At 41.2% G+C, this 55,002-nt stretch carries 74 protein-coding genes and 2 other annotated features (1 of these 76 only partly in view); of the genes, 3 read left to right on the forward strand and 71 right to left on the reverse strand.

Translation table 11 applies throughout. The annotated features are described in order from the left end of the window. Positions 1–329 precede the first annotated feature (329 nt). A complete protein-coding gene (locus J2S78_RS16325; RefSeq protein ID WP_125563092.1) occupies positions 330–566 on the reverse strand; it encodes a hypothetical protein in 237 nt (78 codons plus the stop codon). A gap of 100 nt (positions 567–666) precedes the next feature. Between J2S78_RS16325 and pdaB the strand changes: the two genes are divergently transcribed. Beyond that, positions 667–1,428 (forward strand): polysaccharide deacetylase family sporulation protein PdaB, encoded by a 762-nt coding sequence (pdaB, locus tag J2S78_RS16330; protein ID WP_306900296.1) that lies wholly within the window; start codon positions 667–669, stop codon positions 1,426–1,428. A 45-nt stretch (positions 1,429–1,473) separates the two neighbouring features. Here the strand turns inward: pdaB and J2S78_RS16335 are convergent, their stop codons facing one another. Beyond that, positions 1,474–2,091, reverse strand: coding sequence for a KinB-signaling pathway activation protein (locus tag J2S78_RS16335; protein WP_370871583.1), 618 nt, complete (start codon positions 2,089–2,091; stop codon positions 1,474–1,476). A 169-nt stretch (positions 2,092–2,260) separates the two neighbouring features. On the opposite strand from J2S78_RS16335, the gene J2S78_RS16340 reads away from it, so the two are divergent. Together J2S78_RS16340 and gerD are read left to right on the forward strand one after the other, a co-directional pair. Next, positions 2,261–2,398 (forward strand): hypothetical protein, encoded by a 138-nt coding sequence (locus tag J2S78_RS16340; protein WP_306900298.1) that lies wholly within the window; start codon positions 2,261–2,263, stop codon positions 2,396–2,398. After that, positions 2,380–2,862, forward strand: coding sequence for a spore germination lipoprotein GerD (gene gerD, locus J2S78_RS16345; RefSeq protein WP_306900299.1), 483 nt, complete (start codon positions 2,380–2,382; stop codon positions 2,860–2,862). The genes J2S78_RS16340 and gerD overlap by 19 nt, the downstream gene beginning before the upstream one ends. 54 nt (positions 2,863–2,916) lie before the next feature. On the opposite strand, the gene salA is transcribed toward gerD, so the two are convergent. From salA to radA, 69 genes are all read right to left on the reverse strand, one after another. Beyond that, positions 2,917–3,966, reverse strand: coding sequence for an iron-sulfur carrier protein/transcriptional regulator SalA (salA, locus tag J2S78_RS16350; RefSeq protein WP_125563086.1), 1,050 nt, complete (start codon positions 3,964–3,966; stop codon positions 2,917–2,919). Between the two features lie 89 nt (positions 3,967–4,055). Next, positions 4,056–4,763 carry an N-acetylmuramoyl-L-alanine amidase CwlD gene (cwlD, locus tag J2S78_RS16355; RefSeq protein WP_306900300.1) on the reverse strand — a complete coding sequence of 236 codons (708 nt, stop codon included), beginning with the start codon at positions 4,761–4,763 and terminating at the stop codon, positions 4,056–4,058. Positions 4,764–4,840: 77 nt separating this feature from the next. Beyond that, positions 4,841–5,281 carry a DUF2521 family protein gene (locus tag J2S78_RS16360; protein ID WP_306900301.1) on the reverse strand — a complete coding sequence of 147 codons (441 nt, stop codon included), beginning with the start codon at positions 5,279–5,281 and terminating at the stop codon, positions 4,841–4,843. Between the two features lie 408 nt (positions 5,282–5,689). Continuing rightward, the gene (locus tag J2S78_RS16365) at positions 5,690–6,358 is read right to left on the reverse strand and encodes an MBL fold metallo-hydrolase (protein ID WP_306900302.1); all 669 of its coding nucleotides are present in this window, start codon (positions 6,356–6,358) and stop codon (positions 5,690–5,692) included. Further along, the gene (locus tag J2S78_RS16370) at positions 6,348–6,974 is read right to left on the reverse strand and encodes a TetR/AcrR family transcriptional regulator (protein WP_306900303.1); all 627 of its coding nucleotides are present in this window, start codon (positions 6,972–6,974) and stop codon (positions 6,348–6,350) included. Before J2S78_RS16370 ends, J2S78_RS16365 begins: the two co-directional genes overlap by 11 nt. 275 nt (positions 6,975–7,249) lie before the next feature. Next, positions 7,250–7,759: a MepB family protein gene (locus J2S78_RS16375; protein WP_306900305.1), complete on the reverse strand. Its 510-nt coding sequence runs from the start codon at positions 7,757–7,759 to the stop codon at positions 7,250–7,252. Positions 7,760–8,023: 264 nt separating this feature from the next. Next, on the reverse strand, positions 8,024–8,416 hold the full coding sequence (rpsI, locus tag J2S78_RS16380) for a 30S ribosomal protein S9 (RefSeq protein ID WP_306900307.1): 393 nt from the start codon (positions 8,414–8,416) through the stop codon (positions 8,024–8,026). Between the two features lie 22 nt (positions 8,417–8,438). Beyond that, entirely contained in the window at positions 8,439–8,876 is a 438-nt protein-coding gene (gene rplM, locus J2S78_RS16385) for a 50S ribosomal protein L13 (RefSeq protein WP_306900309.1), read from the reverse strand. Between the two features lie 189 nt (positions 8,877–9,065). Then, positions 9,066–9,806 carry a tRNA pseudouridine(38-40) synthase TruA gene (gene truA, locus J2S78_RS16390; protein WP_306900310.1) on the reverse strand — a complete coding sequence of 247 codons (741 nt, stop codon included), beginning with the start codon at positions 9,804–9,806 and terminating at the stop codon, positions 9,066–9,068. Positions 9,807–9,818: 12 nt separating this feature from the next. Then, the gene (locus tag J2S78_RS16395) at positions 9,819–10,616 is read right to left on the reverse strand and encodes an energy-coupling factor transporter transmembrane component T family protein (protein ID WP_306900312.1); all 798 of its coding nucleotides are present in this window, start codon (positions 10,614–10,616) and stop codon (positions 9,819–9,821) included. A 6-nt stretch (positions 10,617–10,622) separates the two neighbouring features. Next, complete coding sequence (locus tag J2S78_RS16400) at positions 10,623–11,492, reverse strand: energy-coupling factor transporter ATPase (RefSeq protein ID WP_306900314.1); 870 nt, start codon at positions 11,490–11,492, stop codon at positions 10,623–10,625. Beyond that, a complete protein-coding gene (locus J2S78_RS16405; RefSeq protein WP_306900315.1) occupies positions 11,489–12,301 on the reverse strand; it encodes an energy-coupling factor transporter ATPase in 813 nt (270 codons plus the stop codon). The genes J2S78_RS16400 and J2S78_RS16405 overlap by 4 nt, the downstream gene beginning before the upstream one ends. A gap of 178 nt (positions 12,302–12,479) precedes the next feature. Further along, complete coding sequence (gene rplQ / locus J2S78_RS16410; RefSeq protein WP_125563150.1) at positions 12,480–12,845, reverse strand: 50S ribosomal protein L17; 366 nt, start codon at positions 12,843–12,845, stop codon at positions 12,480–12,482. A gap of 44 nt (positions 12,846–12,889) precedes the next feature. Continuing rightward, positions 12,890–13,834, reverse strand: coding sequence for a DNA-directed RNA polymerase subunit alpha (locus tag J2S78_RS16415; protein ID WP_125563152.1), 945 nt, complete (start codon positions 13,832–13,834; stop codon positions 12,890–12,892). A 185-nt stretch (positions 13,835–14,019) separates the two neighbouring features. Continuing rightward, the gene (gene rpsK / locus J2S78_RS16420; RefSeq protein ID WP_125563718.1) at positions 14,020–14,412 is read right to left on the reverse strand and encodes a 30S ribosomal protein S11; all 393 of its coding nucleotides are present in this window, start codon (positions 14,410–14,412) and stop codon (positions 14,020–14,022) included. A 24-nt stretch (positions 14,413–14,436) separates the two neighbouring features. After that, positions 14,437–14,805 (reverse strand): 30S ribosomal protein S13, encoded by a 369-nt coding sequence (gene rpsM / locus J2S78_RS16425; RefSeq protein WP_125563156.1) that lies wholly within the window; start codon positions 14,803–14,805, stop codon positions 14,437–14,439. Between the two features lie 19 nt (positions 14,806–14,824). Continuing rightward, the gene (rpmJ, locus tag J2S78_RS16430; protein ID WP_120194610.1) at positions 14,825–14,938 is read right to left on the reverse strand and encodes a 50S ribosomal protein L36; all 114 of its coding nucleotides are present in this window, start codon (positions 14,936–14,938) and stop codon (positions 14,825–14,827) included. An 81-nt stretch (positions 14,939–15,019) separates the two neighbouring features. Further along, positions 15,020–15,238: a translation initiation factor IF-1 gene (gene infA / locus J2S78_RS16435; RefSeq protein WP_026702375.1), complete on the reverse strand. Its 219-nt coding sequence runs from the start codon at positions 15,236–15,238 to the stop codon at positions 15,020–15,022. 4 nt (positions 15,239–15,242) lie between these two features. Continuing rightward, the gene (locus J2S78_RS16440; protein ID WP_306900337.1) at positions 15,243–15,551 is read right to left on the reverse strand and encodes a KOW domain-containing RNA-binding protein; all 309 of its coding nucleotides are present in this window, start codon (positions 15,549–15,551) and stop codon (positions 15,243–15,245) included. Between the two features lie 18 nt (positions 15,552–15,569). Further along, entirely contained in the window at positions 15,570–16,316 is a 747-nt protein-coding gene (gene map, locus J2S78_RS16445; RefSeq protein ID WP_306900339.1) for a type I methionyl aminopeptidase, read from the reverse strand. Further along, positions 16,313–16,966: an adenylate kinase gene (locus tag J2S78_RS16450; protein WP_306900341.1), complete on the reverse strand. Its 654-nt coding sequence runs from the start codon at positions 16,964–16,966 to the stop codon at positions 16,313–16,315. Before J2S78_RS16450 ends, map begins: the two co-directional genes overlap by 4 nt. Positions 16,967–17,036: 70 nt before the next feature. Beyond that, a complete protein-coding gene (secY, locus tag J2S78_RS16455; RefSeq protein ID WP_306900343.1) occupies positions 17,037–18,326 on the reverse strand; it encodes a preprotein translocase subunit SecY in 1,290 nt (429 codons plus the stop codon). Then, complete coding sequence (gene rplO, locus J2S78_RS16460) at positions 18,326–18,766, reverse strand: 50S ribosomal protein L15 (protein ID WP_125563663.1); 441 nt, start codon at positions 18,764–18,766, stop codon at positions 18,326–18,328. Before rplO ends, secY begins: the two co-directional genes overlap by 1 nt. A gap of 31 nt (positions 18,767–18,797) precedes the next feature. Then, entirely contained in the window at positions 18,798–18,986 is a 189-nt protein-coding gene (rpmD, locus tag J2S78_RS16465; RefSeq protein ID WP_125563665.1) for a 50S ribosomal protein L30, read from the reverse strand. A 13-nt stretch (positions 18,987–18,999) separates the two neighbouring features. Next, positions 19,000–19,497 (reverse strand): 30S ribosomal protein S5, encoded by a 498-nt coding sequence (gene rpsE / locus J2S78_RS16470; protein WP_306900347.1) that lies wholly within the window; start codon positions 19,495–19,497, stop codon positions 19,000–19,002. A 19-nt stretch (positions 19,498–19,516) separates the two neighbouring features. Then, a complete protein-coding gene (rplR, locus tag J2S78_RS16475) occupies positions 19,517–19,879 on the reverse strand; it encodes a 50S ribosomal protein L18 (protein ID WP_306900350.1) in 363 nt (120 codons plus the stop codon). Positions 19,880–19,915: 36 nt separating this feature from the next. Next, positions 19,916–20,452 carry a 50S ribosomal protein L6 gene (rplF, locus tag J2S78_RS16480; protein WP_306900353.1) on the reverse strand — a complete coding sequence of 179 codons (537 nt, stop codon included), beginning with the start codon at positions 20,450–20,452 and terminating at the stop codon, positions 19,916–19,918. A 29-nt stretch (positions 20,453–20,481) separates the two neighbouring features. Then, positions 20,482–20,880 carry a 30S ribosomal protein S8 gene (gene rpsH / locus J2S78_RS16485; RefSeq protein WP_306900355.1) on the reverse strand — a complete coding sequence of 133 codons (399 nt, stop codon included), beginning with the start codon at positions 20,878–20,880 and terminating at the stop codon, positions 20,482–20,484. Between the two features lie 29 nt (positions 20,881–20,909). Then, entirely contained in the window at positions 20,910–21,095 is a 186-nt protein-coding gene (rpsN, locus tag J2S78_RS16490) for a 30S ribosomal protein S14 (protein WP_091275188.1), read from the reverse strand. Positions 21,096–21,127: 32 nt separating this feature from the next. Continuing rightward, entirely contained in the window at positions 21,128–21,667 is a 540-nt protein-coding gene (gene rplE, locus J2S78_RS16495) for a 50S ribosomal protein L5 (protein WP_125563570.1), read from the reverse strand. Positions 21,668–21,694: 27 nt separating this feature from the next. Further along, positions 21,695–22,021: a 50S ribosomal protein L24 gene (rplX, locus tag J2S78_RS16500; protein WP_125563572.1), complete on the reverse strand. Its 327-nt coding sequence runs from the start codon at positions 22,019–22,021 to the stop codon at positions 21,695–21,697. 48 nt (positions 22,022–22,069) lie between these two features. Beyond that, positions 22,070–22,438, reverse strand: a complete 369-nt coding sequence (rplN, locus tag J2S78_RS16505; protein ID WP_125563574.1) for a 50S ribosomal protein L14 — start codon at positions 22,436–22,438, stop codon at positions 22,070–22,072. A gap of 34 nt (positions 22,439–22,472) precedes the next feature. Continuing rightward, positions 22,473–22,736 carry a 30S ribosomal protein S17 gene (rpsQ, locus tag J2S78_RS16510; protein ID WP_125563576.1) on the reverse strand — a complete coding sequence of 88 codons (264 nt, stop codon included), beginning with the start codon at positions 22,734–22,736 and terminating at the stop codon, positions 22,473–22,475. A gap of 24 nt (positions 22,737–22,760) precedes the next feature. Further along, positions 22,761–22,964 (reverse strand): 50S ribosomal protein L29, encoded by a 204-nt coding sequence (rpmC, locus tag J2S78_RS16515; protein WP_306900359.1) that lies wholly within the window; start codon positions 22,962–22,964, stop codon positions 22,761–22,763. Further along, the gene (rplP, locus tag J2S78_RS16520; RefSeq protein WP_306900361.1) at positions 22,954–23,388 is read right to left on the reverse strand and encodes a 50S ribosomal protein L16; all 435 of its coding nucleotides are present in this window, start codon (positions 23,386–23,388) and stop codon (positions 22,954–22,956) included. Before rplP ends, rpmC begins: the two co-directional genes overlap by 11 nt. A gap of 2 nt (positions 23,389–23,390) precedes the next feature. Further along, positions 23,391–24,050, reverse strand: coding sequence for a 30S ribosomal protein S3 (gene rpsC / locus J2S78_RS16525; RefSeq protein ID WP_125563016.1), 660 nt, complete (start codon positions 24,048–24,050; stop codon positions 23,391–23,393). 3 nt (positions 24,051–24,053) lie between these two features. Next, on the reverse strand, positions 24,054–24,395 hold the full coding sequence (gene rplV, locus J2S78_RS16530) for a 50S ribosomal protein L22 (protein WP_125563018.1): 342 nt from the start codon (positions 24,393–24,395) through the stop codon (positions 24,054–24,056). Positions 24,396–24,414: 19 nt separating this feature from the next. After that, entirely contained in the window at positions 24,415–24,693 is a 279-nt protein-coding gene (gene rpsS, locus J2S78_RS16535; RefSeq protein ID WP_125563020.1) for a 30S ribosomal protein S19, read from the reverse strand. 63 nt (positions 24,694–24,756) lie between these two features. Further along, positions 24,757–25,596: a 50S ribosomal protein L2 gene (gene rplB, locus J2S78_RS16540; RefSeq protein ID WP_306900363.1), complete on the reverse strand. Its 840-nt coding sequence runs from the start codon at positions 25,594–25,596 to the stop codon at positions 24,757–24,759. Between the two features lie 27 nt (positions 25,597–25,623). Then, entirely contained in the window at positions 25,624–25,911 is a 288-nt protein-coding gene (rplW, locus tag J2S78_RS16545) for a 50S ribosomal protein L23 (RefSeq protein ID WP_125563024.1), read from the reverse strand. Beyond that, on the reverse strand, positions 25,911–26,534 hold the full coding sequence (gene rplD, locus J2S78_RS16550; protein ID WP_306900365.1) for a 50S ribosomal protein L4: 624 nt from the start codon (positions 26,532–26,534) through the stop codon (positions 25,911–25,913). The genes rplW and rplD overlap by 1 nt, the downstream gene beginning before the upstream one ends. A gap of 25 nt (positions 26,535–26,559) precedes the next feature. Beyond that, positions 26,560–27,186 (reverse strand): 50S ribosomal protein L3, encoded by a 627-nt coding sequence (gene rplC / locus J2S78_RS16555; RefSeq protein WP_125563026.1) that lies wholly within the window; start codon positions 27,184–27,186, stop codon positions 26,560–26,562. 53 nt (positions 27,187–27,239) lie between these two features. After that, the gene (gene rpsJ / locus J2S78_RS16560; protein WP_306900367.1) at positions 27,240–27,548 is read right to left on the reverse strand and encodes a 30S ribosomal protein S10; all 309 of its coding nucleotides are present in this window, start codon (positions 27,546–27,548) and stop codon (positions 27,240–27,242) included. A 613-nt stretch (positions 27,549–28,161) separates the two neighbouring features. Continuing rightward, positions 28,162–29,352, reverse strand: a complete 1,191-nt coding sequence (tuf, locus tag J2S78_RS16565) for an elongation factor Tu (RefSeq protein WP_306900369.1) — start codon at positions 29,350–29,352, stop codon at positions 28,162–28,164. Between the two features lie 120 nt (positions 29,353–29,472). After that, positions 29,473–31,551 carry an elongation factor G gene (fusA, locus tag J2S78_RS16570; RefSeq protein WP_306900371.1) on the reverse strand — a complete coding sequence of 693 codons (2,079 nt, stop codon included), beginning with the start codon at positions 31,549–31,551 and terminating at the stop codon, positions 29,473–29,475. Positions 31,552–31,613: 62 nt separating this feature from the next. Beyond that, the gene (rpsG, locus tag J2S78_RS16575; protein ID WP_306900373.1) at positions 31,614–32,084 is read right to left on the reverse strand and encodes a 30S ribosomal protein S7; all 471 of its coding nucleotides are present in this window, start codon (positions 32,082–32,084) and stop codon (positions 31,614–31,616) included. A 34-nt stretch (positions 32,085–32,118) separates the two neighbouring features. After that, positions 32,119–32,532, reverse strand: coding sequence for a 30S ribosomal protein S12 (rpsL, locus tag J2S78_RS16580; RefSeq protein WP_306900375.1), 414 nt, complete (start codon positions 32,530–32,532; stop codon positions 32,119–32,121). 109 nt (positions 32,533–32,641) lie between these two features. Then, complete coding sequence (locus J2S78_RS16585) at positions 32,642–32,893, reverse strand: 50S ribosomal protein L7ae-like protein (protein WP_306900377.1); 252 nt, start codon at positions 32,891–32,893, stop codon at positions 32,642–32,644. Positions 32,894–32,970: 77 nt separating this feature from the next. Next, entirely contained in the window at positions 32,971–36,588 is a 3,618-nt protein-coding gene (gene rpoC, locus J2S78_RS16590; RefSeq protein ID WP_306900379.1) for a DNA-directed RNA polymerase subunit beta', read from the reverse strand. Between the two features lie 107 nt (positions 36,589–36,695). Continuing rightward, the gene (gene rpoB, locus J2S78_RS16595) at positions 36,696–40,232 is read right to left on the reverse strand and encodes a DNA-directed RNA polymerase subunit beta (protein WP_306900380.1); all 3,537 of its coding nucleotides are present in this window, start codon (positions 40,230–40,232) and stop codon (positions 36,696–36,698) included. Positions 40,233–40,752: 520 nt separating this feature from the next. After that, complete coding sequence (locus J2S78_RS16600; protein WP_306900381.1) at positions 40,753–41,352, reverse strand: class I SAM-dependent methyltransferase; 600 nt, start codon at positions 41,350–41,352, stop codon at positions 40,753–40,755. Between the two features lie 174 nt (positions 41,353–41,526). Continuing rightward, positions 41,527–41,886 (reverse strand): 50S ribosomal protein L7/L12, encoded by a 360-nt coding sequence (rplL, locus tag J2S78_RS16605; RefSeq protein ID WP_306900382.1) that lies wholly within the window; start codon positions 41,884–41,886, stop codon positions 41,527–41,529. 70 nt (positions 41,887–41,956) lie between these two features. After that, positions 41,957–42,457, reverse strand: a complete 501-nt coding sequence (rplJ, locus tag J2S78_RS16610) for a 50S ribosomal protein L10 (protein WP_306900383.1) — start codon at positions 42,455–42,457, stop codon at positions 41,957–41,959. Positions 42,458–42,509: 52 nt separating this feature from the next. Next, positions 42,510–42,659, reverse strand: a sequence feature (ribosomal protein L10 leader region). A gap of 56 nt (positions 42,660–42,715) precedes the next feature. Continuing rightward, positions 42,716–43,414 carry a 50S ribosomal protein L1 gene (gene rplA, locus J2S78_RS16615; RefSeq protein WP_125561932.1) on the reverse strand — a complete coding sequence of 233 codons (699 nt, stop codon included), beginning with the start codon at positions 43,412–43,414 and terminating at the stop codon, positions 42,716–42,718. Positions 43,415–43,529: 115 nt separating this feature from the next. Next, a complete protein-coding gene (gene rplK, locus J2S78_RS16620) occupies positions 43,530–43,955 on the reverse strand; it encodes a 50S ribosomal protein L11 (RefSeq protein WP_125561934.1) in 426 nt (141 codons plus the stop codon). A gap of 172 nt (positions 43,956–44,127) precedes the next feature. Next, the gene (gene nusG / locus J2S78_RS16625; RefSeq protein WP_125561936.1) at positions 44,128–44,661 is read right to left on the reverse strand and encodes a transcription termination/antitermination protein NusG; all 534 of its coding nucleotides are present in this window, start codon (positions 44,659–44,661) and stop codon (positions 44,128–44,130) included. Positions 44,662–44,716: 55 nt separating this feature from the next. Beyond that, the gene (secE, locus tag J2S78_RS16630) at positions 44,717–44,911 is read right to left on the reverse strand and encodes a preprotein translocase subunit SecE (RefSeq protein WP_125561938.1); all 195 of its coding nucleotides are present in this window, start codon (positions 44,909–44,911) and stop codon (positions 44,717–44,719) included. Positions 44,912–45,036: 125 nt separating this feature from the next. Beyond that, the gene (locus tag J2S78_RS17125; RefSeq protein WP_370871584.1) at positions 45,037–45,150 is read right to left on the reverse strand and encodes a 50S ribosomal protein L33; all 114 of its coding nucleotides are present in this window, start codon (positions 45,148–45,150) and stop codon (positions 45,037–45,039) included. A gap of 173 nt (positions 45,151–45,323) precedes the next feature. Beyond that, positions 45,324–46,028: an RNA polymerase sporulation sigma factor SigH gene (gene sigH / locus J2S78_RS16635; RefSeq protein ID WP_125561942.1), complete on the reverse strand. Its 705-nt coding sequence runs from the start codon at positions 46,026–46,028 to the stop codon at positions 45,324–45,326. A gap of 32 nt (positions 46,029–46,060) precedes the next feature. After that, positions 46,061–46,573, reverse strand: a complete 513-nt coding sequence (locus J2S78_RS16640) for an NYN domain-containing protein (RefSeq protein WP_306900384.1) — start codon at positions 46,571–46,573, stop codon at positions 46,061–46,063. A 1-nt stretch (position 46,574) separates the two neighbouring features. Further along, the gene (gene rlmB / locus J2S78_RS16645; RefSeq protein ID WP_306900386.1) at positions 46,575–47,324 is read right to left on the reverse strand and encodes a 23S rRNA (guanosine(2251)-2'-O)-methyltransferase RlmB; all 750 of its coding nucleotides are present in this window, start codon (positions 47,322–47,324) and stop codon (positions 46,575–46,577) included. Next, entirely contained in the window at positions 47,317–47,736 is a 420-nt protein-coding gene (locus J2S78_RS16650; RefSeq protein ID WP_306900388.1) for a Mini-ribonuclease 3, read from the reverse strand. Before J2S78_RS16650 ends, rlmB begins: the two co-directional genes overlap by 8 nt. A 2-nt stretch (positions 47,737–47,738) precedes the next feature. Continuing rightward, positions 47,739–49,136 (reverse strand): cysteine--tRNA ligase, encoded by a 1,398-nt coding sequence (cysS, locus tag J2S78_RS16655; protein ID WP_306900391.1) that lies wholly within the window; start codon positions 49,134–49,136, stop codon positions 47,739–47,741. Then, the gene (gene cysE / locus J2S78_RS16660) at positions 49,137–49,799 is read right to left on the reverse strand and encodes a serine O-acetyltransferase (RefSeq protein ID WP_306900392.1); all 663 of its coding nucleotides are present in this window, start codon (positions 49,797–49,799) and stop codon (positions 49,137–49,139) included. A gap of 124 nt (positions 49,800–49,923) precedes the next feature. Then, positions 49,924–50,149: a binding site (T-box leader), on the reverse strand. 11 nt (positions 50,150–50,160) lie between these two features. Continuing rightward, a complete protein-coding gene (gene gltX, locus J2S78_RS16665; RefSeq protein WP_306900393.1) occupies positions 50,161–51,621 on the reverse strand; it encodes a glutamate--tRNA ligase in 1,461 nt (486 codons plus the stop codon). Between the two features lie 93 nt (positions 51,622–51,714). After that, positions 51,715–52,191, reverse strand: coding sequence for a 2-C-methyl-D-erythritol 2,4-cyclodiphosphate synthase (gene ispF / locus J2S78_RS16670; RefSeq protein WP_306900395.1), 477 nt, complete (start codon positions 52,189–52,191; stop codon positions 51,715–51,717). Continuing rightward, on the reverse strand, positions 52,188–52,883 hold the full coding sequence (gene ispD / locus J2S78_RS16675) for a 2-C-methyl-D-erythritol 4-phosphate cytidylyltransferase (protein WP_306900397.1): 696 nt from the start codon (positions 52,881–52,883) through the stop codon (positions 52,188–52,190). Before ispD ends, ispF begins: the two co-directional genes overlap by 4 nt. Positions 52,884–53,003: 120 nt before the next feature. Then, positions 53,004–54,095, reverse strand: a complete 1,092-nt coding sequence (locus tag J2S78_RS16680) for a PIN/TRAM domain-containing protein (protein ID WP_306900399.1) — start codon at positions 54,093–54,095, stop codon at positions 53,004–53,006. A 207-nt stretch (positions 54,096–54,302) separates the two neighbouring features. Next, positions 54,303–55,002 carry the 3' portion of a DNA repair protein RadA gene (gene radA, locus J2S78_RS16685; RefSeq protein ID WP_306900401.1) on the reverse strand. It continues 695 nt past the right edge of the window, so only the last 700 of its 1,395 coding nucleotides appear in the window; its start codon lies beyond the right edge, outside the window; the stop codon is at positions 54,303–54,305.

Here is a 55,002-nt window from a genome sequence, read left to right on the forward strand (position 1 = left end):
GGCACGCCGCCAGCGTTCGTCCTGAGCCAGGATCAAACTCTCCAATAAAAAGATGTTTGATTCTAACTGATTGATTCAATCGATGTTGAATCGATGTTTGTTGCTTGAATTGACAGACGCTTGACTTTCATTCAATTTTCAAAGAACAACTGTTTTTTCGTGTTTCTTCGCCTTAATTAGCGACTTAATAATCATATCATCCGACGTTGATTAGGTCAACAACGAAATATAATTTTTTTATCGATGCCTTCTTCCTCTCGAAGGCGCAATTAATAATTTAACACGGTGACCATGGAGCGTCAACAATTAATTTTAATAAAATATTTTCGCTATGATTCACGTTGAGAATAACTGTTCTTAAATGACTTAATATATTTACTGCATTCCTCCGGAGAAGCAATACGACGGTATAACCCAAATACAATTTTATATTTTTCTTCCATCACTTTTTTCACTGTTTCTTCTATTCTTTCATCTTCAAAATCTAATAACAACTCTTCTAATTCCCTTTTTATTATGTATTCCAGTTCTTGTGCCTCTTTTTTACGAATGAGCAGTCCAAGCATGTAATCCCCTCTTTTTCTAAAAAACAGCTATTTATTCATATCTTGTCCGTTTTGGCATAAATTTATGCCAAGAGATATCTCTCGAAAGGAGACGGACACGTTGTCAAAAAAAGTATGGATTATCAGCAGCCGGCGAATGAAGATTTATATTATTTCAGCTATGGCCATTTTCATTATGGCAGGAGGATTTTTGGTGAACCGATCTGTCTTTCCTGTCTTTTCTACAGAGGAAAGCCCTGCCGCTTTTTATCGAGCAGATATTGAAGAAAAGAAAGTCGCATTAACGTTTAATATAAGTTGGGGAGAAGATCGGGCCCTCCCTATCCTTGATACGTTAAAAGAAAATGATATTACGGCTACTTTTTTCATTTCAGGAGCATGGGCGGAACGACACCCCGAAATTACGGAACGGATTGTTGAAGATGGGCATACGATTGGAAATCATGGATACAGATACGAGCATTATCCCCGTTTGGATGATGACGAAATTGTAAGAGATTTGAACTTAAGCCATAAAAAAATTAAAGACGTGACGGAGCTTGATGTGAAATATTTTCGCCCGCCGCACGGAGATTTTAACAAAACAGTGTTGGAAAAAATAGAACAGTTCGGCTACTCCACCGTTCACTGGAGTGTCGGAGGGAATGATTGGAATAATCCTGGAGTGGAACAAATTGTAGCAAACATTACAGGAGACGTGGAACCTGGAGACGTCATTTTACTTCACGCTTCGGATTCAGCAAAGCAAACAGGGGATGCATTGCCTTCCATCTTGACTGAATTAAAGAATCAAAATTATTCGTTTGTTAATATTGAAGAACTTATCTCTCAAGCAAATACGGAAGTGGAGGAAATTAATTAATAATCAAAATATCTGGGCTTGTAGAGAGGCCCAGATATTTCAAAATTATCCTTTGTTCTGTTGAGATGCACGAGTAAGACGGTGCAAGGTAAGTAATTGCCACGTGTTTGCTGTAAGTAGCGGGGTTAAATAAATCCATAACCATTTCGTATCATTAACGATGTCCACCGTCAAAGCTGGCACCCACTCTATCGTGGTAACGACAAACATGAAAAACAGAGCTGGGACAAACGTTTCTCTGTTTGTTTCCTTTTGCTTCTGAAAAGCTACCGCCATACAATAAAGGAATAGCAATACAGGCATCAAAACATAGCCCCATAACGTTTCCTCGTCTGTCGCGAATGCGATATAACGTAGATAAATGAGATCAAAAAGGACGAATAGAATTAATACAACTTGGATTCGATTCCACAGCCTCACTGATTTGAACACACCAAGAGCAAAGCGCTGGAGAGTCAAATAAGCAAAATACCCCATTTGCGCCACCAGGCTGATAGCCGCACTCATCCCAAACATCCATAAAAGCCCAAAAAAGAAGTTAAAAAAACCTCCGCTGAAATAGGTTTCCGTATCTAATAATATCCCGATAATTGCGCCGCTTGAAGCCCCAATTAAGAGAGTGGAAACAAAAAGATAAACCAATTTTCTCGTATTCAAAACCATCGCGCTCCTCTTATTCCGAATGAATCACTTCCGTTCTGATTTTACCAACCAAAAAGGGAAAAAGCTACATGACGTCTCTGTTGTGCATAATTTTTTCACAAACACACCATATTAAGAAAAAGTACCGTAACACGTTGGAGAGGGAGAAATACAGAAAGGAGTAAGAAGGATGACATCTTATATAAAAGCCGGCTTCGTTACAATTGTCTGTTTTTGTATGTTGCTTGGATGTGCTGCCGCGGCTGAAGAACAGGGGAATAACAGCTCCGAGTACGAAGAAACAAAAAAATGCTCGTGGATTTATTAAAATCTGACGAAGGAAAAAGTGCTCTGAGTGACATTTTAAGTGAAGAATCTATGCGGGAAAAAATTATTATGGATCAGGATATTATAAAGAAAACGGTGGAAGATACGTTAAATGCCGAAAAGGGAAAAGCGTTTTGGGAAGAAATGATGAAAGATCCTAAGTTTGCCAAAACTTTTGCCAATAGTATGCAATCTAAAAATGAAGAGATGTTGAAAGCGTTAATGAAAGACCCAGAATATCAGCAAATGATGATAGATGTGATGAAAAATCCTGAAATGGAAAAAGCAACACTAGAGGTTTTAAAGGGAAAAGAACATCGAAAGCAAGTGATGACAATTATGTCTGAAGCTCTAGAAAGTCCAAAATTCAAAGCAAAAATAACGGAAATACTAGATAAAGTCGCAGAGCAGCAAATGAGTAAAGAAGATAGCGGTGGTTCTGGGGGAGGAAGCGGCGGTGGATAATCATAAATGCAGCACCTGGGAATATCACATATCTCCAGGTGCTGTATTTATGTTTTATTTCCCTATCTTCTCCATAATTCTATCGGTGATATTATTGTAAATCTCTCCAATAGGATGGTCTGCTTCATAAACCGATGGAGCAAAGTCTTCTTTGTCTATGTCTGGCTGTCCTAATGGAATTTGACCTAGCATTTCTGTTTTCAATTCTTCGGTTAGACGTTCACCGCCGCCTTGTCCAAAGATATACTCTCTCTCACCCGTTTTTTTGCTTTCGAAATAGGCCATGTTTTCGATGACCCCTAAAATTTGATGGTTCGTTTTTATCGCCATCGCACCAGCGCGTGCAGCGACAAATGCAGCCGTTGCGTGAGGAGTTGTAACGACTAATTCTTTGCATTCTGGCAGCATCGTATGCACATCAAGTGCCACATCCCCTGTTCCTGGTGGCAAGTCAAGGATTAAGTAGTCGAGTTCTCCCCATTCCACTTCATTAAAGAAGTTATTTAACATTTTGCCGAGCATCGGACCTCTCCACACGACAGGCGCATTGTCTTCTACGAAAAAGCCCATCGAGATAACCTTCACGCCAAAACGTTCTACCGGATAAATGGTTTCACCTTCAACAGTTGGGCGTTGTTCAATGCCCATCATGTCCGGAACGCTAAATCCGTAAATGTCAGCGTCAATGATGCCGACTTTTTTCCCGGCATTCGCCAAAGATGTCGCAATATTGACGGACACAGTTGATTTTCCAACGCCGCCTTTACCGCTTGTCACTGCAATAAATTCTACTGGGTTGTCTTCCGAGAGTAGAGATGCTTTTTGTTTTTCCTCTGGTCCTCCAAGCTCTCTCACTTCTTCGTCGTCGAGGGTGTCAAACCGTAAGCCAACAGATTCCGCACCTGCTTCTTTAACAACTTGTACAATTTTTTGTTGTAGCTGCATTTGTTCAGGTGTTCCTGTTTTAGCCAGGGCGATTTTTAAACTGACATTATCTTCTTTTATCTTAACTTCCCGAACCCCTCCGGTCTCTACAATACTCTTTTTGAGATCGGGATCTTCGATATTTTTCAAAGCATCAACAATCTGATCTTCACTTAACACATCGGACACCATCCTTTTCATACGCAAGTTGTTGCAATTATAGCATACCTTGCATGGTGCCTTTTTTTCAAATGTTTGCAACCAAAATTCTATAATTCTTCGCCTGCGTAATATCTCAGCAGACCTTGATAAATAGAAAACGCAATTTTATTTTGATGTTCTTCTTCTCCTAGCAGCTTCCCTTCCGTAGGATTTGAAAGAAACCCTGCTTCCACGAGCACACCTGGTATATCCGCCTGATTAAGTATAAATAATTCATTAATAGCTTTTGCCTCTCTATTCGTGTTTTCTAGATTGTGGCGAAGTTCTTCTTGAATCAGTTTTGCCAAATTTTCGTTCGATGGAACACGAGGTTGATAAAACGTTTGTGATCCGCTTATTCTAGTGGACGGTGTGGCATTCAAATGAAACGTTACAAATAAGTCTCCGCCGCTTTCATTAACAATATCAAGCCGCTTATGTAAGTCAGCTGTTTTTCGTTTACTATAACCGCGGATATCTTCTCCTGCTAAATCATAATCTCCTTCTCTAGTCATAAACACAATCGCACCAGCTTCTTGTAAGTAATCCCGAAGCATGAAGCTGATGGAGAGCGCGACCTCTTTTTCCAACAGGCCTTCTTTACTTGAAGCACCGCCATCTACGCCGCCATGACCCGGGTCTAGAATAATGACTTTTCCTGATAAAGGTAAATGCCATCCGGCTGTCGTATCTTTTGATGACATACGATCTTGTATAAACCAACCGGCGGCTGCTAATACTATGAATAGAATGGCGATTCCAAGCCATTTTTTCATATAACGCCCGCTCCCTTTCAATAAATAGCTTGTTTCATTTATATGATGGAGCGGGTGATTTATTACGATTTCATTATTCAACGGTACCGAAGTAATTGTCGTTTTGTACCAGCCTCCAGTCCTCGTTTCCACCAGAAGGCGATATAAGACTCAACGGCTTCTTTTACTTCAGGACTTTCACATGCCGGGTCATCATCAACCCAGCTTTTCATGAATTCATGCAACTCTTTCGCAATACGTCCGATAGCCAGCGCCGCTTGAATTTGGAATTTAAAAACAAGCACTCCATTTTCGACATAACGGCTGAATTTCCCACCGGATAAAAACGCCTCAAGTGCAAGATCCATACATGCTTCTTCTAGAAATGAATAAGGAAACCGAAAGTACCGAAATACTGGTACAAACACTTTTTCAGCTGTGGCTTGAATTTCCTTAACCTGAACATCCTGCAAGAGCTTTTTTTCTTCGAGCCATTCTTTTTTTATTCGATGAGGCTCTAAAGAAATGACAATCCCCATGTGCCTCCCCCCCTCAGTCATTAGTATATGAAGGCTGAGACTTGTCATACTGTCGGTATCTGGCATCTAAGGGAAGCCTGCAACATCGATAAGAAAACCCCGTGGCTATAAGCTTTCCTCACAATATTTCTGTTATTACCAAAACAAATAAACATAAAAAACCCTCTCTGCTACGAATGAGCAAAGAGGGTGGAACCCTTGATATAAAGGGAATATTAACGCTTCGATAATTGTGGTGCACGACGACGGGCTGCTTTGAGACCGTATTTGTTACGTTCTTTCAAAGGCGGGGGCGATTTTAGGGTACAATTCGATAAAATGATGAAGGCATTTTTTACATTGGATAAAAACCTTAGCAGAACCTCGGGATACAAAAAAGTTTTAATTTGTCCATATGGCCTCCCTGTTTTATGAAAGCAGTTTTTCCCTCAACAAATCATATTGCTTGTGAGGATCTTGAACTTCATTGCCATGGCAAACACACAAGCTTTTCGGTTTTAATTTCTTTACGATTTGGCCGCTTTTTATTGCCTGAGCCATGTTGGCGGTAAACATTGACATCGGTTTTCGTATTCTTTGTCTTCTGCTTGTAAATAGATCGCCTCCTATTAAAATGTTAACTTTTTGATGATAATAAACAACATGTCCTGGTGAGTGTCCTGGGGTGTGATGAGGTATGAGATCTCCTATTGGTTTCAACTGTTGCTGAGCATCTTCGTCTAATGGTGTTGTGATGGAAGGTTCTATCAAGACTTGAGCCTTTTTTCTGCGAGGATATGGGAATTTCCCTTCTATAAATGGTATTACTTCCTGGTGTGCATAAACTGGAACGTTTCGTTTTGATCTTATTTTTTTGATTGCTCCAACATGGTCTGAATGACCGTGTGTAAGTAAAATCCGCGATAGTGGACCAAAATTTAATTGATCGATATATTTTAAAATGCCATTTGCCATCATGGGAATACCAGCATCAACTAATATCAGGCCCTTTTCGTCTTTTACCAGCCAAACGTTAATGGGAACAATTAGCCAAGTGCTGATGCTCCAAACGTGTTTGGAAATTCTTTTAATTCTCATTGTGGACGCCTCCAATATTCATTCCTGTAATAAGAATTTCAATCGATTGTTCCAGAACAGGTAATACTCTTTCATACAACTGATCGAGCGGCTCTTCCTTGTAAATATAGGTCATAATCAGGCCGTGAAGATTAAAGAAAAATATTCTTGAACATAGAAGACTCTGTTTGTCATCCATAATATTAAGACAATCCATAACGGCGGTTTCCAAATGTTTAAAGAGTAAATTTCGTACGACATTCATTTTTAGATCAGGGGGTACATCGACGCGCTCAGCACGAACAATAATCAATATCGAATACACACTTCGATGATTTAAGGCAAAGTCTATAAAGTCTTTACAGATTAATTTTAATTTCTGCAAGGGTTCTAAAGTTTGATCTTGTAGCGTTTTTTCCATCCTCCCATTTAATTTTAAAAGTGGGGGCATAGCTAACTCCTGTAACAAATTTTCCTTATCCTTGAAGTATAAATAGATTGTTGTATGGGAGCATTTTGCCTTTTGGGCTATCTGTCTAATCGTAACTGACTCAAACCCTTTGGAAGAAAAGAGTTCTTCCGCCGCCTTTAAGATTTCCCTTTTCGTATTTTCCGCTTGCAGTTCTCTCTTTTTCATCCGTAGTAATTCCCCTCAATAACCAATGGTTATCAAAATTGTCAAGTTCCTTGTAAACTTTTTCTAATAGTGAGATCTTCATTTTTTTCTTTCGTTGTGCATCCTGATTTATCAAAGGGAACCACATCATTCACTATAGAGCCAAAAAAACCTCTCTGCTACGAATGAGCAAAGAGGGATGAACCCTTGTTACAAAGGGATTTTAACGCTTCTGGAAATATAGTGTTTAAGTGTAATTTTTCACAAACTATTAGCCAGCTTAGTTCTATCCAATTTTAGTTAGAATATAGCTTTAATAGTTCTTGTAAGGGTAAATGATTTCGTTTATTCACCTCAACAAAATATTCCAATTGCCATTTTTGAGTTTCGATAGCCTGTTTGCTAGTTGGTTTTTCCCATCTAGGGTAAACTCTAATTGCCATTTTTCCTTTTGTAGTGGCTGTTTTAAGGATATTTTGTTTTACAAGAATTTCTTTTGGAAAAACGAATTGTCCATAATTATTTTCACTAGTAAAGGTATTGATAACTAATAAATCAGTAGCCTTTTCATATGAAAAGGCTTGGTTTTTATGATTCCTATCTTTTTCCCAAAAAACAACAAACTGTCCTATCTTAGCAGGTGTTTTCTTTGCGACTCTAAATCTAACCGATTTCGAGTTTAACTGAAATATACCCGCCCCATAATCTGAATTTTGCGCTTCTTCTCGGATAGCTTTTATAATGAAGTGATTGGGCTCATAAAAATTTTTATTTACATATGTTAACGCCTTATAAAATTCATTCACTACTTTTACCCCTTATTTTTTATACTACTAGATCCAATACCTCTCAAATCAAGGTTATCCCAATTTTAACACAATGTCCAAATATCTATAAAAAATAAATAACCGCCATGCAAATACATATGGAGAGGAGGCACCTTTATCTTGTATTAAAAAATTTTTACAGAAAAAAGATGTGAAAGAAATATTCAATCGCTCCATGAAAAACAAAAACCCTCTCTGCTGCAAATGAGCAAAGAGGGTGGAACCTTTGATATAAAGGGAATATTAACGCTTCGAGAATTGTGGTGCACGACGCGCTGATTTAAGACCGTATTTCTTACGTTCTTTCATACGGGAATCACGAGTAAGGTAACCTGCATCTTTAAGTGGTTTGCGGAAATCCGGATCCACTTCTAAAAGAGCACGGGAAAGACCATGACGGATTGCGCCAGCCTGACCAGTGAAACCTCCGCCGTTTACGTTGACTTTCAAGTCATATTGACCTTCTGTACCAGTTTCTGCTAGTGGCTGCTTCACCACAAGCTTAAGTGTTTCAAGGTCAAAATACTCATCAATGTTTCTATCATTAATCGTAATCTTTCCATCGCCAGGTACAACAAATACACGGGCTACAGAGTTTTTACGACGTCCAGTACCATAATATTGCACTTGTGCCAAGATAATACCCTCCTTTTGTTTTTTATCCGCGAAGTTCGTACGTCTCCGGTTGTTGTGCTTGCTGATTGTGTTCCGCTCCAGCATAGACATGAAGCTTTTTCGCTTGTTGACGTCCAAGGGATCCTTTTGGAAGCATTCCTTTAACTGCCAATTCAAGCATACGTTCCGGCTTGTTTTGACGCATTTCTAAAGCACGAGTCTTTTTCAATCCACCAGGATATTGACTGTGACGATAGTAATACTTGTCTTCTAGTTTGTTACCAGTAAGCTTAATGTGCTGTGCATTGACAATAATCACATTATCTCCTGTATCGATATGTGGAGTGTATTGAGGCTTTTGTTTGCCGCGAAGGATGGAAGCTACTTCACTGGACAAACGACCAAGCGTTTGGCCTTCTGCATCAATCACGTACCACTTGCGTTCAATATCTCCAGGATGTGCCATGTAAGTTGTACGCATTGTTTTCCCTCCTAAATCATGTATTGTTCACCGTTCGTCTATTTTTTTACACTTGTCTTTGTATTTTCATTTCCGATCCCGGGGCTTGTGGGACTTGAAATGCCAAATAACATCATATAATATCGCAAGGCTTATGTCAATGCTTTGCAACACACGGAATCGTTGTTTTTATTATTTTTTATATTCCTTTTAATCGTACGACACATCCCATAAATACAGGCCGTGGCCGGGAACTGTATTACCAGCAGCCGGCCGTGATTTTGCTTCTATGATTCCAGGGACATCATCCGATTGCCGTAGCCCTTTACCCACTTCGAGCAAAGTACCCACCATAATTCTTACCATGTTATACAAAAAACCGCTTCCCCGGAAGACAAAATGCAATTCGTCTCTATGTTCTTCTACTCTCACCTCATGAATCGTCCGTACCATATCAACCACATCCGTCCGTGAAGCGCAAAACGATGAAAAATCGTGGGTGCCAACCATATAAGATGCCGCTTGTTTGATATCTTCAACATTTATCGGATAGGGATAAAAATAAACATGGTTCCGTCTGAAAATATCTTTTTCCTTCACATTATGAACACGGTATCGATATTCTTTCTCCACTGCGTCAAATCGAGCATGAAAAGAAGAGTCCACGTAAAACGAAGCTTTAACTTGTACGTCTGGCGGCAGCAGTTTGTTGATCGCTTTAGGCCATTTTTCTTCCGGAATCGCAAACGGTGTATCAAAATGCATCACCTGACCAACAGAATGTACCGCAGAATCCGTTCTTCCGGATGCAATGACCGACGTTCTTTGCCCCTTATGAATCTTCGTCAACACCTCTTCTACTTCTTTTTGAACGGTCCGTGCCCCAGGCTGCACTTGCCAGCCTGAAAAATTTGTTCCATCATAACTAATAATAGCCTTCACTCGTTGCATGGCCATCTCTCCTTATCTTGCAAATACAAATAACAACACAGCCAGCGCCAGCATCAAAAAGCATATTACGCTATCCCAAAGACGCCAGGTTAACTGACGAAGCTTTGTCCGTCCTTCACCGCCGTTATAACCCCGGGCCTCCATCGCAAGAGCCAAGTCCTCTGCACGTTTAAAAGCTCTAACAAACAATGGTACCAATAACGCCGCAAAAGCTTGTGAGCGCTCCTTAAAAGACCCTCTCGTGAAGTCAGCTCCCCGAGCCGATTGAGCCTTTACGATTTTTTCCGTTTCTTGCAGCAACGTCGGAATAAATCGAATCGCAATGGACATCATTAAGGCAATCTCATGTGCCGGAATACCGATACGTTTAAATGGCGTAAATAATTGCTCCAATGCATCCGTTAAATCAATAGGACTAGTTGTCAAGGTTAACAACGAAGTAATAAATACGAGTAACAGCAAACGAAACGCTATAAATAACCCCTGTTCAACTCCGCCTTCATAAAGGGCGAAAACACCTATCGAAAACAGTTCTTCCCCTTCCTGAGTAAAAAGGGCATGTAAAAAAAAAGTGAAAATAACTAATAAAAATATCGGAAACATTCCTTTTCGCACATAACGAAAAGGAACACCTGACATAAAAAATACTATAATAGCGGTGCCCCAAAGTACTCCGTATCCTGCCCATGTCTCTATCATGAAAATAGTGAAAATAAATATAAACACAGCTAAAAGTTTAGCTCTTGCGTCCATTTTATGTAAAAATGAATATCCGGGAAGATACTGTCCAATAATGACGTGCTCAAACATATGGGGTTACTCCTTCTTATCTAACCAATCTTTGCGCTGCATTTCTGCTGCTGCTTCTTTCGGGCTTAACGTCCAAGACGAAAATGACATACCTGTTTCTTTTTCTATGTGTTTTAAAACGTTGACCCGTTCTGGCACATCCAACTCTAAAGCGCGAACTTCCGACTCTCTTCGGAAAATTTCATCTGGTGTGCCCTGCATCTGTATCCTTCCATCGTCCATGACAATAACTGTTTCAGCTAAACGAGAGACTTCTTCCATTTGATGCGTAATCATAATGATGGTTGTCCGCTTTTCGCGATGCCATTCATTAAATAAGGACATGATAGCCTCTTGTCCTTCTGGATCCAAACCTGCTGTCGGTTCATCTAATATAAGAACGTCTGGTTCCATTGCCAGCACTCCAGCGATCGCCGTTCTCCTCATTTGTCCTCCACTTAAATCAAATGGAGAACGCTCTAAAACAGATTCGTCTAACCCCACCTTTTCCAGCAGTTCCGGCAGTTTCTTTTTCATGTCATCAAGGTGAAATCCTGCATTTTTCGGTCCAAACAAAATATCCTTCTCCACAGTATCTTCAAACAACTGATGTTCAGGGTATTGAAATACCATTCCTACTTTTTTACGAAGGGCTTTGCGCACTTTTCGCTTTGTTTTGGAATGGATTTCTTGATCACCTATAAACAGAGAACCATAGTTCGGCTTATAAAGACCGTTTATATGTTGTACAAGCGTCGATTTGCCTGATCCGGTCTTCCCGATGACTGCCGAGAAGGATCCATCTTCAAAGCTCACTGTGACGTCATTTAAGGCCTTTGTTTCAAATGGGGTTTTTTCCATAAAAATGTGATGGACATGTTCCAATCTAATATTCATACAAAAAGACCGTCCTTCATCTTCTGTTCCAAGAAAGATCCCTGTAACGAAGTTTGTCGTACCTGCTGAAGCAATTGAAGTACATAAGGAAGAGGAATATTTTTATGCGTAAGGAGTTCAAGCTGCTCAAATAATTGCTCAGAGGGTAAATCAAAACCAAGCTGGCCTTCTTCCATATACCAAATTCTGTCGGCCATCAGAGCTTCCTGTAAGCGATGTGTAACAGAAACAATGGTTATGCCCTCTTGTTGATGAAGTTTCTTAGTCGTCGCCATTACTTCTCTTCTGCCAGCAGGATCCAACATGGAGGTCGCTTCATCAAAAACCATTATTTGAGGCTGTAATGCTAGTACACCTGCAATAGCAACACGTTGCTTTTGACCTCCGGATAAACGATGAGGTTCTGACTCCAACAGATGGTCAATTCCAGTAGCTTTCGACACCTCGGCAATTCTGTCTTTCATCTCCTCACGCTCCATACCGGCGTTTTCCATCCCAAACGCAATATCATCACGTACCGTCGGAGCAACGAACTGATGATCCGGGTTTTGAAATACCATCCCTACATCGCGGCGAATAGCAATCAAATCAGATTCTGTTTGTGTAGATTTACCATTTATATAAACATCACCTAAAGTAGGCATCAGTAAACCGTTAAAAAGACGGGACAAAGTAGATTTGCCAGACCCATTTGGTCCAATCACGGCAATCCACTCTCCATGACGAATGGAAGCATTAACAGATTGAACGGCAAAAGATTCCTCTTCTTTATATCGAAAATACAAATCCTGAAGATCCACCGCTTCCATTCTTACCACGTCCTATTCTTGAATATCTAAATGTTAACATATAATTGATAAAAGGTTAACAATTATAATACTTTTCCATAAAAAAAGGGCGCAGACTTCCTGAATAGGTTGGTCCTGCCCCTTAACATCATACTAATATTTGTTGCTGTTACGAAAAGAATGTATAAACGAGATTCGTTTATACAAATTCAATAATAGCCAATTCTGCAGCATCTCCACGACGAGGACCTGCTTTCAAAATTCGAGTATATCCGCCTTGACGCTCTTCAAAACGCGGCGCGATGTCGTCAAATAGCTTTTGAACAGCATCTTTGTTGTTTTCCTCATCAGCGATTTCTTTACGGATAAATTCAGCAGCCTGACGGCGAGCATGAAGATCCCCGCGCTTGCCTAGCGTCACCATTTTCTCAACGATAGGACGAAGCTCCTTCGCTTTTGCTACAGTTGTTTCAATACGTTCATTAATGATTAGATCTGTCGCAAGGTCACGAAATAGTGCTTTACGGGCAGAACTGTCACGTCCAAGCTTTGCATATGCAGACATGTATATTTCCCTCCTTTTTCCGGGAAACTAGTTACACATTGGAATTAATCTTCATCACGAAGACCAAGACCAAGTTCACCTAGTTTTTCCTGAACTTCTTCAAGCGATTTACGCCCAAGATTACGAACTTTCATCATATCTTCTTCCGACTTTTGAGTAAGCTCTTGAACCGTATTGATACCAGCACGCTTCAAGCAATTATACGAACGTACGGATAGATCCAGTTCTTCAATAGTCATTTCAAGAACCTTTTCTTTTTGATCTTCTTCTTTCTCAACCATAATCTCCGCATTTTGTGCTTGATCAGTCAGTCCAATAAATATATTCAAGTGTTCGTTCATAATTTTTGCGCCTAGTGATATCGCCTCTTCTGGACGAATACTTCCATCCGTCCAAACATCAAGCGTTAACTTGTCATAGTTTGTGATTTGACCAACACGTGTATTCTCTACCTGATAATTCACACGATCCACTGGCGTGTAAATAGAATCGACTGGTAATACACCAATAGGCAGATCGTCGCTGTTATTTCCTTCTGCAGGAACATAACCGCGGCCACGCTGAGCCGTAATACGCATATGAAAATTAGCGCCTGTTGTTAGTGTTGCAATGTGTAAGTCCGTATTAAGAATATCAACATCACTATCATGTGTTATATCTTTAGCGGTAACTACACCTTCGCCCTGCGCGTCAATCTCAAGTACTTTCTCTTCATCGGAGTAAATCTTCAGAGCAAGCTTCTTTAAATTCAAAACAATGGTTGTAACATCCTCTACAACACCTTCAATGGTTGAAAATTCGTGAAGAACACCATCAATTTGAACCGTAGTTACAGCAGCTCCTGGAAGGGAGGATAAAAGGATACGACGCAAGGAGTTCCCTAAAGTTGTGCCATAACCGCGTTCGAGCGGGTCCACGACAAATTTGCCGTACTTGGCATCCTCGCTTAATTCAACCGTCTCGATATTAGGCTTTTCGATTTCGATCATTCTAGTATATACCCTCCTTCAAAACGTCCAAATTCCGGGCCTTTTTTTTCGGCCTTTCGGAATCTTGCAATAGGCAGTTCCCGACATATGACCAACCTTACTCGTCAACAATGCGTAAGGGGATCCGTCCATTTGCATAGCCTTACCCATTATTGACACTTCAGGAAAAACTATACTTCTGCGGGTTAAACTCTGCGACGTTTCGGTGGACGGCAACCATTATGAGGTACCGGAGTCACATCGCGGATGATACTTACTTCAAGTCCTGCTGCCTGCAAGGAACGGATAGCTGCTTCACGACCAGCTCCAGGACCTTTAACAGCCACCTCTACAGATTTCAAGCCGTGCTCCATTCCCGTTTTCGCAGCTGACTCTGCAGCCATTTGAGCCGCAAACGGTGTGGATTTACGTGAACCTTTAAATCCAAGAGCTCCTGAACTTGCCCATGAAAGTGCATTACCTTGAGTATCCGTAATAGTCACAATCGTATTGTTAAAAGTAGAGCGGATATGGGCAACACCAGACTCTATATTTTTACGCTGGCGACGTTTACGAGTGTTGGTCTTTGCTTTAGCCATAGTGCATATACCTCCTTTGCTTTATTATTTCCTTTTGTTTGCTACAGTCCGACGAGGGCCTTTACGTGTACGGGAGTTATTTTTCGTGTTTTGACCTCTTGCAGGCAAACCACGACGGTGACGAAGACCGCGATAACTACCAATTTCAATTAAACGCTTAATGTTAAGTGATTTTTCACGACGAAGATCACCTTCAACTGTATATTTATTATCTACAATTGTACGAATGCTGGCAAGTTCTTCTTCGGTCAAATCACGTACACGAGTACTTTCATCAATTCCTGCTTCTTGAACAATTTGTTGTCCCAGCGATTTACCAATGCCGAAAACGTAAGTTAATGAAATCGGGATTCGTTTATCACGAGGAATATCAACACCTGCGATACGTGCCATCTATCAGCACCTCCTTTACTTAACCTTGTTTTTGTTTATGCTTTGGATTGGAACAAATAACCATTACCGTACCTTTACGGCGAATGACTTTGCATTTTTCACACATTGGTTTGACAGATGGTCTCACCTTCATGTCCATTTACCTCCTTAACTACGCGGAGTACATGCGAGAGTAAACATATCTTGCGGACTCTTTAACCAGCTGAGCCGGTTTTTATTTATAGCGGTACGTAATTCGTCCGCGGGATAAATCGTACGGAGAAATTTCTACAGTAACCTTATCTCCTGGAAGAATACGAATAAAGTGCATTCGAATTTTACCGGAGACATGAGCTAAAATCTTATGCCCATTTTCCAGTTCCACCCGAAACATCGCATTCGGAAGTGGTTCGATTACTGTGCCTTCCATTTCAATTACGTCATCTTTGGCCATGCATTTACTCTCCTTCCTTCAGTAATTCCGGTTGCTCCTGTGAAAAGTCTAACAGAGCAAACCTTAATTTTGCATTGGTAACACGTCCGGTCTCTTCAATACTTCGTTTCACTTCATTGGAAGTATGCGGAAACATTTCCACATGGCTAATATTTTTTTTCTTAGCCCGGTCGAATTTACGTTTTTCTCCGTCTGCTAACAAAAGAAAACGTTCATCTTCCACTCCAATAACAACCGCAAAGTTGCCAGCCTCACGTCCTTGTTTGATACGGACAATTTGACCGACCCCGGGCGGCGATTCAGCATCATTCATCCTGGCATCACCTGTTTATTAGGCTTGAGTTAAAATCTCATAGCCCGTATTGGTTATTGCAATCGTGTGCTCAAAGTGGGCACAATTCTTGCCATCGGTCGTAACAACAGTCCAATTATCAGAAAGCGTATGAACATAGCGCTCTCCGGCATTCACCATTGGTTCTACGGCCAAAACCATTCCCGGTTTCAAACGAGGACCCTTACCTGGAGGACCAAAATGAGGAATTTGTGGATCCTCATGCAATTCTTGACCAACTCCATGACCTACATATTCGCGAACGATGGAAAAACCATGTGGTTCTACATAGGATTGAATAGCATGGGAAATATTCGATAAGCGCTCCTTCGGGACGGCTTCATCTAATCCTTTAAACAATGAAGCCTCGGTTACATCAAGCAAGCGCTGATCCTCCTTGGAAATGGTTCCAACTGGATACGTCCATGCGGAATCTCCGTGATAACCATTGTAATCTGCTCCGATATCAATAGAAATGATATCGCCATCCTTCAATGTCCGAGTACCCGGAATTCCATGTACCAACTCTTCATTTACTGAAACGCATATGCTGCCGGAAAAGCCGCCATAGCCTTTGAATGACGGTGTTGCCCCATGATCACGAATTTTTTCATCAGCAATATCATCCAATTGTTGCGTTGTTACACCTGGTTTAATATGCTTTTGTAATTCTTGATGTGTTAAGGCAACAATTTTACCCGCTTCCCGCATTATATCGAGTTCGCGATCTGTTTTACAAATAATCATGCATGAAGTCCTTTCAACAGTTCTTCAACATCCTTAAACACTTTATCAATATCTTGATCTCCATCTATATTACGAAGATATCCTTTTTCTTTATAAAAATCAATCAAAGGTTGCTGCTGTTCAATATTAACGTCCAGACGTTTTTTCACCGTTTCTGGCTTATCGTCATCTCTTTGAATCAATTCACTGCCATCCACGTCGCAAATTCCATCCACTTGCGGAGGATTGAATTCCACATGGTACGTCTTACCTGACGTAGGAGAAACTCTGCGACCTGTAAGTCTCGTTTCAAGATTCTCTCTATCGACGTTTATATTCAATACATAATCCAATGACTTATTCAAGTCGGATAGAATACCTTCCAAGGCTTCTGCCTGTGCAACGGTACGAGGAAATCCGTCAAGAAGAAAACCTTTTTGGCAATCATCTTTAGCAAGTCTTTCTCGAACAATACCTACTGTAACTTCATCAGGAACAAGTTCACCCGCATCCATATACGATTTCGCCTGTTTCCCCAGCTCTGTTTCATCTTTTATGGCTGCGCGGAACATATCCCCTGTTGAAATGTGGGGTATTTCATGTTTTTCTACAATGTTCTCGGCTTGTGTGCCTTTTCCGGCACCGGGCAGCCCCATTAATATCAAATTCACGATATCTCCTCCAAGCTCCGATTTCAGCCAGGGGCTAGGCAACAGTAGTAGAGCCTCTCCCCAATTACATCTATTTAATAAACCCTTTATAACTTCGCTTGATTAACTGGCTTTCAATTTGCTTCATAGTATCCAGAGCTACACCAACGACGATAAGCAGACCGGTACCACCAATCTGAATGGTTTGCGGTAATCCCACTTGTGTTGTAAAAAACACTGGGATAATCGATATAACCGTAAGGAATAGTGCCCCAACAAAGGTTAAACGATATAAAATCCTACGAATGTAAGTTTCTGTCGTTTTGCCCGGGCGTATTCCTGGAATATATCCGCCCTGCTTCTTCAGGTTTTCTGCCATTTGTTCTGGATTAACCTGAACAAACGTATAGAAATACGTGAAACCGATGATTAAAGCTGCGTAGATAACCATACCGATTGGTTGAGTATAATCAAAGTTTTCGGTAATCCATCCCGCAATCGCACTACCTTCCCCAACAAAACCAGCAACAGTTGGCGGGAAAATAAACAATGACAGTGCGAAAATCACCGGAATAACACCAGCTGAGTTAACCTTCAAAGGGAGATGGGTCGACTGACCGCCTGCCGGACTCCGTCCTACAAGACGTTTTGCATACTGAATAGGGACTTTACGTAAGGCTTGTTGCACGTAAATGACACCAACAATGATTGCCAACACACCAATCGCAAGAAAGATAATCGTCACAATACCAGTGAATAGTTGATCAGCATCTTGGATTTGTGTCGCATATATCTGATTGATTCCTCCAGGTATTCCAGCAGCAATACCGGCAAAAATCATAATAGATATACCGTTTCCAACACCTTTGGCTGTAATTTGCTCACCGAGCCACATTAAAAATGTAGTCCCAGCCGTCATAACCAGTGCAATAAATATATACTTAGGAATGCTTGGATCTGGAATTAATCCAGCAAATATATTGTTAAATCCAACGGACATCCCCAAGCCTTGTAAAAAAGCAAGAATAACGGTGAAATATCTCGTAAATTGAGCTAATTTCTTTCGTCCTGCTTCTCCTTGCTTTGCCCATTCTGTAAATTTGGGAACAACATCCATTCGTAACAATTGTACAACAATGGATGCAGTAATATAGGGCATAACACCCATAGCAAATATCGAAAACTGAGACAAGGCCCCTCCACCGAAAGTATTTAAAAATCCAAAGGCATTTGCTTGGTCTTGGAAATTCAATACGTCGTTGTTAGAGCCCGGAATCGGTATAAAACTACCGATTCGAAAAACAAGTAACATTGCTAGAGTGAAAAAGATTTTATTTCTTAGATCACTCACGCGAAAAATATTGGAGATCGAGCGGAACATTAGATCACCTCTGTTTTTCCGCCGGCCGCTTCAATCGCTTTTGCAGCAGAAGCAGAGAACTTGTTCGCTTTCACGGTCAGTCCTGATTCTATACTACCGTTACCCAAAATTTTCACGCCGTCTTTCGTTTTGTTAATAACGCCTTCTTTTAAAAGAAGTTCTGGGGTAACTTCAGTACCTGCTTCAAAACGATTCAGTAATTCTACATTCACGATCGCGAACTCTTTGCGGGTCGGATTTGTGAAACCACGTTTTGGAAGACGCTTATAAATTGGATTTTGACCACCTTCAAAACCAGGACGAACACCGCCGCCACTACGAGCATTTTGACCTTTTTGTCCACGTCCTGATGTTTTACCATTGCCAGAACCAGGACCACGGCCTACACGGTTGCGGTTCTTTGTGGATCCTTCTGCCGCCTTCAATTCATGAAGTTTCATGATGACACCTCCCTATCACTTAAATGTAACGTTATGCGTCCAATTCTTTTACGGTTAACAAGTGAGACACTTTATTAATCATTCCACGGACTGCGGAATTATCTTCTTTAACAACAGTATGGTTGACCTTGCGAAGTCCCAACGTGTTTACTGTAACACGCTGATCTTGCGGGCGGCCAATCAAACTGCGGCTGAGGGTAATTTCAACTTTCTTAGCCATTTTGTTTCCCTCCTTATCCTAACAATTCTTCAACGCTTTTACCACGTAGTCTGGCAACATCTTCAGCTGTTTTCAATTCAGTCAGACCTTGAATAGTAGCGCGAACCATGTTAATCGGGTTATTTGAACCAAGAGACTTGGAGAGAATGTCGTGTACTCCTGCAAGTTCGAGAACAGCACGTACTGGACCACCCGCAATAATACCTGTACCTTCAGAAGCTGGCTTCAATAGTACGTTTCCAGCTCCGAAACGACCTACAATCTCATGCGGAATAGTGGTTTCTTTTCTCGAAACTTCAACCATGTTTTTCTTTCCATTCTCTACTGCTTTTCGTATAGCTTCCGGTACTTCAAGAGCTTTACCCATACCAAAGCCAACGTGTCCATTACGATCACCTACAACGACAAGCGCCGCGAATCTGAATCGACGACCGCCCTTAACTACCTTTGCCACACGGTTGATCGCTACCACTCTTTCTTCTACATCAAGCTTGCTAGCATCAATTTGCATTGTTTTCCCTCCCATCACTTTAAAATTTTAGTCCGTTTTCTCTAGCTGCTTCTGCTAATGCTTGCACACGTCCATGATATACAAAGCCGCCACGATCAAATACTACGGAGTCATAGCCTTTCTCCGTTGCTCTTTTCGCAACAATTTCTCCAATTTTTTGTGCTGCATCTTTATTTCCACCGTTCTCCAATTTAATATCATTTTCTAATGTAGAAGCGGACGTAATAGTGATCCCTTTTACATCATCAATCAATTGTGCGTATATATGCTTGGAAGAACGGAATACGTTTAAACGCGGACGCTCGGAAGTGCCTTTAATCTTTTGCCGAATGCTCGCATGACGCTTCTTCCGAGTTGCGTATTTTTCAGAATTCGTTGTCATGATACGCTCCTCCTTTCGTAACGATTACCACAAACGTTACTTACCAGTCTTACCTACTTTTTGACGAACATATTCGTTTTCATAGCGAATACCTTTCCCTTTATAAGGTTCAGGAGTTCGTACTGCACGAATGTTAGATGCCATAGCACCAACGCGCTCTTTATCTATACCTTTTACAACAACTTTTGTGTTGGAAGGAACATCAATTTCGATACCTTCTTCCGGTGTAATTTCTACCGGATGGGAATAACCGACGTTCAATACAAGCTTTTCTCCAGACTTAGTGGCACGATAACCAACACCGACTAATTCAAGGCTTTTTTCAAATCCATTCTTCACACCATCAACCATATTGTTCACGATACTACGAGTTGTTCCGTGAAGAGAGCGATGCTCTTTATGGTTGGATGGGCGTTCTACTGTAATTTCGCTTTCTCCGACATTAACTGTAATATCCGGATGCAAATTACGAGTAAGTTCACCCTTTGGCCCTTTAACCGTAACGGTATTTCCGTCCTTCGTTACGGAAATATCACTTGAAATTTCAATAGGTTTTACACCAATACGGGACATTCAATACACCTCCGTTCTGACACTATTTATTACCATACATAAGCAAGTACTTCGCCGCCTACTTGCTTTTTACGTGCTTCTTTATCGCTCATTACTCCAGCTGATGTTGAAATAACAGCGATTCCGAGTCCACCAAGTACACGAGGCAGCTCATCAGCCTTTGCATATACGCGAAGTCCTGGTTTACTAATACGTTTCAATCCAGTTATAACCCGCTCATTCTCAGCTCCGTACTTCAAAAAGATACGGATAATTCCCTGCTTATTATCTTCAATGGTTTCTACATCGCGAACAAATCCTTCTTGTTTAAGGATAGACGCTACTTCATTTTTAAGACTGGACGCAGGAAATTCTAATTTCTCGTGACGAACTGTATTCGCATTACGAATACGAGTAAGCATATCTGCGATTGGATCTGTCATGACCATATCGATTTACCTCCTTCCCTATCTCGGGCTTACCAGCTAGCTTTTTTAACGCCTGGAATTTGTCCTTTGTATGCTAATTCACGGAAACAAATTCGGCAAAGTTTAAATTTACGAATGACGGAATGAGGACGTCCGCAACGTTCACACCGAGTGTATTCACGCACTTTGAACTTTTGAGGACGTTGCTGTTTGGCGATCATTGATTTTTTAGCCAAGGTCTCTATTCCCTCCTTTAATAGTTTTCATTTTATTTTTGAAATGGCATGCCCATTTGAGTGAGCAGTTCACGAGCTTCTTCGTCCGTTTCAGCCGTTGTAACAATTACGATGTCCATACCGCGGATTTTTTCCACTCGATCGTATTCAATCTCAGGAAAAATCAATTGCTCTTTTACACCAAGAGTGTAGTTACCGCGGCCATCAAAAGCTTTGTTTGATACACCACGAAAGTCACGTACACGAGGAAGAGACACATTAATTAATTTTTCAAGAAAATCATACATGCGCTCACCGCGAAGAGTTACTTTCGTACCAATTGGCATCCCTTCACGAACTTTAAATCCGGCGATGGATCTCTTAGCTTTAGTGATAAGTGGCTTTTGACCGCTGATAAGTGATAGTTCTTCTACTGCTTTATCTAAGGCTTTCGGGTTTTGTACTGCATCCCCTATACCCATATTAATAACTATTTTTTCAACTTTAGGAACACCCATTACGGATGAATATTCATATTTATTGTGCAAATGAGGCACAATATCGTTTTTAAACGTTTCTTTTAAAGCGTTCATTCGGATGACCTCCTTTCATCAACTGACTTACTTATCAAGAGGCTCGCCGGACTTTTTGGCGATGCGCACTTTCTCTCCATCCTCAGTTTTGAAACCAACACGGGTTGGTTCATTGCTGCTTGGATCCAACGGCATCACATTGGAAGCATGAACCGGGGCTTCTTGGTTAAGAATACCACCTTGAGGATTTTCTTGTGATGGCTTTTGATGTTTTTTAATCATATTAACTCCCTCTACCAATACACGGGATTGAGAAGGGTATGATTGAAGGATAACTCCTTCTTTGCCTTTATCTTTTCCAGTAATAACTTTCACTTTGTCGCCTTTTTTTACGTGGAGTTTAGGTTGACTCATGATCGCACCTCCTTCGTCAGGCCATGGTAATTTTATAATTTATTTTCATTAAAGTACTTCTGGAGCTAGTGAAACGATCTTCATATATTGTGAACTACGCAATTCTCTAGCTACAGGTCCGAAAATACGCGTACCTCTTGGACTTTTATCATCACGAACAATAACAGCTGCGTTTTCATCAAATCGGATGTAAGAACCGTCTGGACGACGTGCTCCACTTTTAGACCGAACAATAACCGCATGAACCACTTCGTTCTTTGTGACAACGCCACCTGGTGTTGCATGTTTTACAGAACAAACGATCATATCGCCAATGTTTGCAGACTTACGACCAGAGCCACCAAGTACCTTGATACATTGTACTTCACGTGCGCCGGAGTTATCTGCTACTTTTAGTCGGCTTTCTTCTTGAATCATAGACTTCGTAACCTCCCTTCGTCAGAGAAAGATATTAGATAATCACAGCTTCTTCCACGATTTCTACAAGACGAAAGCGTTTGTCTTTAGAAAGCGGACGAGTTTCCATGATTTTTACAATATCGCCTTTTTTAGCTTGATTATTTTCATCATGTGCTTTAAATTTCTTCGAATCTTTTACACGTTTTCCATAAAGAGAATCTTTTTTATAAGTTTCTACATAGACAGCGATCGTTTTATCCATTTTGTCGGAAACGACACGTCCAGTGTATACTTTTCGCTGGTTGCGTTCAGCCATTTTACGCCAAACCTCCCCTCCGTTTTATACTTTGTTAAGACCGAGTTCACGTTCACGCAATACGGTTTTAGCACGTGCGATATCCTTGCGGACATTGCGAATGCGGGCAGGATTATCAAGTTGACCGGTCGCCAGCTGAAATCTTAGATTAAAAAGCTCTTCTTTTAGAGTCTTTGTTTGCTCTTCTATTTCAGTTGAGGTCAAGTTTCTAAGTTCATTAGCTTTCATTTGCCTCACCACCCACTTCTTCACGTTTTACAAACTTCGTTTTCACTGGAAGTTTGTGTGACGCAAGTCTAAGTGCTTCCCGAGCTACTTCTTCGGAAACACCTGCAATTTCAAACATAATTTTACCAGGCTTTACAACAGCCACCCAGCCTTCAGGGGAACCTTTACCAGAACCCATCCGGACTTCTAGTGGTTTAGCAGTGTAAGGTTTATCTGGAAAGATTTTAATCCAAACCTTACCTCCACGCTTCATATAACGAGTCATGGCAATACGAGCAGCTTCAATTTGACGATTGGAAATCCAAGTCGGTTCTAAAGCTTGTAGGCCAAACTCACCAAAAGATACTTCCGTTCCGCCTTTCGCACGGCCTTTCATTCTACCGCGATGTTCGCGACGGAATTTTACACGTTTTGGCATCAACATAATTATTGTCCTCCTTCCTCGTTGTTCGAACCTTTCGACGGAAGGACCTCTCCACGATATATCCAAATCTTCACACCAAGTTTACCGTACGTTGTATCGGCTTCAGCTGTGCCATAATCAATATCAGCACGTAGGGTGTGGAGTGGAACAGTACCTTCGTTATAACTTTCATTTCGAGCAATATCAGCACCGCCTAAACGTCCTGAAACTTCCGTTCTGATACCTTGTGCACCAGCACGCAAAGTGCGTTGAATGGATTGCTTCATTGCACGACGGAATGATACACGGTTTTCAAGTTGACGAGCGATGTTGTCTGCAACTAATCTTGCATCCAAGTCAGCTTGTTTCACTTCAGCAATGTTAATGTGAACTCGTTTGCCTGTGATATCATTCAATGCTTTACGCAATGCTTCTACTTCAGATCCGCCTTTACCAATAACCATTCCTGGCTTAGCAGTGTGGATAGAGATGTTCACGCGGTTTGCAGCACGCTCAATCTCTACTGTAGAAACAGCCGCATCCTTCAGTCTATTCTCTATATATTCACGAATTTTTATATCTTCGTGCAACAATGTCGCATAGTTGTTTTCCGCGAACCATTTGGAGTCCCAATCACGGATGACACCAATTCTAAGTCCTACTGGATTTACTTTTTGACCCACTCATTATCCCTCCTTCTTTTCTGCTACCACTACAGTAATGTGGCTGGTACGTTTATTAATTCGTGTTGCACGTCCCATTGCACGTGGCCGAAAGCGTTTCAAAGTAATTCCTTCATCAACAAAAATTTCGCTGACATAAAGGTCTTCCGGTTCCATTTCATAGTTATGCTCCGCGTTAGCGACGGCGGAATTCAGAACCTTTTCGACAACAGGTGAAGCACTTTTAGGTGTGTTTTTCAAAATACCAATTGCTTCGCCAATGTCCTTGCCCCGAATGAGGTCAATGACTAACCGTGCTTTGCGAGGGGCAATGCGAATTTGTTTAGCAACTGCTTTAGCTTGCATTTAGAGAACCTCCCCTCTTCTACCGTTTTGTTTTCTTGTCGTCATTTTTGTGGCCTTTAAACGTTCTTGTTGGTGCAAATTCACCAAGTTTGTGGCCCACCATATCTTCTGAAACGAATACAGGAACATGCTTTCTTCCGTCATAAACAGCAAATGTGTGTCCTACAAATTGAGGAAATACTGTAGAACGACGGGACCAAGTTTTAATAACCTGCTTATCGTTATTTTGGTTTAAGTTTTCTACTTTTTTCATCAGATGATCATCGATAAAAGGTCCTTTTTTTAGACTGCGACCCATAAGGAAACCTCCTTTCGCGACTCCATAGTTTGACGGTTCAATACCGTTTTATTGCACGTTTGTTTATTTCTTTTTGCTCTTACGACGACGTACAATATATTTATCTGTGTCTTTGTTTTTCTTTCTTGTCTTATAACCAACAGTTGGCATACCCCATGGTGATACAGGTGATTTACGACCGATTGGTGCACGGCCTTCCCCGCCCCCGTGAGGGTGATCACTTGGGTTCATTGCAGAACCACGTACAACAGGGCGCTTGTTGAGCCAGCGTCCGCGTCCAGCTTTACCGATAACAACAAGTTCATGTTCAATATTCCCAACTTGCCCTACTGTAGCACGGCAAGTAGCCAAGATTAAACGAGTTTCTCCTGAACGTAAACGAACAAGAACATATTTACCTTCTTTACCAAGAATTTGTGCTTCTGCGCCTGCAGAACGAACTAATTGCGCTCCACGACCAGGCTTCAATTCAATGTTATGAATGATTGTACCCACCGGAATATTAGACAACGGCAATGCGTTACCTGTTTTAATATCTGCTTCTGGACCAGACACGATTTCTTGATCTACTTTGAGGCCTTTTGGAGCAAGAATATAACGTTTTTCTCCATCGTTATAATGAATAAGGGCTATATTCGCTGAACGGTTTGGATCATACTCAATCGTAGCAACGCGACCCGGCACTCCATCTTTATCACGTTTAAAATCGATAACACGATATTGGCGTTTGTGTCCGCCGCCTTGATGACGAACAGTAATTCGTCCTTGGCTGTTACGGCCGCCTTTTTTATGCTTTGGTTCAAGCAACGTTTTTTCTGGCTGGTCTGTTGTTACTTCACTATAAGTGTTAACAGACATAAAACGTTGCCCGTTAGTTGTTGGCTTTTTCCTTTTAATTGCCATGTTTATTTCCCTCCTTCACTCGTTGCTTTAGACTCCTTCAAAAAACTCAATTTCTTGGCTTTCTGAAGTAAGCGTTACGACTGCTTTTTTGCGCTTCGGCTTATATCCGGTATAACGGCCAAAACGACGGAACTTACCTTTATAATTAAGAGTGTTCACTTTTTCTACACTTACGTCAAAGATTTCTTCAACAGCCTTTTGAATTTGTGTTTTATTTGCTTTTACATCCACTTCAAAAGTATATTTTTTCTCTTCCATAAGATCAGCAGACCGTTCTGTTATAACGGGGCGTTTGATGACATCGCGTGCTTCCATTATCCGAGCACCTCCTCTACCTTCTCTGCTGCTTCTTGCGTAATGATAAGTTTGTCATGTTGCAACAAAGTTAGAACATTTACGCTGTCGACAGTTCCGAAGGTTACTCCAGGAATATTACGTGCAGAGAGAGCTAATTGTTCGTTATAATCAGCTGTTACTATCAAAGCTTTTTCTTCAACAGAAAGATTTGAAAGAATGTTTACCATTTCTTTTGTCTTTGGAGCATCAAGCTGTAGATTATCGACAACAATTGTTTCTCCGTCTTTTACTTTGCTGGAATAAGCGGATTTAATAGCAAGTCTGCGAACTTTCTTCGGCAGTTTATAGCTATATTGTCTTGGAGTCGGTCCAAAAACAATTCCTCCACCAACCCATTGAGGGGAACGAATAGAGCCTTGACGAGCACGTCCGGTGCCCTTTTGGCGCCACGGCTTAGCTCCGCCTCCTTTTCTTTCTGAGCGATTTTTAACTTTATGAGTACCTTGACGCATCGATGCTTGCTGCATCAAAACCGCATCGTGCAAAACATCTTTGTTTGGTTCTATACCAAAAATGGCATCAGATAATTCAATGTCTCCGACCTTAGAGCCTGTTTGGTTTAACAAAGCTACTTTTGGCATCATGGAGCCTCCTTTCTTTTAAACGTTATTTTGTGGCTTTCACAGCGTTTTGTACTGTTACATAACCTTTTTTAGGGCCAGGAACGTTCCCTTTCACTAAAAGCAAGTTACGTTCAGCATCTACCTTGACAACTTCAAGGTTCTGTACAGTTACTGTATTTCCGCCCATACGTCCAGGAAGTTTCATTCCTTTTAGTACGTGGTTTGGATCAATAGGACCCATTGTACCAGGACGACGATGAAAGCGAGAACCGTGAGTCATTGGACCGCGGGCTTGATTATGGCGTTTAATTGCACCTTGGAACCCTTTCCCTTTTGAAGTTCCCGTTATATCAACGATTTCCCCTTCTGTAAATAAATCAACTTTGACTTCCTGACCAACTTCGTAATCTCCATTATCACGGATTTCACGAGTGTAGCGCTTGGGAGCTGTATTAGCTTTTTGAGCGTGGCCTTTTTCAGGTTTGCTAGCGCGTGATTCTTTTTTATCCATGACACCAAGTTGAACTGCTTCGTATCCATCTGATTCAGATGTTTTTGTTTGGAGTACAACGTTTGGTTCAGCCTCAATAACTGTGACCGGAAGAAGTTCTCCATTTTCATTAAACAACTGGGTCATTCCGATTTTCTTCCCCAAGATTCCTTTGGTCATCAGTCACACCTCCTATTTATTAAATGTTCTTATTTTATCTTTCAATGGTCTTCTTATAGTTTAATTTCAATGTCAACACCAGATGGTAGATCTAAACGCATAAGCGCATCAACAGTCTGTGGTGTTGGACTAACGATATCGATCAAACGTTTATGAGTGCGCATTTCAAATTGCTCGCGAGCATCTTTGAACTTATGTGTCGCACGCAGCACCGTGTAAACCGATCTTTCCGTAGGTAACGGAATTGGTCCAGATACCCCAGCGCCAGAACGTTTGGCTGTTTCTACAATCTTCTCGGCAGATTGATCTAATACACGATGATCATAAGCCTTTAAACGAATACGAATCTTCTCTTTTGCCATTGTAAGCCCTCCTTTATCGCCCGATTTTTACAGACATACTCCGTGAAAATTTTCCTAACACCCACCATGGCAAAGGGGCCGGGTGTGTCGGTAACCTTTCACATCATCGCCCTGAACCGCTGTAATGCCTATTAGGAAATTCCTTAATCGGCTGCCTGCCTTCGATCCCTAATATCAAAAGTCTGCGGTCACACTTTATCTATTATAATGATTCAAATGACTAAATGCAAGGAGTATTGCAAGATTTTTTTATCTACTATTTATTAAATCTAAATACAGCTTATTATTTTATCAATTATGACACAACTGGATTAATTGTAAACGTATCATCCTATACTACCATATTCTCTTACACTTGTTCCTCTTCCAAATTGTTATCGGCTATCACGCTATGTTCTTCATATTAACCTGGTACAACCTTTTGAACTAGCATAATTGTTGAAGATTAGAGCTGCAGCACTTAAAGTTTAAGAAATGCGCAAGCGTTCTGGGAAGGAAGTGTGAACCCGAAAATGCCAAAATTTTTTATACTTTTCTACTTTCCATAAAAAAAGACTGCCCGCAAAAGTCGCTTCCACGACTTTTCGGACAGCCTTTCCGAATCGAGCAAATATTACTTTTGAATAGTTGCTACAACACCAGCACCTACAGTACGTCCACCTTCACGGATAGAGAACTTGGTACCTTCTTCAATTGCGATTGGTGAAATCAATTCTACTGTCATTTCAACGTTATCGCCAGGCATAACCATTTCTACACCTTCTGGCAATTCGATAACACCAGTAACGTCCGTTGTACGGAAGTAGAACTGAGGACGATAGTTAGCAAAGAATGGAGTGTGACGTCCACCCTCGTCTTTTGAAAGAACATAAACTTCTGCTTTGAAGTTAGTATGTGGTGTAATAGAGTTAGGCTTAGCAAGAACTTGACCGCGTGTAATATCTTCACGGTTTACACCACGAAGAAGCGCTCCGATGTTGTCGCCTGCTTCTGCATAGTCAAGAAGCTTACGGAACATTTCAACTCCTGTAACAGTGGTTTTACGCTTGTTTTCGTCAATACCGATGATTTCTACTTCGTCACCGACATTAAGCATTCCACGTTCAACACGGCCTGTTGCAACAGTACCACGGCCAGTGATAGAGAATACGTCCTCAACTGGCATCATGAAAGGCTTATCTTTGTCACGGTCTGGAGTTGGAATGTAGTCATCCACTGCTTGCATGAGGTCAACAATAGCTTGCTCATGCTCTTCTTGTCCTTCAATAGCTTGCAAAGCAGAACCTTTAACAACTGGTACATCGTCGCCGTCAAAGTCATACTCAGAAAGAAGATCACGTACTTCCATTTCTACAAGCTCTAGAAGTTCTTCATCATCAACCATGTCTGTTTTGTTCAAGAAAACAACGATTGATGGAACCCCTACCTGACGTGAAAGCAAGATGTGCTCACGAGTTTGTGGCATTGGGCCGTCAGCTGCGGATACAACAAGAATTGCTCCGTCCATTTGTGCAGCACCAGTGATCATGTTTTTAACATAGTCTGCGTGTCCTGGGCAGTCTACGTGTGCATAGTGGCGAGTATCTGTTTCATATTCCACGTGAGCTGTGGAGATTGTGATTCCACGTTCACGCTCTTCAGGAGCACCGTCGATGGAGTCATAAGCCATTGCTTCACCAGTACCAGATTTTTTATGAAGTACAGAAGTGATAGCAGCTGTTAATGTAGTTTTTCCGTGGTCAACGTGTCCGATAGTACCAATGTTCGCATGCGTTTTGGAACGATCAAACTTTTCTTTTGCCATTTTGAATTTCCTCCCTTAATACAGGTAAATTATATAGAAGCTAGAAAGGTGTACCAATCTAGGAAATCACCTTCCTTAGCTTACAATAAAACAATAATGCAGACAATCATTTAAGAGAAATTATTCTCCACTATTTTTCTTAATGATTTCTTCAGCTACGCTCTTTGGCACTTCTTCATAGTGGTCAAAGAACATTGTGTAATTTCCTCGTCCTTGTGTGTTAGAACGAAGGTTGGTTGCATAACCAAACATTTCAGAAAGTGGAACAAATGATTTAATTGCTTGAGAATTTCCGCGTGCTTCCATTCCATCTACACGGCCGCGACGAGCAGTGATATCACCCATCACATCACCCATGTATTCTTCAGGAACCACTACTTCAACTTTCATAAGCGGTTCAAGCAATACAGGCTTACAATGGTTCTTAGCTTCCTTCAAGGCCATTGAAGCGGCCACTTTAAATGCCATTTCGTTAGAGTCCACATCGTGATAAGAACCATCAAATAGTGTTGCTTTCACATCAACCATAGGATAGCCAGCTAATAGACCATTTTCCAAGGCTTCTTCAATACCTTCTTGGACAGAGCCTACATATTCACGTGGGACAACACCGCCTACAATCTTATTGACAAACTCAAATCCTGCGCCTTCAGTGTTAGGTTCAAACGTAACCCAAACGTGACCATATTGACCACGTCCACCTGATTGACGAACGAATTTACCTTCACAGTTTGCCGATGCTCTGATTGTTTCACGGTATGAAACCTGCGGTGCACCAACTGTAGCATCCACTTTAAATTCTCTTTTTAGTCGGTCAACAATAATATCAAGGTGAAGTTCACCCATACCCATAATAATAGTTTGACCTGTTTCTTCATCTGTCTCCGTTTGGAAAGTCGGATCTTCTTCTGCAAGCTTACCAAGAGCTATACCCATCTTGTCATGGTCTGCTTTTGACTTAGGCTCAACAGACAAACGAATAACTGGATCCGGAAAGTCCATAGATTCCAAAATTACTCTGTTTTTATCATCACATAGAGTATCCCCTGTTCCAGTATCCTTCAAACCAATACCGGCAGCAATATCTCCAGAATAAACGGTTGAAATCTCTTCTCTTGAATTGGCGTGCATCTGAAGAATACGGCCAACTCTTTCCCGCTTTTCCTTCGTAGAATTACGTACGTATGAACCAGCGTCTAGTTTTCCGGAATACACGCGGAAAAATGTCAGCTTACCAACGTAAGGGTCTGTTGCTACTTTAAACGCAAGTGCCGAGAATGGACCTTCGTCGTCGGCTGTTCTTTCTACTTCTTCTTCGCTGTCAGGAACAATACCTTTGATTGCAGGTACATCCGTTGGAGAAGGTAAGTAGTCAAGTACTGCGTCTATCATCAGCTGTACACCTTTGTTTTTAAAAGCAGAACCGCAAAGTACTGGATAAAATTCAATATTTAACGTTCCTTTACGAATTGCAGCTTTCAACTCATCATTGTTGATTTCTTCACCTTCAAGATATTTCATCATAAGGTCTTCATCAACTTCTGCAACAGCTTCGATTAGTGATTCGCGATACTCGGTTGCTTGCTGCTTATATTCTTCTGGAATCTCACGAGCTTCCGCACGGGTTCCCAAATCATCGAGATAATAGAAAGCTTGCATGCCAATCAAGTCAATAATACCTTCAAAATTATCCTCAGCACCAATTGGAAGCTGAATAGCATGTGCATTAGCGCCTAAACGTTCCTTCAAAGTAGAGCATGAGTAAATGAAATCTGCCCCTACTTTATCCATTTTGTTTACAAAAACAACACGAGGAACGTGATAGGTAGTAGCTTGACGCCATACTGTTTCCGTTTGAGGTTCTACACCTGATTGAGCATCCAGTACAGCTACTGCTCCATCAAGAACACGAAGAGAACGTTCTACCTCCACGGTGAAATCTACGTGTCCAGGAGTATCAATGATATTGATTCTGTATCCTTTCCACTGTGCTGTTGTCGCAGCGGAAGTGATTGTAATACCGCGTTCTTGTTCTTGGGACATCCAATCCATTTGAGAAGCCCCTTCATGGGTCTCCCCAATTTTGTGGATTCGCCCAGTATAATACAAGACACGCTCTGTTGCAGTGGTTTTACCGGCATCGATGTGAGCCATGATACCGATATTACGAGTTTTTTCTAAGGAGAATTCTCGTGCCATGAAGTTTCAATTTCTCCTTTCCTCCATAACTATGGGTTAAATAAGTTATTTGGTTTATTGTTTTACCAGCGATAGTGTGCAAATGCTTTGTTAGCTTCTGCCATGCGGTGTGTGTCTTCCCGTTTTTTCACAGCTGATCCTGTGTTATTAGCACCATCTAGAATTTCATTTGCTAAACGTTCTTCCATTGACTTTTCCCCACGAAGACGAGCGTAACTTACCATCCAACGAAGACCTAGCGTAGTACGGCGGTCGGGCTTCACTTCAATTGGAACTTGATAGTTAGCGCCACCTACACGGCGGGATTTCACTTCAAGGACAGGCATAACATTCTTCAAAGCTTGATCAAAAACTTCCATCGGATCTTTCCCGGATCTTTCTTCGACGAGGTTAAATGCTTTATAAAGAATATTTTGTGCTTTACCTTTCTTTCCATCCAACATAATACGATTAATTAATCTAGTTACCAATTTGGAATTGTAAAGCGGATCTGGCAATACATCTCTGCGTGGTACTGGTCCTTTACGAGGCATCAGTTCACCCCTCCTTTCTTCAAATTAAAATAAATTATTTTTTAGAACGCTTTGTGCCGTATTTTGAACGACTTTGTTTACGGTTCTGAACACCAGCAGTGTCAAGAGCACCGCGTACGATATGATAACGTACACCAGGAAGGTCCTTCACACGGCCGCCACGAATAAGAACAACACTGTGTTCTTGCAAGTTATGGCCGATTCCTGGAATATAAGCAGTCACTTCTATTTGGTTGGTCAAACGTACACGAGCATATTTACGCAATGCGGAGTTCGGTTTCTTTGGTGTCATTGTCCCAACACGAGTACATACTCCACGTTTTTGAGGAGAGTCTTGATCGGTCGGGATTTTTCTGTAACTGTTGTAACCTTTATTCAAGGCTGGGGAGTCAGACCCCTTTGTTTTTACTTGACGACCTTTACGTACCAATTGATTGATAGTTGGCATAGTGTTTCCTCCTTTCTTTCAGCGTATTCATAAGACCACCGTTCCAGGTGGTTCATTGTAAAGCAAAAGTAAAGTTTTTGCCAGCAGGACAAGCCTGCTAGCAAAAACGTCATTGCTTTTTCAGTGCAACCGCAGCAGCTCCAACATCAATTCCACAGACTTTACCAAGTCTTCTCATAGAGTCAACGGTATAAACCGGAACTCCTTTCAGCTCGGCTGCGAGAAGAACTCTGCTAATAACCCTGTTTTCTGCATCATCAGCTACGATTACTTCATTAACGAAGTTTGCTTCAAGAGCTTTTAATGTTTGCTTCGTTCCAATCAAAACCTCATCCGCCTGTGATACTTTTTCATAAGACATTCTGTATCCTCCAAAGCACAGGGTGTTAGGCGCACTTTGACAGCATATCACCATGGTGAAAAGATGTCAATACTATTTTAATTTTGAGGAATCGTCTCTTCAGCCGTTTCTATCGTTTTTTCCTGTTGCTCTTCCGGTTTATCCATTTCTAATGAGCGATAACGCTGCATTCCGGTACCTGCAGGAACAAGTTTTCCGATAATAACATTTTCTTTTAAGCCGAGAAGTTCATCCCTCTTGCCTTTAATTGCTGCGTCTGTAAGCACACGTGTTGTTTCTTGGAAAGAGGCCGCTGAAAGGAAGGAATCCGTTTCAAGCGAGGCTTTTGTAATACCAAGAATAACTGGGTTACCAACAGCTGGTTTGCCGCCCTGTTCCAATACTTTTTGGTTAGCGTTGTCGAAGTGGTGAATTTCAACCATTGATCCCGGCAGTACTTCTGTTTCTCCAGAATCCGCCACACGAACTTTTCTCAACATCTGGCGCACCATGACTTCAACGTGCTTGTCACCAATTTCTACGCCCTGCATGCTATATACTTTTTGTACTTCTTTTAAGAGGTATCTTTGTACTTCCTGCACCCCTGTAACCTTCAATAGTTCTTTCGGATCAATGGAACCTTCCGTTAATGCCTCACCGGATTTGACCATATCTCCTAATTCTACTCTGAGACGAGAGCCATATGCGGTTGTGTAATTCCGTGTTTCAAGATTGCCTTGTACCGTAATTTCTTTTTTACCTTGGTGTTCCTTAACGTCAACAATTTCTCCATCGAGTTCGGATATTAGCGCTTGACCTTTTGGATTCCGGGCTTCAAACAATTCTTGAATACGAGGAAGACCTTGTGTGATATCGTCTCCTGCAACACCACCGGTATGGAATGTACGCATTGTCAACTGTGTACCTGGTTCACCAATGGATTGTGCAGCGATAATGCCCACGGCTTCTCCCACTTCAACGTCTGATCCCGTTGCAAGGTTTTTACCATAACACTTCTTACAAACTCCGTGGCGTGTGTCACACGTGAACACAGAACGTATTGTTGCGCTTTCTACACCTGAATCTTCGATGAGCTTAGCTCTGTCTTCATCCATTAATTCGCCTTTTTTAGCCAGTACTTCATTCGTTTCTGGATGACGAATCGTCTTAAAGGCAACACGTCCGATGAGACGATCTTGAAGTTTTTCAATTACTTCATTTCCTTCACGCAATGCATAGACATCAAGACCGCGGTCCGTTCCACAATCATCTTCACGAACAATGACATCTTGGGCAACGTCGACTAGACGGCGTGTTAGATAACCAGAATCGGCTGTCTTCAAGGCAGTGTCGGCAAGACCTTTACGAGCACCATGTGTAGAAATAAAGTACTCAAGTACCGTCAGACCTTCACGGAAACTAGACTTGATAGGAAGCTCGATGATTTTACCAGATGGGTTGGCCATCAGACCACGCATCCCTGCAAGCTGTGTAAAGTTTGATGCGTTACCACGTGCACCCGAGTCACTCATCATGAAAATAGGGTTGAGCGTATTTAGTGATTTTAACAGTTTATCTTGAATGGTATCTTTTGCTTCACTCCATTCAGAAATAACTTTGTTATAACGTTCTTCATCTGTGATTAAACCACGACGGAACTGCTTCATAACCCGCTCAATTTTGTCTTCGGTATCATCAATAATGTCTTGTTTGTCTTCCAATACCACGATATCTGAAATCCCTACTGTAATACCAGCTTTAGTGGAATAATAAAAGCCTAGGTCTTTCATACGGTCGAGCATTTTTGATGTTTCGATAATTTGAAACTTCTTAAATACTTCTGCGATAACATCACCGAGAAAACCTTTTTTAAACGGAGGAACCAGTTCGCGGTTTTCATATTCTTTTTTCACATCGGTGGTCTTTTCAACGATATAATTACTTGGAATCTCAACTTCCAAGTTCGCGGCTGTCGGCTCATTGATATAAGGGAATGATTCTGGAAGTATCTCATTAAATATCAATTTCCCAACAGTCGTAAGCAATAACTTATCACTTTGTTCTTCAGCGAAATTCGTCTTATCCAAACTCGCCACAGGCAAGGCAATTCTAGTGTGTAAGTGAATAAAACCTGCGTGATATGCAGTTAACGCTTCATTAGAATCTTTAAAGACAGAACCTTCTCCGGTTGCGTTCTCTCTTTCCAAAGTCAAGTAATAGTTACCTAAAACCATGTCTTGTGAAGGAGTAACAACTGGCTTTCCGTCCTTTGGATTCAAAATGTTTTGAGCTGCGAGCATCAATACACGAGCCTCTGCTTGCGCTTCGGCGGAAAGCGGCACGTGAACAGCCATTTGGTCACCATCAAAGTCTGCGTTGTACGCTGTACATACAAGAGGGTGAAGCTTGACTGCACGGCCTTCTACAAGCGTTGGTTCAAAAGCTTGAATACCTAAGCGGTGCAATGTCGGAGCACGGTTTAGTAATACTGGATGTTCTTTGATAACTTCTTCCAACACATCCCATACTTCAGGATGCACACGCTCTACTTTTCGTTTAGCGCTTTTTATATTGTGAGAAAGCCCTCTACTTACAAGTTCCTTCATAACAAATGGTTTAAATAGTTCTAACGCCATTTCCTTCGGCAAACCGCACTGATACATTTTCAAACTAGGTCCTACAACGATAACAGAACGACCGGAGTAGTCTACACGCTTACCAAGAAGGTTTTGACGAAAACGACCTTGCTTCCCTTTTAACATGTGGGAAAGTGACTTCAACGGACGGTTTCCGGGTCCAGTAACAGGACGACCGCGACGTCCATTGTCAATTAAAGCATCTACTGCTTCTTGGAGCATTCTTTTTTCATTTTGAACAATAATGTTTGGAGCGCCTAAATCCAACAGTCGCTTCAAACGGTTATTTCTATTAATCACTCGGCGATACAAATCGTTTAAGTCAGATGTCGCAAAACGTCCACCATCCAACTGCACCATTGGGCGAATCTCTGGAGGTACAATCGGAAGCACATCTAAAATCATCCATGCTGGATGGTTTCCAGAATGACGGAATGATTCTAAGACTTCGAGTCGTTTAATTGCTCGTGTACGCCGTTGTCCTTGAGCTGTCTCCAATTCATCTTTCAGCATCTTCACTTCTTTATCAAGGTCAAGGTCATGCAAAATCTTTCGAATTGCTTCTGCACCCATTTTAGCAGTGAATCCTTTGCCGTATTTATCATAATACGAACGATATTCTCTTTCTGAAAGCAATTGCTTATAATCGAGCGGCGTTTCTCCTGTATCCGTTACAACATAAGATGCAAAGTAAATAACTTCTTCAAGAGATCGAGGGGACATATCAAGTACAAGTCCCATCCGACTTGGGATTCCTTTAAAATACCAAATATGAGAGACAGGTGCAGCCAGTTCAATATGACCCATGCGTTCACGTCTTACTTTTGAACGGGTTACCTCTACGCCACAACGATCACACACAACGCCCTTATACCGAACTCGCTTATACTTTCCGCAGTGACATTCCCAATCCTTCGTAGGACCAAAAATCCGCTCACAGAAAAGCCCATCTTTCTCCGGTTTCAACGTACGATAGTTAATCGTTTCTGGCTTTTTCACTTCTCCGCGGGACCAAGAGCGCATCTTATCAGGTGATGCGAGACCAACTTTCATATATTCAAAATTATTTACGTCTATCAAGGGGTCAACCTCCCTTTCGAAACTTTGGGATAGCGGTAAGAACAGGCACAGAAGAGATGCTTATAATAAAGCATCTCTTTTCTTATGTCCTGTTGCTATAACCTGCCTCAGGCATTTTCACTGGACTCTAATTTCAGGTTCAACGTGCCGCTGGATTCATCTTCATCATCCAACTCTTTCATCTCAATTTCTTCTTCTGTACTTGAGAGCATCTTAACGTCCATTCCAAGGCTTTGAAGCTCTTTTATTAATACTTTAAAAGACTCTGGGACTCCTGGTTCAGGTACGTTTTCGCCTTTGACAATAGCTTCATACGTTTTCACACGCCCTACTACGTCATCCGATTTTACTGTCAAAATTTCTTGAAGAGTATAAGCAGCGCCATAAGCTTCAAGAGCCCAAACTTCCATTTCACCAAAACGCTGTCCACCAAATTGAGCTTTTCCGCCTAGTGGTTGTTGGGTTACCAATGAATAAGGTCCCGTAGAACGAGCATGAAGCTTATCATCTACCATGTGAGCAAGTTTAATCATATACATGATACCTACTGAAACACGGTTATCGAATGGTTCACCCGTTCTTCCGTCATACAATACGGTTTTTCCGTCACGAGCAAGACCAGCTTCCTGAATCGTTTCCCAAACGTCTTCCTCTCGCGCACCGTCAAATACCGGTGTCGCCATATGAAGATTCAACGATCTTGCTGCCATACCGAGATGCAGCTCTAATACCTGACCAATGTTCATACGAGAAGGAACACCTAGAGGGTTCAACATAATTTCAATCGGAGTCCCATCCGGAAGATAAGGCATATCTTCTTCAGGTAATATCCTAGAAATAACACCTTTGTTTCCGTGACGTCCTGCCATTTTGTCCCCTTCGTGTATTTTTCGTTTTTGAACGAGATACACACGAACAAGTTGATTCACTCCCGGCGGAAGCTCATCACCATCATCGCGGTTAAATATCTTAACGTCTAAGACAATACCATCTGCGCCGTGAGGAACTCTCAAGGAGGTGTCGCGAACTTCTCTAGCTTTTTCTCCAAAGATAGCATGCAGTAAGCGTTCTTCAGCACTTAGTTCCGTCATCCCTTTTGGAGTTACTTTCCCTACAAGGATATCTCCGTCTTTCACTTCGGCACCTACACGAATAATGCCGCGGTCATCTAGGTTTTTCAGCGCTTCTTCACTGACATTCGGAATATCTCTTGTAATCTCTTCCGGTCCTAGTTTTGTATCCCGGGCTTCTGATTCATATTCTTCAATATGAACAGATGTGTAAACATCATCTTTCACAAGACGTTCACTTAGAATAATCGCATCCTCATAGTTATAACCATCCCATGTCATAAATCCGACGAGAATGTTTCGACCAAGGGCCATTTCTCCTTTTTCCATCGAAGGTCCATCGCCTAAAACTTCTCCTTTTTCGACACGGTCACCCTCAATTGCAATCGGGCGTTGGTTGTAACTTGTTCCTTGGTTAGAACGGATATGCTTTGACATCTTGTATTTCTCAAGGTCTGTCTCGACCTCTTTGCCGTTAACGTCTTCTAGCTTACGTACCCAGATTTCTCGAGCAGTAACCCGTTCTACAGTGCCTTTTGATCTCGCTACTACCGCAGCACCAGAATCACGGGCGGATACATATTCCATTCCTGTACCGACAAGTGGTGCTTCAGGCTCTAGCAAAGGTACAGCTTGACGTTGCATATTCGCCCCCATTAACGCACGGTTGGAGTCATCGTTTTCCAAAAACGGAACACAAGCTGTTGCTGCAGACACAACTTGTTTTGGAGAAACATCCATGTAGTCAATTTTTTCCTTTGGAACATGGGTGTTTTCACCACGAAAACGGGCAATAATACTATCATCGGCAAAACGACCGTCTTCGGTAAGTTTGGCGTTAGCTTGCGCAACAACGTAATTATCTTCTTCGTCAGCCGTTAGATAATCACATTCTTTTGTTACGATGCCAGTCTCATGGTCGACTCTGCGATAAGCTGTTTCAATAAAACCAAATTCGTTCACCTTGGCGTAACTTGAAAGAGAGTTAATGAGCCCGATGTTCGGTCCTTCCGGCGTTTCAATTGGACACATACGTCCATAGTGGGAATAGTGAACGTCACGTACTTCAAAACCTGCTCTTTCTCTTGTTAAACCACCTGGCCCAAGTGCAGATAAACGACGTTTGTGCGTTAATTCCGCTAATGGGTTTGTTTGGTCCATAAATTGCGATAGCTGCGAGCTTCCGAAAAACTCTTTAATAGAAGCTATAACCGGTCTAATATTAATAAGGGCTTGTGGAGTAATGGAGCTCGGATCTTGAATCGACATCCTTTCACGGACAACCCTCTCCATCCGAGATAAACCAATACGGAATTGATTCTGCAGTAACTCCCCTACCGAACGCAGACGACGGTTACCTAAATGGTCAATATCGTCTGTTAAACCGACTCCATGCAATAAATTGAAGAAGTAGTTAATAGTAGATATGATGTCTTCTGGAGTAATGTTCTTTACATCACGGTCAATGTTGCCATTGCTTATGACACTTATGACTTTATCTTCTTCTTGTTCTTCTGGAGCATATATCTTAACAGCCTGCACATCGAGGTCTGCTTCTTCCATCACACCACCGGCAACCGTCACGCGTTTAAACCCTAAGTCCTTTTCAAGATAAGGCAGTAACCGGTCAAGCAGGCGACGATCTAATACATCTCCATCTTCTGCAAGAATTTCTCCTGTTTCAGGGTCAGCTAATGTTTCAGCAAGACGCTGATTAAATAAACGGTTTTGTATATGAAGTTTTTTGTTCGCTTTATAACGACCTACGTTAGCGAGGTCATAACGTTTCGGATCAAAAAACCTTGTGTTCAAAAGACTTTTTGCGCTGTCAACTGTTGGGGGCTCTCCAGGGCGAAGACGCTCATAGATTTCGAGTAACGCCTTCTCACTGCCTTCTGTGTTGTCCTTTTCCAACGTATTGCGCAAATACTCATCTTCTCCGAGTAAATCAATGATCTCTTGATCAGACCCGAACCCAAGTGCGCGTAAGAGTACCGTAACAGGTATCTTTCTGGTACGATCGATACGTACGTATACAATATCTTTTGCGTCTGTTTCTAACTCAAGCCACGCCCCCCGGTTCGGAATGACCGTGGCGGTATGTCCTTTTTTACCGTTCTTGTCCAATTTCTCATTAAAATATACACTTGGAGAACGCACAAGTTGAGATACAATAACACGTTCGGCCCCATTAATAATAAAGGTTCCCGTGTCTGTCATAAGCGGAAAGTCGCCCATAAACACTTCTTGCTCTTTCACTTCGCCCGTTTCTTTATTCATCAAACGGACTTTAACCCGTAGTGGAGCAGAAAACGTTACGTCTCGTTCTTTTGATTCATCCATAGAATACTTTGGTTCACCAAGGCTATAGTCAATAAACTCAAGAACCAGATTACCCGTGAAATCTTCAATGGGAGATATATCCTGAAACATTTCACGAATACCCTCATCAAGAAACCATTGATAAGAAGCTGTTTGAATTTCAATTAAATTAGGAAGATCCAATACTTCATTGATTCGAGCATAGCTTCTTCTTTGGCGGTGGCGTCCAAACTGAATAAGTTGACCTGTCAACTGAGTCACCCCTTAAATATCACATAATGTCCACCTGTTTATAACAGGTTGAATATACCAAAGGCGGCCGCTAAAATGATAAACATAAAAGTTGCCTTACCTTTATTCCTACAAGAAAAGCATACAAACTCAGAAAAAGTTGAAAGTCGTAATACTTCCACTTTGCATGATTGCCTGAGTACTGAAGCTAAACATCGAAAACGCCTAAACTCTATACTGTTTCACCTTATAAAGTAAACCCGGAAACTACCAAGCTCACTAAACGATCGTAACAACGTTGTTGTCACATTCATAAGGGTTACTCTAAAATATAACTTCTGACGATACAAAGAAAAAAATGGTCTCTTATTGTAAGAACCACTATTCGTCATCTGTCAGACTGATTATATTATTTTTCCCTACCCCTGCTTCATTTATACATGGTACAATAATAAAAAATAATTAGTAATTGTGTAATACCCATGTATCTACAAGGACACTTATATGCATTAAATAATGTTAACACAATAGGATAAGGTGGTCAATCTTTTTTTGCACAAAAGATGTAGTAGCCTTTATTTTTACTAACCAGCTGTACCTCTCGAAAGATAGACGATAGTTTTTCTTTCGCAGATGGAGCACCTTGCTTTTTTTGAATAACTACCCAAAGAGAGCCGCCTGACTGCAAATGATTAGAAGCTTCTTCAAACAGCGAATGAACAACCTGTTTTCCCGCTCTTATCGGCGGATTAGTAATAATTGCAGCGAAATCTGCCTTTTCGATAGCAGAAAAAAGATCACTATTTTTCACGACAGTGTTTTTGAGTCCATAAGCGGTAGCGTTCTTCTCCGCTAATTGCAGCGCTCGTTCATTTACGTCCGTCAGCCACACTTGTCGCTTTGTTTCCAACGCCAGAGAAATTCCAATCGGACCATACCCACAACCTACGTCAAGGATACTCCCCTCTTGCTCCGGCCACGAATAGGCATCTAATAACGTTCTACTCCCAAAATCAACTTCCTTTTTCGAAAATACACCATGATCACTTATAAAGCTCAGTCTTCGCCCTCGCAAACGGCATTCTATCTTTCGTTCCTCACTATCTTTTCCTGGGTTTTTCTCAAAATAGTGACTACTCATACCATTCTCCACGTCCTTTTGTTAGCAGATATGAAAGTATAAAAATGTCAGCGTTTTGTTATGTTATTTCAGTTTAACAAACACAAGCTCTTTTTCTCAAACGCTACCTTTTTTATACAAAAGGAGCTTCCTCTGTGATTAGAGAAAGCTCCTTCAGCATTCTTTCGAACTCTTTTATTTAAGTTCTACTGTAGCGCCAGCTTCTTCAAGTTGACTCTTAATTTGTTCTGCTTCTTCTTTGTCAGCACCCTCTTTAAGAGTATCTGGTGTTCCATCAACAAGAGCTTTAGCTTCTTTGAGACCAAGACCAGTGATTTCACGAACAACTTTAATTACGTTGATCTTAGAACCACCTGCATCTTCTAGTACAACATCAAATTCAGTTTGCTCTTCTGCTGCTTCAGCAGGAGCAGCTCCAACAGCAACTGGTGCCGCTGCAGTTACACCAAATTCTTCTTCAATAGCTTTTACAAGATCGTTCAATTCAAGAACGGACATTCCTTTTACTTCTTCAATGATTTGTTCCTTACTCATTGTAAATCCTCCTTTAATTAATTGTTTTCATTATTATCTAACATAAGATTCACGTGCATAAAACAGTCGTTTACGCGCCCTCTTCCTCTTTTTGATCAGCAACTGCTTTTGTTGCCAATGCAAAGTTACGGATAGGAGCCTGTAGAACGTTAAGAAGCATCGATACAAGGCCTTCGTGTGATGGAAGACTTGCTAGTTCGTGGATCTCTTCAAGTGACGCCACACGTCCTTGAATAATTCCTGTTTTAATCTCCAACGCTTCATGATCTTTTGCGAAATTATTAATGATTTTAGCAGGAGCCACTACATCTTCTGTACTTGTAGCAATAGCTGTAGGACCTAGCAAAAATTCATCAAGTTCCGTTAAATTTGTTTTCTCTGTAGCTCGACGAACCATCGTGTTTTTGTATACTTTAAAATCGACGCCTGCTTCACGAAGTTGCTTCCGCAATTCTGTCGCTTCCTCAACATTCAATCCACGATAGTCAACAACAACAGTAGAAATGCTATTCTCAAGCTTTTCCGCAATTTCCTGAACGACCTGTTGTTTTCCTTCAATTACTGCGTTCATGTCTAACACCTCCTGCTCTTATTATGAGTCGACCGCAAACATAATGGGCATCATCCCCATAAAAAAACCTTCATGTACACAGACATGAAGGTAGATGGTTCTCTTATCACACAATTTTTTCAAAAAAGTATGGCGAAAACTACCTCGGCAGGGAATTAAGCCAATAGGCACCTGCTGTCTGCGGTGTTTATTATATTATTTCACAAGTGTTACATACCGCTATACAGTATAGCGGTTTTAACACTGGAAGTCAATCACTTATTTCAAATTAAGGGTAGATGTGCTAATTCTAACACCAGGACCCATTGTAGAAGAAACAGCTGTATTTCTTACATACGTTCCTTTTGCTGCAGCAGGTTTTGCTTTAACCAAGGCGTCTATAAGAGCTCTGAAGTTTTCAGCGAGTTTGTCAGTATCAAATGAAATCTTACCGATTGGCGCATGAATATTACCGGCTTTATCAACGCGGTATTCGACCTTACCAGCTTTCACTTCTTCTACAGCTTTTGTAACATCCATTGTTACCGTACCAGTCTTAGGATTTGGCATAAGACCTTTTGGTCCTAATATTTTACCTAGTTTACCAACTTGAGCCATCATGTCTGGTGTAGCAACAACAACATCAAAATCAAACCAGCCTTGCTGAACCTTGTTGACAAGATCTTCTTCACCAACATAATCTGCTCCAGCTGCTTCTGCTTCTTCCGCTTTATCACCTTTAGCGAAAACAAGAACACGTTGTGTCTTACCAGTTCCGTGCGGAAGTACAACTGCTCCGCGAAGTTGTTGATCATTCTTACGCGGATCTAGTCCAAGACGAACAGCAGCTTCTACTGTTTCATCAAAATTTGCAATAGATGTCTTTTTCACCAATTCAATGGCTTCTTCGGCATTATACTGCTGCTCACGATCTATGAGCTTCACAGCATCTTGATATTTCTTACCTCTTTTAGCCAATTTTATTCCTCCTCGATTGTGGTTTTAGCGGTCAGACCTCCCACTATTAAAGGTTGCGAACGTGATATCCAATCCAAAAAGGAAAGGAAGTCGCAACCTCTTGTAAGGCAATTCATTAGTCTTCTACAGTGATTCCCATACTTCGGGCTGTACCTTCTACCATGCGAATCGCCGCATCTAAATCAGCTGCGTTAAGATCTGGCATCTTTGTTTCAGCGATTTCGCGCACTTGATCACTTTTTACCGCTGCTACTTTATTAATATGCGGTTCACCAGAACCACTTTCAATTCCGGCTGCTTTTTTAAGAAGAACTGCAGCAGGCGGAGTTTTTGTTATAAAAGTGAAAGAGCGATCTTCATATACAGAAATTTCAACAGGGATAATCATACCTGCATCGTCTGCAGTGCGAGCATTAAACTCTTTACAAAATCCCATAATATTCACACCCGCTTGCCCTAATGCAGGACCTACTGGCGGTGCCGGGTTTGCTTTTCCGGCAGGAATTTGAAGCTTTACGACTTTCTCGACTTTTTTAGCCACGCACATACACCTCCTTGGTCCGTGATGTGGTTGATCGGACGTTTTAACGTCCTCCCACTCTTGCAGAAAATAGAACATCTTTCAAGCAGATTGTACTATTTTTTTCGGCTCATGTTATGAGTACGAAACATTAAAATCTTACCACTTCAACTAAGCAACTGCAAGAGCTTTTTTATATCTTTTCTACTTGATTAAATTCTAGTTCGACCGGTGTTTCCCGTCCAAACATGTTCACGTGCACTTTCACTTTCTGTTTTTCAGCATTAATATCTTCTATTGTGCCAGTGAAATCAGAAAATGGACCTTCTTTCACTTTCACAGATTCTTTTAAGTCAAATTCCGTTTCTGCTTTCGGTTCGTGCTCACCCATCTGCCAAAGAATATGCTCTACTTCTTCCGGCAAAAGCGGAGTTGGTTTAGAACCTGCCCCGGTAGAACCAACAAATCCAGTAACACCCGGTGTATTTCGAACGACGTACCACGAGTCATCTGTCATAACCATTTCTACAATTACATAACCTGGGAAGATTTTGCGAGTTACTTGCTTGGTTTTTCCGTTTTTAACTTCTGTTTCTTCTTCCACCGGAACATAGACGCGGAATATTTTGTCTGTCATTTCCATTGACTCCACGCGTTTTTCAAGATTTGTTTTAACTTTATTTTCGTAACCAGAGTACGTGTGTACTACATACCAGTTCATTTCCATTATTAATCGGACAGTATCGTCCTTCCCTCCTCCTTATCGGATCCATTCTACTCGTTTAATCCAGGAGTAATCGTACAAGCTCAGACAAGCCTAAATCCACGACCGCAAAAAATACGACAAAGAACGCAATTGTGAGAACTACCACAATTGTATATTTTGTCAGTTCTTTACGCGTTGGCCACGAAACACGCTTCATTTCCCTTCCGACTTCACGAAGAAACCTCACCGGATTTTTTGTACCTTCAGCCATAAAGCCACCTCCAAACCAATTGCACCCATCAAACCTTTGGGAAGCAATGTTTCTCCTCTATCCCATTTCGTTTTATGTTTTACCAATAAAAAAACAACCGCTTTATTTAGTATATAAGATGAAAGTTACGCATTGCAGTGTTTGCAAAACTTCATCATCTCAATGCGGTCTGTCCGTAACTTCTTATTATCATTGTATATCGTTTCATTGGCTATACGCATGTCAACGCACTTCCACATCAAGCATAATTTCTAAAAACCTTTGCATACGCTTGTTCACCATACCACACTGTTGAAAGTGTGTCAATTTAACCCAAATGAAATATTTTCCTTATGTATAAAAGCACCCTGTACTAGGATGCTTTTATGTAAACGCTTTCTTATGAATTCCAAAATAGAAGGTCTCTTTTATATTACGAACTGACACTTTTCACCTCAACATACTTCTCAAGTTTGCGCTTCACTCTTTGAAGCGCATTGTCAATCGATTTGACATGACGTTTCAGCTCATAAGATATCTCTTGGTAAGACCTCCCGTCTACATATAACATCAGAACCTTTTGCTCAAGGTCACTGAGTATTTCGCCTATCTTCCATTCAATATCATTAAATTCTTCCCGATTCACAATAAGTTCCTCGGGATTGCTTATATTAGAGGAATAAAGAACATCCAAAAGTGTTCTCTCTGACTCCTCTTCATATAAAGGCTTGTCCAATGAAACATACGAATTCAAAGGCATATGCTTTTGTCTGGTTGCGGTTTTAATAGCCGTAATAATCTGTCTTGTAATGCACAGTTCTGCAAAAGCCCTAAAAGAAGACAGCTTGTCTCCTTTATAGTCTCTAATCGCTTTATACAAACCGATCATACCTTCTTGGACAATGTCTTCGTGGTCTCCTCCAATAAGGAAATAGGAGCGTGCTTTTGCCCGGACAAAGTTCTTGTACTTATTAATAAGAAACTCTAATGCAGCACCATCACCTAAGTTAACATTTTCAACCAAAGTTTCATCTTCTGCTTTACTAAAGTACTGATGACCCGTTTCTTTGAGGTCTAGACCCAATACAATCCCTCCGCCCTTGACTGATTGTAGATTGTATGAAAGATATAAAAACATTATATAGCACTATTTATAAAAGCGTCAATAGCTCAACGGTCGCCTCGACGCCATTTGTCAAAAATTTCAGCTATTTCTTTGGAAAGGGGAATATTCGACATATTTTCAGGTTTTGTTTGCTTAGCTACTTCACGCGTTATATTTTGCTCAACTATTCCCATCTCGACCCGGAGCTCAGGCGCTGATTTTCGCAGTGCTCCACTTCCAAACGTTAGAGACTGTTCAGCATAATCCGATGTCGCTACATGAACACGCGTTTCTATGTTTTTTAATTCTCCCACCAGTTTTTCTATTCTTTCATCAGCTGTTTCATTTTCCCTTGTATAAATAATATCGACAAGAAAGTCCTTATATTTACCGCCTACACCCTCTACCATATGAGCATCAAATACAATTTTGATTTCCCAGCCATTATATGCCTGATATTCCGCCATCTTTTGTATCAAACGGTCTCTTGCTCCCGCCAAATCTGTGTCTCTTAACTCTTTTAATTCCGGCCAATCCCCAATGATGTTATATCCATCTACAAGTAATATATCTTTCATACTATATGCTTCCTAACGAGCGACGTTTTCGGTACACCTCATACATGAGAAGTGACGCTGCAACAGAAGCATTTAATGAGGTGACATGTCCTTCCATTGGAATCGTTAATAAAAAGTCGCATTTTTCTTTTACGATACGGCTCATTCCTTTTCCTTCACTGCCGATGACAATACCAAGTGGCATAGTGGCATCCCATTGCCGGTAATCTTCTTTTCCGTCCCCATCCGTTCCAGCTATCCATAAACCTCTTGTCTTTAGTTCTTCTATGGACCGGGCCATATTAGTTACTCTCACGACCGGAACGTGTTCCACTGCTCCGGTAGAAGATTTCGCCACAGCTTGTGTTAAACCAACAGATCTGCGCTTTGGAATAATGACACCATGAGCGCCAGCCGCATCAGCTGTTCTTAATATGGACCCGAGGTTATGAGGATCTGCAATCTCATCGAGCAAAAGAATAAATGGATCTTCATTTCTTTCAGTAGCTTTGTCAAACAAGTCATCTATTTCCGCATAATGATAAGCTGCTACAGAAGCTACTACACCTTGATGGCGGGACGTTCCCGTCAGATCATCTAGTTTCTTTCGAGGAACGGTTTGTGTGACAACTCCATTTTGTTTGGCTAATTGTTGCAACTGTTTCATAGATCCTTTCCCTGCGCCTTCAATTAGCCAAAGTTTATTGATCGGTCTTTCTGATTTTAGTGCTTCTAAAACAGTATTTTTACCGTATATCCATTCCTCACTCATCCTCTTCACTCCTTGCCAGTGTTTCTATAGCATATTCTACGATTTGTTCAAGGCGCTCTGCTTCTCCAAGAAAATATAAATACCCCAGCAGAGCTTCAAATGCTGTGCTATACCGATATGTGTTTTGATCGGTATTCTTTGGCACAGTCCCAGATTTTGCGTTTCGGCCACGCCTAGCAACAGCTTCTTCCCCCTCCATTAACATACCGCTTTCTAAAAGAGCGTGCATGACCGTTGCTTGAGCATAGGCAGATACAAAAGAAGTAGCGCTGCGATGAAGTAAATGAGGACGGACACGACCTGTTGCAATAAGATAATGGCGGATATGTTGGTCATAAACTGCGTCTCCCATGTAAGCTAGCGCTAAGGCATTTAGTTGTCTTGCATCTACTTTAGTCTCTTTATAACTCATAACTATTCTCTCTTCCAACGAGTGCCTTGCGGCGTATCTTCTAAAATAATTCCTCGTTCTTTTAAATCATCTCTAATTTCATCTGCTCTTGCAAAATTCCGATGCTTACGTGCTTCCACACGTTCTTCGATTAATGCTTCAATCTCTTCATCCAGCATCTCTTCAGCCGCTTCCACTTTAATATCTAGTGCATTTCCAATTTCAACAATAGCGTTCAAGAATAGCTGAAGGACTTGCTTGGACGAATGCGTTTCTTCAAGATACCGATTGGCTAACTTCACCAGATCAAATAACACACTTATACCATTTGCACTGTTAAAGTCATCATCCATTTCTTTAATAAAAGCGTCTTTGTGTTGTTCAATCTCTTCAGGCCAACTATTGATTTGTCCAAAATCTGCAGATTCTTTACGTCGATGCTTCAAGTTGTTGACTGTCGTTTGGATACGCTCCAAACTATTTTTGGCACTCATCAGCAGTTCTTCATTGAAATTGAGCGGACTCCGATAGTGTGATTGAAGCATAAAAAATCGAACAACTTCAGGACGGTGCTGCTGAATAATGTCATGTACAAGAACAAAGTTCCCTAACGATTTAGACATCTTTTCATTATCGATTTGGATATAACCGTTGTGCATCCAATATTTCGCCATCTCCTGCTCATTCAATGCTTCCGATTGAGCTATCTCATTCTCATGATGAGGAAACGACAAATCTTGCCCGCCCGCGTGAATATCTATCGTATCTCCTAAATATTTTTTCACCATAGCCGAGCATTCAATATGCCATCCCGGACGTCCAAATCCCCACGGACTTTCCCAAGCAATTTCTCCTTCTTTAGCAGCCTTCCAAAGTGTGAAATCAAGGGCGCTTTGTTTCTTTTCATCTACTTCAATTCTTGCACCCATTTGCAAATCATGTATGGATTGGGACGATAGTTTACCGTAATCCTTAAAAGACTTTGTCGAAAAATAAACGTCTCCGTCTGCTTCATACGCGAAACCTTTTTCAACAAGAGCTTCAATAAAGGCGATAATATCCGGCATTGTTTCTGTCACCCGTGGATGCAAGTCAGCCTTATCTACATTCAATGCTCCAGTATCTTGATAATAAGCTTCTATGAATCGTTCGGCTAATACGGGGACTTCTTCTCCAAGTTCTTTAGCAGCATTCATTATTTTGTCATCTACATCTGTAAAATTAGACACATAGAAAACGTCATATCCTCTATACTGTAAATATTTCCGGACCATATCAAAAACAATAGCAGGACGAGCATTTCCAATGTGTATATAATTATACACAGTCGGACCGCAAACATACATTTTCACTTTATTACCAGAGAGAGGCTGGAACGTTTCTTTTTTTCGAGACAACGTATTATATAATGTAATGGCCATTTATTCATCTGTCCCTTCATTTTTCTTATCTTTATATTGCGCCAATTCACTTTTTAATTCTGCAATTTCTTTCTCCAGTTCTTTAAACTTGTCTGACACTGGATCTGGGAGCAAATGATGATCCAAGTCATTTTTTTCTACTTTGACCCCATCCTGAACCACCACTTTACCTGGAATACCGACCACAGTGGAATTAGGCGGAACCTCTTTTAAAACAACAGAACCAGCTCCTATTCTCGAGTGGCTGCCGATTGTCATAGAACCAAGTATTTTCGCGCCGGTAGCGATAAGAACGTTATCTTCAATCGTCGGATGACGTTTCCCTTTTTCTTTCCCCGTTCCGCCAAGGGTGACTCCTTGATATATGGTGACGTTGTCTTTTATTTCACATGTTTCCCCAATAACTACTCCCATGCCGTGGTCGATAAAAAGGCGTTGACCGATAACTGCTCCCGGATGAATTTCAATACCTGTAAAAAAACGACTGATTTGTGATAATAAACGTCCTAAAAAATACATTTTTTTCTTCCAAAGCCAGTGAGCAATACGGTGTGCCCAGATGGCGTGTACCCCGGCATATGTCAAGACTACTTCCAGTCTGCTGCGGGCAGCAGGATCTTGATCGAACACAACATCTATATCACTCTTAAACGTCTTCCACATGTTTCTTTCACTCCTCTCCACTGGTCATAGGATAGTGGTTTTCCCTTCTTGACGACATGTCACTATATTATTATGGAAGCAGGATTCTTTATTAAAAAAATAATAGCGCCTCCGTGCCGTTACGCACAGAGACGCTTATAGCGCGGTTCCACTCTGTTTAAAAAGAACATTACCCTAACGTTCTTTTTCCCTTCCTTCGATAACGGCGATTCACCGCTCCTGCCTACTTTTTTTCAACAGGAGACTCAGGGATGCATATTCAAAATGCTTCTCCCAAAATCACTCTCAGCCTCCATGATTCTCTCTGTGTGGAAGAGGGCATTCCTACTTTTTCCCGTCCATGTGTTTTCTTATGAATTTTTTATTGCTTCACTGCTTCTTCTAATCGGGCTTGCACAACACTTTCTCCTAGTAAAGCTATTGCTTGCGGGAGTTCGGGTCCGTGTGTTTGCCCAGTAACCGCTACGCGAATTGGCATAAATAATTGTTTTCCTTTTTGACCGGTAGCCTTTTGTGTTGCTTTTATTGCTGCTTTTATCTCTGCCGGTTCAAATGCTGATAGATCTTTTAATTCTTTGGAAAACTGTTCTAATACTTCCGGAACCTGTTCTCCGGATAACACTTCTCTTGCTTCTTCATTATATGTTATTTCTCTTTGAAAGAACAACTCTGTTAAAGTCGTAATTTCTGCTGCGTAGTGCATCTGTTCTTGATAAATAGAGATTAACTTTTCCACCCACTCATATTGCTCTTGGTCTAATGACTCTGGCAGTTTGTTTTCCTTTTGTAAATGAGGGATAGCAAGTTCAGTCAGACGTTTTATATCTGCTTCTTTCACGTATTGATTATTCATCCAAGCTAATTTATCCGTGTCAAATACTGCAGGAGCTTTGGATACACGCTCTAATGAAAATTGTTCTTTTAACTCTTCGATAGTAAACAATTCTTCTTCACCTACCGGGGACCATCCAAGTAAGGCTAGGAAGTTAACAATTGCTTCCGGCAAATAGCCAAGCTCTTTATATTGCTCGACAAATTGCATGATTGATTCATCTCGTTTACTCATTTTTTGCCGATCTGGGTTTAAAATGAGTGAAGCGTGAGCAAACATTGGTTTTTCCCAACCGAACGCTTCAAATACTAACGCTTGTCTTGGCGCATTAGAAAGGTGCTCTTCCCCACGAATCACATGGCTTATTTTCATCAAATAATCATCCACCACAACAGCAAAGTTGTAGGTTGGAATGCCGTCTTTACGTGCAATAACAAAGTCACCGATATCATCTGTTTCAAAGGTGACATCTCCTCTTACTGCATCGTTAACTAACACACTTTTCCCTTCTGGAACACGGAAACGAACAACAGGTTTAATCCCTTTGTCCTCATATACTTGTCGTTGTTCAGGAGTCAAATCCCGGTCCCGTCCGCTGTATTTCGGAGCTTCTCCCCTTGCCATTTGCGCTTCACGTTCTTCTTGAAGTTCTTCTTCAGTCATGTAATCGTAATACGCACTTCCATCATCCAATAGCTTCTGTAAATAGGTTTCATATATATCGAGACGTTCCATGCAACGGTAAGGAGCGTAAGGACCGCCTATGTCCATACTTTCATCCCAGTCGATACCAAGCCATTGCAGACTTTCCATTAACTTTTCCGTCGCATCTTCAACATTCCGTGCTTGATCGGTGTCTTCTATTCTTATAATAAATTTACCGCCCTGGCTTCTGGCAAAAAGATAATTAAACAAAGCAGAACGGGCCCCTCCAATATGAAGATGTCCTGTTGGACTGGGCGCAAAACGAACTCTTACTTCTTGACTCATTTTTCTCAACCTTCCATTTTAAAATTTATTATATTCATTACGTATTCATGCCACCATTATGTTAGGAACTCATTATATCATGTAAAGGAAAAGCTACGCGAAGGATTCCAAAAGCACTACAGCGTGGGATGCAATCCCCTCTTCTCTCCCTGTAAACCCCAATCTTTCTGTCGTCGTAGCTTTAACGTTTACCTGCGATTCATCGGCTTCCAGTACAACAGCTATATTTTTTTTCATATCATCAATAAATGGAGCCATTTTCGGTTTCTCTGCCAAAATCGTACAATCTATGTTGCCCAATTTATATCCTTTATCTTTTACTAGTTGATATACTTGCCGCAATAAATCGGAGGAATCCATATCTTTATAGGCTGGGTCTGTATCCGGGAAATGCTTGCCGATATCCCGCCCTCCAACAGCCCCTAATAAAGCATCCGCCGCGGCGTGCAGTAAGACATCAGCGTCCGAGTGTCCAGTCAGTCCTTGATGGTGAGGGATGTCCACCCCTCCTATAATGAGCGGCCGATCTGTTGTAAATGCGTGCACATCAAATCCATGCCCTATTCTCACTGGACCTTCCCCCTTTTTCGTTTTTTTAAAATCGCCTTAGCAATGATCATGTCCTCTGGAGTAGTCAGTTTTATATTATCATATCCGCCTTCTACTATATGTACAGGTAAATTCATGCGTTCTACCAGACTGGTATCATCGGTACCCTTAAATTCATCTTCATCTGCTTTACAATAAGCGTCATAAACAACCGGAAATTGAAAAGCCTGAGGCGTTTGTACAGACCAAATACTCGAACGCTCAATCGTTTCTGTCACGATGCCTTCTTCCACTTTTTTTACCGTATCCTTCATTCTCACACCAAGTACAGCCGCTCCTTGAGTCGCTGCTTTTTCTACAAGTTCATGAATGTGATTTATTGTAACGAACGGACGAGCCCCATCGTGAACAAGAACAAGCTCGCTGTCTCTTAGCTGCTTCAGCCCCTCAAAAACACTATCTTGTCTTTCTTTCCCGCCTGCTACAATGGTTTCCACTTTCGTTATGTTCCATTCTTGGAATAATGCCTCCATGGGTCCCGTTTCGTAATCGTTCGCTACGACAACCATTTGCTCGCACCATGGATCATTTTCAAAAATAGATACTGTATGTATGATTAATGGACGATCATCGAGCATTAAAAACTGTTTATTTTGTCCTGCTTGCATCCTTGTTCCTTGTCCTGCTGCCGGTATAACGACTGTATATTTCATAATACCTCTCCAATATTTAAACTCGTTCTAATGTCAGGCTCTTTTATCATACACTCGATAGCTATTTAGAGGCAACATAAAAACCCCCGTCATTTTCAGACAGGGGTTTAGTAATAAGGGTTATAATGCCTTTTCCATTAATTTAGGTTTCGCAAAAATCATTCGACCGGCACTTGTTTGTAAAACACTTGTCACGACAACCTCAATCTTTTTGCTAATATATTCGCGGCCGCCTTCTACCACAATCATAGTCCCATCATCTAGATAAGCAACACCCTGATTTTGTTCTTTCCCGTCTTTTATAACTTGAACATGCATCTCTTCGCCTGGAAGAACAACAGGTTTAACCGCATTAGCCAAGTCGTTAATATTTAGCACATCAACACCCTGAAGGTCACATACTTTGTTTAAATTAAAGTCATTTGTGACGACCATGCCTCCACGGATTTTCGCAAGTTTAACTAATTTGCTGTCCACTTCATGGATATCTTCAAAATCACCTTCATAAATTTCTACATTTACAGGCAATTCTTTTTGGATTCGGTTTAAGATATCAAGCCCCCGTCGTCCGCGATTTCTTTTTAAAACATCCGACGAGTCAGCAATGTGCTGCAGTTCTTCAAGGACGAATTCCGGAATAACTAACGTTCCTTCGATAAAGCCAGTTTGACAGACATCAGCAATACGTCCGTCAATAATAACGCTCGTATCAAGTATTTTCACTTTGGAATTAACTTCTGCTTCTAATTCTTCTTTCTTTTTAGATGTGGCAGCACGACTGGCTGGGATTAAGCTCTTCAATTCATCTCGTTTCTTGAAACCAACCTGAAAACCAAAATACCCTAAAAAGAATGTAATAAATATCGGAAGAACAGAGCTTATAACTGGAAAATTAACAGAATCTAATGGAATTCCAATTAAAAAAGCCACAACAAGACCAAATACTAAGCCAAGCGTTCCAAATAAAACATCTGTTACCGGAGCCTTCACAATCATTTCTTCTAAAATCCGCATACCATTCACAATATAATCAGCTATCCAAAATGTTGCCATATACAAAAGAACCGCACCAATAACAGCACCTATATAAGGATTACCGAGCCAATCAGGTATTGAGCTATATTCCAATAATGATATAAATTCCGGTATAAAAATGAAACCTAATGTTGCCCCGGCAAGCACAAAAAATAATTGAACAATTCTTTTTAACACGTTTCCTTCCACCTCCTTCAAACCATTATTGACAAATTTTATTTATTCAAACCTATCAAAATTCACATTAACCAAATTTTCTTTCTATATCGAGTTTACTATAAATGTAGCAAAATTTAATCATGTTGTCACAGTTTTTAAGAATTTTTCATTGTATCGTGAACAAATTGTAACGTCAATGTAATTTTTTGCCTTTAAATATGCTTTTTACCAATTAGGTGTTTGATGTTCCAACGTCATTTCCAGCGCTTCTTCAAGTGTAGAAACACCAACAACATCCATGTTTGATGGGGAAGTCCAGCCATCCATATTTTTTGCTGGCACAATAGCGCGTTCAAAACCTAACTTAGCCGCTTCATGCACCCTTTCCTCTATCCGGGCCACTCTTCGAATTTCCCCAGTCAAGCCGATTTCTCCAACAACGACATCTTTTGGGTTTGTCACGTGGTTACGAAAGCTCGAAGCGATACATATAGCAAGACCCAAATCAATGGCTGGTTCATCAAGCTTTACTCCGCCTGCCACATTAATATAGGCATCTTGGCTTTGGAGAAGCATCCCTAACCTTTTTTCTAACACTGCCATTAATAGCGCGATTCGGTTGTGGTCAACTCCTGTTGCCGTTCTCTTAGGGTTACTAAAACTGGATGGGGCAATTAATGCTTGAATTTCTACCAGTACTGGCCGTGTTCCTTCAAGCGACGCTACGACAATCGAACCGGAACTTCCCTGTGTTCGTTCTTCTAGAAAGATTTCAGAGGGGTTTTTTACCTCTTTTAATCCCATTTCCTTCATTTCGAATATTCCTATTTCATTGGTGGAACCAAAACGATTTTTCACCGCACGTAAAATTCGATACGTGTGGTGCCTTTCCCCTTCAAAGTACAAGACAGAATCCACCATATGT

It is taken from the genome of Salibacterium salarium (genome assembly GCF_030813635.1).
Lineage (GTDB): Bacteria > Bacillota > Bacilli > Bacillales > Marinococcaceae > Salibacterium > Salibacterium salarium.

Excerpts from the sequence above, each read along its gene's own strand:
- J2S78_RS16325 (WP_125563092.1), bottom strand. The coding sequence starts at position 566 with ATGCTTGGACTGCTCATTCGTAAAAAAGAGGCACAAGAACTGGAATAC.
- J2S78_RS16335 (WP_370871583.1), bottom strand. The coding sequence starts at position 2,091 with ATGGTTTTGAATACGAGAAAATTGGTTTATCTTTTTGTTTCCACTCTC.
- J2S78_RS16340 (WP_306900298.1), top strand. The coding sequence starts at position 2,261 with ATGACATCTTATATAAAAGCCGGCTTCGTTACAATTGTCTGTTTTTGT.
- gerD (WP_306900299.1), top strand. The coding sequence starts at position 2,380 with ATGCTCGTGGATTTATTAAAATCTGACGAAGGAAAAAGTGCTCTGAGT.
- cwlD (WP_306900300.1), bottom strand. The coding sequence starts at position 4,763 with ATGAAAAAATGGCTTGGAATCGCCATTCTATTCATAGTATTAGCAGCC.
- J2S78_RS16360 (WP_306900301.1), bottom strand. The coding sequence starts at position 5,281 with ATGGGGATTGTCATTTCTTTAGAGCCTCATCGAATAAAAAAAGAATGG.
- J2S78_RS16365 (WP_306900302.1), bottom strand. The coding sequence starts at position 6,358 with ATGAGAATTAAAAGAATTTCCAAACACGTTTGGAGCATCAGCACTTGG.
- J2S78_RS16370 (WP_306900303.1), bottom strand. The coding sequence starts at position 6,974 with ATGAAAAAGAGAGAACTGCAAGCGGAAAATACGAAAAGGGAAATCTTA.
- rplM (WP_306900309.1), bottom strand. The coding sequence starts at position 8,876 with ATGCGTACAACTTACATGGCACATCCTGGAGATATTGAACGCAAGTGG.
- truA (WP_306900310.1), bottom strand. The coding sequence starts at position 9,806 with ATGCAACGAGTGAAGGCTATTATTAGTTATGATGGAACAAATTTTTCA.
- J2S78_RS16395 (WP_306900312.1), bottom strand. The coding sequence starts at position 10,616 with ATGTTTGAGCACGTCATTATTGGACAGTATCTTCCCGGATATTCATTT.
- J2S78_RS16400 (WP_306900314.1), bottom strand. The coding sequence starts at position 11,492 with ATGAATATTAGATTGGAACATGTCCATCACATTTTTATGGAAAAAACC.
- J2S78_RS16405 (WP_306900315.1), bottom strand. The coding sequence starts at position 12,301 with ATGGAAGCGGTGGATCTTCAGGATTTGTATTTTCGATATAAAGAAGAG.
- rplQ (WP_125563150.1), bottom strand. The coding sequence starts at position 12,845 with ATGTCTGCATATGCAAAGCTTGGACGTGACAGTTCTGCCCGTAAAGCA.
- J2S78_RS16415 (WP_125563152.1), bottom strand. The coding sequence starts at position 13,834 with ATGATCGAAATCGAAAAGCCTAATATCGAGACGGTTGAATTAAGCGAG.
- rpsK (WP_125563718.1), bottom strand. The coding sequence starts at position 14,412 with ATGGCTAAAGCAAAGACCAACACTCGTAAACGTCGCCAGCGTAAAAAT.
- rpsM (WP_125563156.1), bottom strand. The coding sequence starts at position 14,805 with ATGGCACGTATCGCAGGTGTTGATATTCCTCGTGATAAACGAATCCCG.
- rpmJ (WP_120194610.1), bottom strand. The coding sequence starts at position 14,938 with ATGAAGGTGAGACCATCTGTCAAACCAATGTGTGAAAAATGCAAAGTC.
- infA (WP_026702375.1), bottom strand. The coding sequence starts at position 15,238 with ATGGCCAAAGATGACGTAATTGAAATGGAAGGCACAGTAATCGAACCA.
- J2S78_RS16440 (WP_306900337.1), bottom strand. The coding sequence starts at position 15,551 with ATGAATGATGCTGAATCGCCGCCCGGGGTCGGTCAAATTGTCCGTATC.
- map (WP_306900339.1), bottom strand. The coding sequence starts at position 16,316 with ATGATTATTTGTAAAACAGATCGCGAACTCGATATAATGCGGGAAGCG.
- secY (WP_306900343.1), bottom strand. The coding sequence starts at position 18,326 with ATGTTCCGCTCGATCTCCAATATTTTTCGCGTGAGTGATCTAAGAAAT.
- rplO (WP_125563663.1), bottom strand. The coding sequence starts at position 18,766 with ATGAAACTTCATGAATTGAAGGCGGCAGAAGGATCCACAAAGAACCGC.
- rpmD (WP_125563665.1), bottom strand. The coding sequence starts at position 18,986 with ATGGCTAAGAAAGTTGAAATTACCCTCAGCCGCAGTTTGATTGGCCGC.
- rpsE (WP_306900347.1), bottom strand. The coding sequence starts at position 19,497 with ATGCAAATTGATGCTAGCAAGCTTGATGTAGAAGAAAGAGTGGTAGCG.
- rplR (WP_306900350.1), bottom strand. The coding sequence starts at position 19,879 with ATGACAACGAATTCTGAAAAATACGCAACTCGGAAGAAGCGTCATGCG.
- rplF (WP_306900353.1), bottom strand. The coding sequence starts at position 20,452 with ATGTCCCGTATTGGTGTAAAACCTATTGAAATTTCAAGTGATATTTCC.
- rpsH (WP_306900355.1), bottom strand. The coding sequence starts at position 20,880 with ATGGTCATGACAGATCCAATCGCAGATATGCTTACTCGTATTCGTAAT.
- rplE (WP_125563570.1), bottom strand. The coding sequence starts at position 21,667 with ATGAACGCTTTAAAAGAAACGTTTAAAAACGATATTGTGCCTCATTTG.
- rplX (WP_125563572.1), bottom strand. The coding sequence starts at position 22,021 with ATGAGTCAACCTAAACTCCACGTAAAAAAAGGCGACAAAGTGAAAGTT.
- rplN (WP_125563574.1), bottom strand. The coding sequence starts at position 22,438 with ATGATTCAAGAAGAAAGCCGACTAAAAGTAGCAGATAACTCCGGCGCA.
- rpsQ (WP_125563576.1), bottom strand. The coding sequence starts at position 22,736 with ATGGCTGAACGCAACCAGCGAAAAGTATACACTGGACGTGTCGTTTCC.
- rpmC (WP_306900359.1), bottom strand. The coding sequence starts at position 22,964 with ATGAAAGCTAATGAACTTAGAAACTTGACCTCAACTGAAATAGAAGAG.
- rplP (WP_306900361.1), bottom strand. The coding sequence starts at position 23,388 with ATGTTGATGCCAAAACGTGTAAAATTCCGTCGCGAACATCGCGGTAGA.
- rplV (WP_125563018.1), bottom strand. The coding sequence starts at position 24,395 with ATGCAAGCTAAAGCAGTTGCTAAACAAATTCGCATTGCCCCTCGCAAA.
- rpsS (WP_125563020.1), bottom strand. The coding sequence starts at position 24,693 with ATGGGTCGCAGTCTAAAAAAAGGACCTTTTATCGATGATCATCTGATG.
- rplB (WP_306900363.1), bottom strand. The coding sequence starts at position 25,596 with ATGGCAATTAAAAGGAAAAAGCCAACAACTAACGGGCAACGTTTTATG.
- rplW (WP_125563024.1), bottom strand. The coding sequence starts at position 25,911 with ATGGAAGCACGCGATGTCATCAAACGCCCCGTTATAACAGAACGGTCT.
- rplD (WP_306900365.1), bottom strand. The coding sequence starts at position 26,534 with ATGCCAAAAGTAGCTTTGTTAAACCAAACAGGCTCTAAGGTCGGAGAC.
- rplC (WP_125563026.1), bottom strand. The coding sequence starts at position 27,186 with ATGACCAAAGGAATCTTGGGGAAGAAAATCGGAATGACCCAGTTGTTT.
- rpsJ (WP_306900367.1), bottom strand. The coding sequence starts at position 27,548 with ATGGCAAAAGAGAAGATTCGTATTCGTTTAAAGGCTTATGATCATCGT.
- tuf (WP_306900369.1), bottom strand. The coding sequence starts at position 29,352 with ATGGCAAAAGAAAAGTTTGATCGTTCCAAAACGCATGCGAACATTGGT.
- fusA (WP_306900371.1), bottom strand. The coding sequence starts at position 31,551 with ATGGCACGAGAATTCTCCTTAGAAAAAACTCGTAATATCGGTATCATG.
- rpsG (WP_306900373.1), bottom strand. The coding sequence starts at position 32,084 with ATGCCTCGTAAAGGACCAGTACCACGCAGAGATGTATTGCCAGATCCG.
- rpsL (WP_306900375.1), bottom strand. The coding sequence starts at position 32,532 with ATGCCAACTATCAATCAATTGGTACGTAAAGGTCGTCAAGTAAAAACA.
- J2S78_RS16585 (WP_306900377.1), bottom strand. The coding sequence starts at position 32,893 with ATGTCTTATGAAAAAGTATCACAGGCGGATGAGGTTTTGATTGGAACG.
- J2S78_RS16600 (WP_306900381.1), bottom strand. The coding sequence starts at position 41,352 with ATGAGTAGTCACTATTTTGAGAAAAACCCAGGAAAAGATAGTGAGGAA.
- rplL (WP_306900382.1), bottom strand. The coding sequence starts at position 41,886 with ATGAGTAAGGAACAAATCATTGAAGAAGTAAAAGGAATGTCCGTTCTT.
- rplJ (WP_306900383.1), bottom strand. The coding sequence starts at position 42,457 with ATGAACGCAGTAATTGAAGGAAAACAACAGGTCGTTCAGGAAATTGCG.
- nusG (WP_125561936.1), bottom strand. The coding sequence starts at position 44,661 with ATGGAAATGAACTGGTATGTAGTACACACGTACTCTGGTTACGAAAAT.
- secE (WP_125561938.1), bottom strand. The coding sequence starts at position 44,911 with ATGGCTGAAGGTACAAAAAATCCGGTGAGGTTTCTTCGTGAAGTCGGA.
- J2S78_RS17125 (WP_370871584.1), bottom strand. The coding sequence starts at position 45,150 with ATGTGGAAGTGCGTTGACATGCGTATAGCCAATGAAACGATATACAAT.
- sigH (WP_125561942.1), bottom strand. The coding sequence starts at position 46,028 with ATGTTTTTATATCTTTCATACAATCTACAATCAGTCAAGGGCGGAGGG.
- J2S78_RS16640 (WP_306900384.1), bottom strand. The coding sequence starts at position 46,573 with ATGAAAGATATATTACTTGTAGATGGATATAACATCATTGGGGATTGG.
- rlmB (WP_306900386.1), bottom strand. The coding sequence starts at position 47,324 with ATGAGTGAGGAATGGATATACGGTAAAAATACTGTTTTAGAAGCACTA.
- J2S78_RS16650 (WP_306900388.1), bottom strand. The coding sequence starts at position 47,736 with ATGAGTTATAAAGAGACTAAAGTAGATGCAAGACAACTAAATGCCTTA.
- cysS (WP_306900391.1), bottom strand. The coding sequence starts at position 49,136 with ATGGCCATTACATTATATAATACGTTGTCTCGAAAAAAAGAAACGTTC.
- cysE (WP_306900392.1), bottom strand. The coding sequence starts at position 49,799 with ATGTGGAAGACGTTTAAGAGTGATATAGATGTTGTGTTCGATCAAGAT.
- gltX (WP_306900393.1), bottom strand. The coding sequence starts at position 51,621 with ATGAGTCAAGAAGTAAGAGTTCGTTTTGCGCCCAGTCCAACAGGACAT.
- ispD (WP_306900397.1), bottom strand. The coding sequence starts at position 52,883 with ATGAAATATACAGTCGTTATACCGGCAGCAGGACAAGGAACAAGGATG.